The organism is Streptomyces sp. NPDC127119 (assembly GCF_042677425.1).
Classification (GTDB): Bacteria; Actinomycetota; Actinomycetes; order Streptomycetales; family Streptomycetaceae; genus Streptomyces.
Genome location: NZ_JBHXTO010000070.1, coordinates 1 through 47050 on the forward strand (window position 1 = coordinate 1; position 47050 = coordinate 47050).

The 47050-nt window shown below is 69.0% G+C and carries 41 protein-coding genes, 4 pseudogenes and 1 riboswitch; of the genes and pseudogenes, 35 read left to right on the plus strand and 10 right to left on the minus strand.

Features of this window, described 5'->3' with window-relative positions:
- The coding region (locus tag ACFVH5_RS26130) for an ACT domain-containing protein (RefSeq protein ID WP_385836207.1) at nt 1-561 on the plus strand (561 nt) is incomplete at its 5' end.
- Nucleotides 562-796: 235 nt separating this feature from the next.
- Here ACFVH5_RS26130 and ACFVH5_RS26135 read toward each other — a convergent pair.
- Nucleotides 797-1027 carry an e9imm peptide gene (locus tag ACFVH5_RS26135; protein ID WP_385836208.1) on the minus strand — a complete coding sequence of 77 codons (231 nt, stop codon included), beginning with the start codon at nt 1025-1027 and terminating at the stop codon, nt 797-799.
- 246 nt (nt 1028-1273) lie between these two features.
- Between ACFVH5_RS26135 and ACFVH5_RS26140 the strand changes: the two genes are divergently transcribed.
- From ACFVH5_RS26140 to ACFVH5_RS26165, 6 genes are all read left to right on the plus strand, one after another.
- On the plus strand, nt 1274-3958 hold the full coding sequence (locus tag ACFVH5_RS26140; protein WP_385836240.1) for a LuxR C-terminal-related transcriptional regulator: 2685 nt from the start codon (nt 1274-1276) through the stop codon (nt 3956-3958).
- 56 nt (nt 3959-4014) lie between these two features.
- Nucleotides 4015-5070 carry a calcium-binding protein gene (locus tag ACFVH5_RS26145; RefSeq protein ID WP_385836209.1) on the plus strand — a complete coding sequence of 352 codons (1056 nt, stop codon included), beginning with the start codon at nt 4015-4017 and terminating at the stop codon, nt 5068-5070.
- Between the two features lie 443 nt (nt 5071-5513).
- On the plus strand, nt 5514-6374 hold the full coding sequence (locus tag ACFVH5_RS26150; RefSeq protein ID WP_385836210.1) for a hypothetical protein: 861 nt from the start codon (nt 5514-5516) through the stop codon (nt 6372-6374).
- Nucleotides 6375-6386: 12 nt separating this feature from the next.
- Nucleotides 6387-7142, plus strand: coding sequence for a hypothetical protein (locus tag ACFVH5_RS26155; protein WP_385836211.1), 756 nt, complete (start codon nt 6387-6389; stop codon nt 7140-7142).
- Nucleotides 7142-9085, plus strand: coding sequence for a hypothetical protein (locus ACFVH5_RS26160; RefSeq protein ID WP_385836212.1), 1944 nt, complete (start codon nt 7142-7144; stop codon nt 9083-9085). The genes ACFVH5_RS26155 and ACFVH5_RS26160 overlap by 1 nt, the downstream gene beginning before the upstream one ends.
- Before the next feature lie 371 nt (nt 9086-9456).
- Entirely contained in the window at nt 9457-9849 is a 393-nt protein-coding gene (locus ACFVH5_RS26165) for a hypothetical protein (protein WP_384800918.1), read from the plus strand.
- Nucleotides 9850-10622: 773 nt separating this feature from the next.
- Here the strand turns inward: ACFVH5_RS26165 and ACFVH5_RS26170 are convergent.
- Complete coding sequence (locus tag ACFVH5_RS26170; protein WP_385836241.1) at nt 10623-11414, minus strand: IclR family transcriptional regulator; 792 nt, start codon at nt 11412-11414, stop codon at nt 10623-10625.
- A gap of 477 nt (nt 11415-11891) precedes the next feature.
- On the opposite strand from ACFVH5_RS26170, the pseudogene ACFVH5_RS26175 reads away from it, so the two are divergent.
- The 13 genes and pseudogenes from ACFVH5_RS26175 to ACFVH5_RS26235 all read left to right on the plus strand — a co-directional run.
- Nucleotides 11892-12350, plus strand: a pseudogene (locus ACFVH5_RS26175) (BTAD domain-containing putative transcriptional regulator); the annotation flags it as partial.
- A gap of 466 nt (nt 12351-12816) precedes the next feature.
- Nucleotides 12817-13008: a hypothetical protein gene (locus ACFVH5_RS26180; RefSeq protein WP_385836244.1), complete on the plus strand. Its 192-nt coding sequence runs from the start codon at nt 12817-12819 to the stop codon at nt 13006-13008.
- A gap of 273 nt (nt 13009-13281) precedes the next feature.
- Nucleotides 13282-13629, plus strand: a complete 348-nt coding sequence (locus ACFVH5_RS26185; protein ID WP_385836213.1) for an alpha/beta fold hydrolase — start codon at nt 13282-13284, stop codon at nt 13627-13629.
- An 84-nt stretch (nt 13630-13713) separates the two neighbouring features.
- Nucleotides 13714-14118, plus strand: coding sequence for a hypothetical protein (locus ACFVH5_RS26190; protein WP_385836214.1), 405 nt, complete (start codon nt 13714-13716; stop codon nt 14116-14118).
- Between the two features lie 1201 nt (nt 14119-15319).
- Nucleotides 15320-15659 (plus strand): annotated as a pseudogene (locus ACFVH5_RS26195) (MerR family transcriptional regulator).
- A 289-nt stretch (nt 15660-15948) separates the two neighbouring features.
- On the plus strand, nt 15949-16719 hold the full coding sequence (locus ACFVH5_RS26200) for a response regulator transcription factor (RefSeq protein WP_385836215.1): 771 nt from the start codon (nt 15949-15951) through the stop codon (nt 16717-16719).
- Complete coding sequence (locus tag ACFVH5_RS26205) at nt 16706-18775, plus strand: sensor histidine kinase (RefSeq protein WP_385836216.1); 2070 nt, start codon at nt 16706-16708, stop codon at nt 18773-18775. The genes ACFVH5_RS26200 and ACFVH5_RS26205 overlap by 14 nt, the downstream gene beginning before the upstream one ends.
- A 123-nt stretch (nt 18776-18898) precedes the next feature.
- On the plus strand, nt 18899-19291 hold the full coding sequence (locus tag ACFVH5_RS26210; protein WP_384809698.1) for a sortase-dependent protein: 393 nt from the start codon (nt 18899-18901) through the stop codon (nt 19289-19291).
- Nucleotides 19292-19392: 101 nt separating this feature from the next.
- Nucleotides 19393-20016 carry a class F sortase gene (locus ACFVH5_RS26215; RefSeq protein ID WP_385836217.1) on the plus strand — a complete coding sequence of 208 codons (624 nt, stop codon included), beginning with the start codon at nt 19393-19395 and terminating at the stop codon, nt 20014-20016.
- A 224-nt stretch (nt 20017-20240) separates the two neighbouring features.
- Nucleotides 20241-20414: pseudogene (locus ACFVH5_RS26220) on the plus strand (acyl-CoA reductase); the annotation flags it as partial.
- Nucleotides 20415-20424: 10 nt separating this feature from the next.
- A complete protein-coding gene (locus ACFVH5_RS26225) occupies nt 20425-20757 on the plus strand; it encodes a hypothetical protein (RefSeq protein WP_385836245.1) in 333 nt (110 codons plus the stop codon).
- Between the two features lie 674 nt (nt 20758-21431).
- Nucleotides 21432-21887: a hypothetical protein gene (locus ACFVH5_RS26230; RefSeq protein ID WP_385836218.1), complete on the plus strand. Its 456-nt coding sequence runs from the start codon at nt 21432-21434 to the stop codon at nt 21885-21887.
- Between the two features lie 229 nt (nt 21888-22116).
- Nucleotides 22117-22722 (plus strand): hypothetical protein, encoded by a 606-nt coding sequence (locus ACFVH5_RS26235; RefSeq protein ID WP_385836219.1) that lies wholly within the window; start codon nt 22117-22119, stop codon nt 22720-22722.
- Here ACFVH5_RS26235 and ACFVH5_RS26240 read toward each other — a convergent pair.
- The 4 genes and pseudogenes from ACFVH5_RS26240 to ACFVH5_RS26255 form a co-directional block, all read right to left on the minus strand.
- Nucleotides 22677-23524: pseudogene (locus ACFVH5_RS26240) on the minus strand (IS5 family transposase). The gene ACFVH5_RS26235 and the pseudogene ACFVH5_RS26240 sit on opposite strands and share 46 nt — an antisense overlap.
- A gap of 8 nt (nt 23525-23532) precedes the next feature.
- Complete coding sequence (locus tag ACFVH5_RS26245) at nt 23533-24354, minus strand: sigma-70 family RNA polymerase sigma factor (RefSeq protein ID WP_385836220.1); 822 nt, start codon at nt 24352-24354, stop codon at nt 23533-23535.
- Nucleotides 24347-24529: a hypothetical protein gene (locus ACFVH5_RS26250; protein ID WP_385836221.1), complete on the minus strand. Its 183-nt coding sequence runs from the start codon at nt 24527-24529 to the stop codon at nt 24347-24349. Before ACFVH5_RS26250 ends, ACFVH5_RS26245 begins: the two co-directional genes overlap by 8 nt.
- A gap of 162 nt (nt 24530-24691) precedes the next feature.
- Nucleotides 24692-24836, plus strand: a riboswitch (cobalamin riboswitch).
- 217 nt (nt 24837-25053) lie between these two features.
- Nucleotides 25054-27195, minus strand: a complete 2142-nt coding sequence (locus ACFVH5_RS26255; RefSeq protein ID WP_385836222.1) for a P-loop NTPase fold protein — start codon at nt 27193-27195, stop codon at nt 25054-25056.
- 202 nt (nt 27196-27397) lie between these two features.
- On the opposite strand from ACFVH5_RS26255, the gene ACFVH5_RS26260 reads away from it, so the two are divergent.
- The 8 genes from ACFVH5_RS26260 to ACFVH5_RS26295 all read left to right on the plus strand — a co-directional run bounded on the left by ACFVH5_RS26260 (nt 27398) and on the right by ACFVH5_RS26295 (nt 36476).
- Nucleotides 27398-28738: an AAA family ATPase gene (locus ACFVH5_RS26260; RefSeq protein ID WP_385836223.1), complete on the plus strand. Its 1341-nt coding sequence runs from the start codon at nt 27398-27400 to the stop codon at nt 28736-28738.
- Nucleotides 28739-28820: 82 nt separating this feature from the next.
- Nucleotides 28821-30644, plus strand: a complete 1824-nt coding sequence (locus tag ACFVH5_RS26265; RefSeq protein WP_385836224.1) for a Mu transposase C-terminal domain-containing protein — start codon at nt 28821-28823, stop codon at nt 30642-30644.
- Nucleotides 30641-31393: an AAA family ATPase gene (locus ACFVH5_RS26270; RefSeq protein ID WP_385836225.1), complete on the plus strand. Its 753-nt coding sequence runs from the start codon at nt 30641-30643 to the stop codon at nt 31391-31393. The genes ACFVH5_RS26265 and ACFVH5_RS26270 overlap by 4 nt, the downstream gene beginning before the upstream one ends.
- 75 nt (nt 31394-31468) lie before the next feature.
- Nucleotides 31469-32080, plus strand: coding sequence for a hypothetical protein (locus ACFVH5_RS26275; RefSeq protein WP_385836226.1), 612 nt, complete (start codon nt 31469-31471; stop codon nt 32078-32080).
- Nucleotides 32081-32234: 154 nt separating this feature from the next.
- A complete protein-coding gene (locus ACFVH5_RS26280; RefSeq protein WP_385836227.1) occupies nt 32235-32618 on the plus strand; it encodes a hypothetical protein in 384 nt (127 codons plus the stop codon).
- 17 nt (nt 32619-32635) lie between these two features.
- Nucleotides 32636-34891 (plus strand): telomere-associated protein Tap, encoded by a 2256-nt coding sequence (gene tap / locus ACFVH5_RS26285; RefSeq protein ID WP_385836242.1) that lies wholly within the window; start codon nt 32636-32638, stop codon nt 34889-34891.
- Between the two features lie 4 nt (nt 34892-34895).
- Nucleotides 34896-35453, plus strand: a complete 558-nt coding sequence (gene tpg, locus ACFVH5_RS26290; RefSeq protein ID WP_385836228.1) for a telomere-protecting terminal protein Tpg — start codon at nt 34896-34898, stop codon at nt 35451-35453.
- 147 nt (nt 35454-35600) lie between these two features.
- Nucleotides 35601-36476, plus strand: coding sequence for a hypothetical protein (locus ACFVH5_RS26295; RefSeq protein ID WP_385836229.1), 876 nt, complete (start codon nt 35601-35603; stop codon nt 36474-36476).
- A 443-nt stretch (nt 36477-36919) separates the two neighbouring features.
- Here ACFVH5_RS26295 and ACFVH5_RS26300 read toward each other — a convergent pair whose 3' ends face one another.
- Nucleotides 36920-37285, minus strand: coding sequence for a hypothetical protein (locus ACFVH5_RS26300; protein ID WP_385836230.1), 366 nt, complete (start codon nt 37283-37285; stop codon nt 36920-36922).
- A 344-nt stretch (nt 37286-37629) separates the two neighbouring features.
- Here ACFVH5_RS26300 and ACFVH5_RS26305 point away from each other — a divergent pair, with 344 nt between their 5' ends.
- On the plus strand, nt 37630-37992 hold the full coding sequence (locus tag ACFVH5_RS26305; protein WP_385836231.1) for a hypothetical protein: 363 nt from the start codon (nt 37630-37632) through the stop codon (nt 37990-37992).
- Nucleotides 37993-38344: 352 nt separating this feature from the next.
- On the opposite strand, the gene ACFVH5_RS26310 is transcribed toward ACFVH5_RS26305, so the two are convergent.
- Entirely contained in the window at nt 38345-38689 is a 345-nt protein-coding gene (locus ACFVH5_RS26310) for a hypothetical protein (RefSeq protein WP_385836232.1), read from the minus strand.
- Nucleotides 38690-38930: 241 nt separating this feature from the next.
- Here ACFVH5_RS26310 and ACFVH5_RS26315 point away from each other — a divergent pair, with 241 nt between their 5' ends.
- The 6 genes from ACFVH5_RS26315 to ACFVH5_RS26340 all read left to right on the plus strand — a co-directional run bounded on the left by ACFVH5_RS26315 (nt 38931) and on the right by ACFVH5_RS26340 (nt 42537).
- Nucleotides 38931-39284 (plus strand): helix-turn-helix domain-containing protein, encoded by a 354-nt coding sequence (locus ACFVH5_RS26315; RefSeq protein WP_385836233.1) that lies wholly within the window; start codon nt 38931-38933, stop codon nt 39282-39284.
- On the plus strand, nt 39271-39786 hold the full coding sequence (locus tag ACFVH5_RS26320; protein WP_385836234.1) for an ImmA/IrrE family metallo-endopeptidase: 516 nt from the start codon (nt 39271-39273) through the stop codon (nt 39784-39786). The genes ACFVH5_RS26315 and ACFVH5_RS26320 overlap by 14 nt, the downstream gene beginning before the upstream one ends.
- A gap of 177 nt (nt 39787-39963) precedes the next feature.
- Nucleotides 39964-40434 (plus strand): multiubiquitin domain-containing protein, encoded by a 471-nt coding sequence (locus tag ACFVH5_RS26325; protein WP_385836235.1) that lies wholly within the window; start codon nt 39964-39966, stop codon nt 40432-40434.
- Between the two features lie 11 nt (nt 40435-40445).
- Nucleotides 40446-40838, plus strand: a complete 393-nt coding sequence (locus ACFVH5_RS26330) for an E2/UBC family protein (protein WP_385836236.1) — start codon at nt 40446-40448, stop codon at nt 40836-40838.
- The gene (locus tag ACFVH5_RS26335) at nt 40835-42217 is read left to right on the plus strand and encodes a HesA/MoeB/ThiF family protein (protein WP_385836237.1); all 1383 of its coding nucleotides are present in this window, start codon (nt 40835-40837) and stop codon (nt 42215-42217) included. The genes ACFVH5_RS26330 and ACFVH5_RS26335 overlap by 4 nt, the downstream gene beginning before the upstream one ends.
- 122 nt (nt 42218-42339) lie before the next feature.
- The gene (locus ACFVH5_RS26340; protein ID WP_385836243.1) at nt 42340-42537 is read left to right on the plus strand and encodes a DUF6527 family protein; all 198 of its coding nucleotides are present in this window, start codon (nt 42340-42342) and stop codon (nt 42535-42537) included.
- Between the two features lie 160 nt (nt 42538-42697).
- Here ACFVH5_RS26340 and ACFVH5_RS26345 read toward each other — a convergent pair whose 3' ends face one another.
- Complete coding sequence (locus tag ACFVH5_RS26345; RefSeq protein WP_385836238.1) at nt 42698-43882, minus strand: hypothetical protein; 1185 nt, start codon at nt 43880-43882, stop codon at nt 42698-42700.
- A gap of 118 nt (nt 43883-44000) precedes the next feature.
- Nucleotides 44001-46391 carry a Helicase associated domain protein gene (locus ACFVH5_RS26350; RefSeq protein ID WP_385836239.1) on the minus strand — a complete coding sequence of 797 codons (2391 nt, stop codon included), beginning with the start codon at nt 46389-46391 and terminating at the stop codon, nt 44001-44003.
- Nucleotides 46392-47050: the final 659 nt, after the last annotated feature.

The following is a 47050-nucleotide window of genomic DNA, read 5'->3' on the forward strand; positions in this document are numbered from 1 at the left end:
GTCGCGGTGCGTCTCGATGTCGAGGTGTACGGGGAGATCACCCAGCACGATGTCAAGGTGCTCGAACTCTCCGCGCTCAAGGGTGTCTTCGAGGACGTCGTCGACGAGACCGTGTCCTACGTGAACGCTCCGCTGTTCGCGCAGGAGCGTGGTGTCGAGGTACGGCTGACGACCAGCTCGGAGTCCTCGGACCACCGCAACGTGGTGACCGTGCGCGGCACCCTCAGCGACGGCCAGGAAGTCTCGGTCTCCGGCACGCTCGCCGGCCCCAAGCACCACCAGAAGATCGTCGCCGTCGGCGAGTACGACGTGGACCTGGCACTCGCCGACCACATGGTGGTGCTGCGTTACGAAGACCGTCCGGGCGTGGTCGGCACGGTAGGCCGGGTCTTCGGTGAGGCGGGTATCAACATCGCAGGCATGCAGGTGTCCCGCTCCGCGGCGGGAGGCGAGGCTTTGGCGGTCCTCACCGTCGACGACACAGTCCCGCAGGAAGCGGTGAACGAGGTCGCGGGCGAGATCGGTGCCACGTCGGCCCGGTCGGTGAACCTCGTCAAGTGAGTGGGATCGGCCCCCGGGACGGCCGAACAGCAGGGCGAAGCGCTGTGGCAGAGCCTGCTCGCCCGGCTGATGGAGAGGGTGCAGGAGGTGAGGGACTCGGCCGCTCGCGGGGCGGGTTCACCAGCAACTCCTTCTGAGCGCCGACGATTCATGCCGTCCGTTGTCCCTGGTTGTCACGCCGGGACAGCGGGCGGACTGCACGGTACAAGACTGGCTTCGGAGTTGAGCACCGACCTCACAAAGCGATCGACCGATACGCCATGGCCTGATCGACCACTTCATCAGCCGAGAGCTCCCGCTCCAGTGGCCAGAAGATCAAGCCGCAGACGTGACCGGACGGGCATCCCAGGATTCTGTCGAGCCTCTCCAGCCAGCAGTCCACCTCGTCGTCCGAGGTGTAGTCCGCTTGGATGATCCGCTGCACGAGCGCAACCAACTCCGCGCGATTCATCTCGACAGCACTCATTGAGTCCCTCCAGCGAGTCAGCCTGGTGGGACACAGGATTGCCCGGACGGCTCCCAGCTGACAAGAAACCCCGGACCAAAGTGGAGAGCTGGAGTCTCCACTCGTCCCGGAACGGTCAGCGTCAGGACAAGCGTCTAGGCTGCTGTGAGTTGTATGAGCTCCGCAGCGCACTTGCACGGCGCCATGGAGCCAGAACGTATCTACATCTGATACCTGATCGTCGTGTCATGGTGGGGAGAGACCGTGGTGCGGAACCGCTCGGACCGGTGGCCGTTAGTAGGCCGCGACTCCGAACTGGCGGCATGTGTGGCCGCGTTGGCCGACCGCAGGTGTCACGGGCTTGTGGTGGCCGGGCCGGCCGGAGCGGGCAAGTCCCGGCTGGCAGAAGAGTGTGTGGAGCGGACCGATGCGGGGGCGCTGCGGGTAGAGCGGGCTACGGCGAGTGCTGCAGCGCGTACGGTCCCGTTGGGAGCCATCGCACATCTGCTGCCTTACGGACTGGACTTGTCCGACCCGGTGGCTGCCTTCGCCGTGGTCGCCGAACGACTGACCGGCGGCCCAGGGCGGCGAGTGCTGCTGATCGACGACATGCATCTGCTGGACGCGACGTCGGCGGTGCTGTTGCGGCAGCTGATGGATGCCAGGGTCATCATGCTGCTGGGGACCCTCCGCACGGGTGAGCCGTACGGGGACGCTGTCGCGGCACTGTGCGACGGGGACGGACTGCACCGGGTCGAGGTGAACGTGCTGCCTCCTGAGGAGATCGATGCGTTGCTGCATGCGGTGCTTGAGGCGCCGATGGCGCAGGCCGGCCTGCGCGCACTGACTGCTGCGAGTGGTGGCAACGTCCTGTACCTGCGTGAGCTGGTCCTCGGTGCGCTGAGCACCGGAGACCTCACGCGCGATGGGGAACTTTGGCACCTGCGCGACGGCCGACAACGGTTGCCGGGCACCATGCGGCTGACCGAACTGATCGATCGCCGGCTCGCTTCCGCCGATGCCGCGGGGCGCACCGTTTTAGAACTGCTGGCCCTGTGCGAGCCGTTGTCCCTCGCCGATGCCGAAGTCCTGGCCACACCGGACGAGCTGACGGCCCTGGAGCAGTCTGGGCTGATCCGCGTCGTGCAAACCCGACGGCGTACGAGTGTTTCCCTGGCCCACCCACTTTACGGCGAGGTGCTGCGTGCGGGTCTCCCGGTCCTGCGCCGAAGACACCTGCTGTTGGAGCAGGTCGCACGCGTTGAGGCACGAGGCGTCCGACGCCGCGAAGACCCCCTGCACATAGCGACGTGGCGGCTGGCCGCCACCGGCACGGCCGACCCCGATCTGCTCCTGCAGGCTGCTGTACTGGCACGTCACGCCCACGACTACCACCAGACCATAGCCCTGCTCCAGGCGCTGCCCGAAGAGCACCGAACCATGACCACCCATCTGCGACTGGGCGAAGCCTTCCTTGAGCTGGGCCGCTGGGACGATGCCGAGACGGCACTCACCCACGCCGACGCGCTGGCGGTCGGCGAACAGGACACACTGGCGGTCACCTTGGTCCGGACGACAAACCTTCTGTGGAGCAACGCTCCTGTTGCCGAGGCGCTGCTGGTCAACGACCGTGTGCGGGGCAGGATCACCAGTCCGGCGGGCCGCCGGCAACTCCAGGTCAACGAAGGCTTTCTGCGCATCGCGTCGGGACGGCCCGCTGAGGGCCTGGCCCTGCTGATGGATCTGAAGAGCGAACTCGGCCAGGACCTTCACGTCAACGTCTGGTTGCGAGGCGCCTGGATGAAGCCTGCTGGGCTGGCGCTGATGGGCAGGACCCGCGAGGCCGTCGTCTGGGCGGAGCACGTCCATGGCGTCCACCGGCAGATCCACAAAGAGGCTCTGGCATCCCATCCTGCTTTTCAACGCATCCCCCTCGTGCTCGCCCTCACCGAAGCCGGCCGACTTGCCGACGCCCGCCGAGAAGGCGAGAACGCCTATGCGGAACTGACGGCCTCCGGTGCGGGTGTTCGTGTGTGGATGGCTGTCGTCCTCGGCCGTACCGAATGGCTGGCCGGCCACCCCGCAGCGGCTCGCCGTTGGTGGGCCGAGGCGGCCGCCCTCGCCCGCAGCATCGACCACTCCATGGCGCTGCGCGTGGTTCTTCCCGGGCTGGCCGCCTGTGCAGCTGTGACGGGGGACCTGCACACGGCTGAGGGTCTGCTCGACGCTCACCGCGCCCTGCCCGAGCTGCCTCCCGGTCCGCTGTCCGCCGGGGAGGAACACCTGGGAGAGGCATGGCTACTGGCAGCCCGCGGACAGCTGGGCAAAGCCCGATCCGTCCTGACCGCCGCAGCTGAGAAAGCCCGTACGACAGGCCATCTGACCAGCGAAGGCATGCTGCTCACCGACGTCGCTCGGCTGGGCGGCGCAGCACATGTCGTGGACCGACTGGCCGAGCTCGCCCAGCAGTGCGACGGGCAGTTCGCGCCGGCCCGCGCCCACCTTGCTTCGGCACTGGCCGCCGACGACCCCGATCAGCTTTTGGATGTCGCAGACGCCTGCCAGAGCATCGGCGCCGATCTGCTCGCCGCAGAGGCCGCGACGGCAGCGGCCTCCAGTACCGCGCTGGCACATTTTCCCCGTCGTATCCTGTCGGCCTCCCGCCGGGCGGCTGTGGCTGCGACCCGGTGCGAAGGTGCCCGCACACCCTTGCTGACCTCGATCCTCACCCCCACCCCGCTCACTGACCGTGAACAGGAGATCGCCTTGCTCGCTGCGGCCCGCAACACCAGCAAGGAGATCGCCCACACTCTGACGCTCTCGGTGCGGACCGTCGAAAACCATCTGCAGCACATTTACGCGAAGCTCGGCGTGACCACGCGCCGGGAACTGGCGCAGACCCTCCGCGTACCACCGGGAGTGCAGTCCCACCAGTCTCACAGCCCGTCGTAACGTGATCCCGGTCCAGCCGTGCACCGGTTCGAGCGGCGTGCCACCGCAGTCGGCCGGTGATCGCAGCGCGTCCTGCTGTGCGGCAGATCGATGTAAGTAGCGCCTACTCATCCTCTGGGACACCGCCACGGCCATGCTCTTCATCAGAGAGTTCACCGTTCGTCCAACGCAAAGAAACGGTCGTCACCATGGGGGAGCCGATGAAGAGAAGAGCGTTAGCCCGCGTCACTGTGGTGGCCGCGATGATGGGTTCTGCCGTGGTGATCGCGGGAGGACAGGCGAACGCGGCCACAGGTGTCGCCAGAAGCGGGACAGACGTGGTCGTCAACGCGGCAGCCGGCCGAGCGAACAACATCACGATCAGCCTGTCGGGAACCACCCTCATCATTCAGGACACGGCAGACACCCTTGCTGCCGGTACCGGTTGCAGTCTGCTGAGCAACGGCACGGTGGCCTGCCCGATCGACCTCGTCAACACCTCGGTCGTCGTCAACGCCGCAGACGGCAACGACACCATCAACAAGACCGCCCCCATCCGCGGGGAACTCAACGGGGGAGCGGGCAGAGACACCATCACCGGCGGCTCTACGCAGGGCAACACCAACGTTCTCAACGGTGGACCGGACAACGACACCGTCAACGGTGGCCCCGTCTCGGACGTGCTCGTCGGAGGAACCGGCGCCGACACACTCAGCGGTGGCGGCGGCACCGACATCGCCAGCTACCTGGACAGCACCACGGGCGTGGTCGTCGACATCGACAACACCGCCGACGACGGGGCGGGCGGAGAAGGCGACAATGTCCTGACCGACGTGGAGTTCATCTACGGAAGCCAGTTCAGCGACACGATCACCGGAAGCGCGGGCAACAACGCCCTTCTGGGCTTCGGTGGCAGTGACCGTCTCGACGGCGGGGCGGGCAACGACAGTCTCGTGGGCGACCTGATCGGACAGATCGGCAGCTTCGGCTCCGACACCCTCATCGGCGGCCTCGGAAACGACACGCTGGACGGTAAGGACAACATCTCCGGAAACGACACACTCGACGGCGGCGCGAACACCGACACGTGCCAGTTCGACACTGGTGACAGCGTGGGTCTGTGCGAAGGATAGGAACCAGAAGGTCTGCGGCCAGCCGGCGCCTGGGCAAGCGGTCCGGCCAAAACCCGGCCAGGTGACGATTTCTGGGCAAGGCGCCGCGGCGCCTTGCCCAGAACGCCGATTCGGAAGTTCTGCAGCGCACGCGACTTCGAGGACTACGCGAGGCCCGAAACCGCTGCAACCATCGACGGCGTAGGCGACGGCCGCCCTGCGCGGACGCACCCGCTGCAGGCCGAGGTGGCGGAGCTAGCGCTCACGGTCCTGCGGTGTGGGTGCCGGGCGACGAGTTGGGCGGCCATGTGCCGGTGCAGGCTTTCCTGACTGGCCGTAACGGCACGAAACGGTAACGAACGAATCCACATGCTGTAGTGGAACAACCGCGAAGCGTAACGTCCCCATTCCTGACGGCTCTTGGGGGAGCAGCCGGGTATGGGGGAGGGGATGTCATGCCTGTCATGACACGCGTTCGTGAGCTGTCTGAATCCATCGGGCCCCGTGTGGCCGCCGCCGTGTGCGCAGGACTTCTGGTCGTCCCGCTGACCGGGTGCAGTGCTGGAGGGGAAGAATCAGCCGGGGCCTCGACGGCACCGGCCACATCCACCGACTCCGCAGCGCCGCCGACCACGTCGGCGCCGGGCGCCACGCCTTCGGCCGTCGACACCTCGACGGCCGGGGACACTGCGCAGGCGGCCTCGCCGGAAGAGGAACCGGCGACCGAGGACGAGTCGGACGCCTCCGCACTCTGGGGCACGCGCTACTCCGGTACCGCCGAACTGTCCGTCGACGTCTACGACTTCTGCGCCTCCGACGGGTCGCGCCGGCTCGCGGACAGCCAGAGCTACTCCCTGGACGCGACCCTCGACCTCGGCCGCCCGCGAAGTGCGGGAGACGAGACGGAGGACAACCCGTTCTCCCTGCTGTTCGCCGCGGGCGATCCGGCCGACGCAGGTGCGGTGTCCTTCTGGTCCTCGGCGGTCGGGACCGCGTCGAGCGAGGATCTCGCGGGCAACTCCCGTGATCCGCAGGCGCTGCTGACGTACTGGGATGTGGACTGGTCCGACGGCGAACTGGACGCCCGGCTGACCGATCCGCACACGGATCAGGCGGTGGCCCTGAACCTCTTCAACTGGTCGAGTCCGGTGGTTGCCTGCCGCGCCGATCTGGGCCTCCTCCCCGGGGGCTATCCGCATCCGCTCGCCGTGGACACCACCTTCTCGGGCCAACTCGACGCCTCCACCGCGTCGTTGAGCGCCGAGGGCGACAGCACCGACAGCCTGATCGAGTTCCGGTTCGAGTTCGACGGGACCGCGTCATGAGGTGGAGCACTGATGACGGCAGATGACTCCGACCTGCTGGACGGCTGGGGCCTGCGGATCGCCTCCTGGGCAGCGCCGCGCGAGGTCGCACTGGCGGCCCAGACCACACGGGCGTACGCCGCCGGTGGAGCCGCGCGCCGGCGCCTCTACGCCGCCGGCGGATCGGTGCCCGGCGGCATGGGGGGTGGGGCGGCCAGCCTCCTGCCGGCGGTGCTGGACGCCCTGGCCTGTACGGCCGACGCGCTCAAGGCGGCACTGGGCAGTGCGCAGTTGGCTAACGTCCTGTCGGCCACGGCTCTTGTCATGGGTCTGCGCGCCGAACGGGCCGCCCGCGCCCCGGGGCGTATGCGCGAGGAGGCGCCGCCGCAGGCCGCTGCCGCCCCAGCACCTGCGCCCGGGGTGCTGGACGTCGAGGTGATGCGAGCCCTTCTGCGGATGAGTGAGCGGCTCCGGGCCAGAGGTCTCGATCCGGCGGCGGCCGACGAGTTGGCGGCCGACGTCACGGCCCGGCTGCTCGCGCAGGACGATCCCGGCGGGGTGGTCGACTTCCTCGATGCGCTCATCGGCCAGGAGCCACCTGAGACGACCGTCGGCGGCCGGCGCCGTACCCGAAGCTCACCCCGGTCACCGAGCGGGGAGGGCACACGCGGAACACGGCGGCCACGGGGAGCCGTGTCCGCCGTGTCGAGGCTGCTGTCCCGTCTTCGCCGACCGCACGGTGGAACGGGCCCCGCACCCCTCGCCGGTGACGAACGGACAACCCCCTGATGGACCCCGCACAGGCCAGGCATCCGGGCCGACGCGCCCCCGCAGCACCTCGGACCCCCGCACCCGAGCCGCCGCCCTGGCTGTGGGTGTGTCTGGTGCTCTTCGTGCTCCAGGTCCCCGGCTTGCTCGGCCAGGTCTCCCACCGGGGGAGCGGCCTCGGGGAGATCGACGGTGCGCAGCAGGGGCGGTCCGTCACCGCGATGCTCAGCCTGGTTCAACTGCTCCCCCTTGGCTTCCTGCTCGCGGCTGCCCTGGCCCTGCTCGCCCCGCGGGCACGCTGTCGCTACGTGGAGAGGCGCTACGGACTGCTGCCCCCAAACCACCCGCTGATGGCACCGGCGGCAAGGACCGGCTCAGGGGCCGGTGGGACTGCGGCGCCGCACTTCCACGAGCAGATGACGACCGTACTGAACGAGCACGCGTCCGGCGCCGAACTTCGGGTGAGCACCCGGCCCGGGCCCTTCGCCCGGGTCTACCCGGCCGGCCTGCGGACCGCACGGATCGGCGTGTTCGCCCCGTTCGTCCATCTGTGGCATGCCGACCCGCAGGCGGCACATGCCGTCCTCATGCACGAGATCGGACACCTTCGCCACGGCGACCAGCACGTCGCCGGGCTCGGCAGCCCGTTCACCGCCCTGGTTCGCGGCTGGCCCTACGTCTTCGCAGTCCTGGTCGTCCCGCCCGTGACCTGGCTGTTCGTCACCGGCGACGCCACCGCGGGGCCAGTTCTCGCCGAGGTGGTCCTGATCCTGTGCAGCCTGCCCATGGTGCTGCTGCTCGTGGTCGCCGCACTGTGGTCGGCCGAGCTGGCGGCGGACCGGGGCGCCGTACGGGAGTGCGGCGCGGAGGCCGTCGTACGCGCGCTGCGAGCGTCGCAGGAGGGAGACCGCGGAGGGCTCGCCCGGCTCCACCATCCGCCGATCCGGCTGCGGGTCCGCTGCGCACTGCGGGCGTCGGACCCTGCCGCGCAGTCCTTGCTGACCCTGCTGTGGCCCCTCGCCCTGCTGGCCAAACTACTGACCGCCGTGCTGGGTGCCCTGGCGGCGTACGCGCTGCTGGGGGCGCGGCAGGATCGTGTGGCCGGGCACGTACTCGGCCTCGCTCACACGTCCCTCACGGCAGATCCCGCCTGGTGGGCGACGCTGGCGGTGGTCCTGCTCTGGCCGACGGCCACCGCGGCGCTGGCCCGCACAGGCCGCCGGGCAATCCATGCCACCCCGACAGTCCAAGCATCCTGGACCGCGCAGGCCGTCCGACTGCCGCGGCCCTACGCGATAGCTGCCCTGCTCCCCGCGGTGCTGCTCCTCCTGGGCATGCTGCCATTGGCACCTGGTCCGACGCAGGACCTCTTCCCGGACGACCGCCGGACCACGCATGTATCCCCGACGGCACCGGGGTTGGGACAGCCCGACAACGCCACGCTTACGCCCACGCCGTGCCTCGGCTCCGCGCCACCGCCCGCTCCGGCGCGACCACCGGGCCTGCCAACCTTCGGCGCCCGGCGCGACACCCCCTCAGGGACGCCGGTGGCTCCTGTGCCGGACGGACCGCGCACCTTCCGCACAGCGGCGGTCGTATCGGCCGAAACCCTGTCCGGTTCGCCGCAATGGGCCCACAACTTCGGGGACCGCCTCCGCGGAACCCGCTGGACCCTGCACACGGACGGTCGGCTCACCGCAGACACCGCGGAGGTACCCGTCCTGCGCTCCACGGCTGTGCACGGGACGACGCGCCTCTTCAGCGGCCGCCGCACGACGAGCACCGGCGTCGGCACCACGACGACCTGGATGGAGGCCCGACTCGTCGCCGACAGAAACGGGCCGTCGCGACTCGACCTGATCAGGGCGTCGGTACAGACCCTGCAGACCGACTCCGGCTGCCGTGCATCGACCTCCACCACCAGCACGTCGATGCGCCTGTCCCTGGATCTGCAGGAGCAGTGACGCTGCCGCCCGCCCTCACGAACCGGTGGCGGTACGCGCCGACTCTCTCAAACGTGACGTCTCCAGGAGGCACCGGCCGGGCCGTCGCTGCGCCATGCGGGGCCATCTCTGCGGGCGCGGGCAGCAGTCCTGTGGCGGCCCGCTGTGGTGCGGTCGTTCCGGTCTATCCCCGCTTGCATGAAGAGCGGTGCTTTAGGACCTCAACCTCTGGGTCAGGTAGGCGTGGCCGGAGGTGCTGCACCGGTCCGCGGCATGGAAATGGCCGATGATCGGGGGCGGCGAGCGGGCGTCCCATGGGAATATTCTTCTGCAGCCCAGGGGTCGACGAGAACTCTTGCCCTGCCTCGCGTTCATGCCGAAGGGAGTATGCGTTGATCGAGTGGGTGCGGATCAGCATAGGCGCCAGGGCCGTTCCCCAGCCCGTTGCCACTCCGATTGTCTGGTTCGCGGCCTTCACCGGCGCCCTGCTGCTGGTGGCGATCACCAACCATTTCGGCGAACACGGACATCCCGGCACGGCCCTGCTCGCACTGTCCCTCCTTGCCGCTGTACTCGGACTGTGCGCCCGCTTCACTGCCGCACCAGGCACCGCCGTACTGTGCTGGCTGCTGCTCAACGGCTTCGCCATCCCGCCCCTCGGACACGTCACCTGGGCCGGACACCGCGACACCGCTTGGCTCGCGTGCCTCCTTGCCGCAACGGCTTGCGGAACCGCCCTCGCCCGCATCGCCAACGCCCGCGCCGCGTACCGACGTATTACCTGAGCCTGGCATTGACGGTCTGTCATCGAACTCTGCCTCGAAGAACATGGCCTCGAACCTTCTCGCGTTTCGGCTGAGCGCCGGACATGAAGGTGGCCTTCGCCTGGTTCTACTCTCGTCACAGTGGCGCTTAGCCCTGCCCAGGCCGTGCCCGGTGCACCTCTCCGCCACTCGCCCCTGGTCGGCCCCAGGCCCGCGGGGATACTCCGGTGGACGACTGATGGCTCTGTGCGGATACTCCGTCGACGCCGCGCTGGCGGGGCTCCTCCGCGATCACCACCTCAACCGGCGCCAAAACCCACCACAGGCGCCGCCACGACGATCACGGCGACTGGCACGCCAGCGCACAGAGCAACCTCTTCAACCGCATGATCGGCCAGCTTCACCACTGCCTCCAGCACCGCGGCGCTGGTGTTCTGGGCGACACGACCGGGGGCGTGGGAGCCGGGGAAGGGGGATTCAGTCCATCTGTGCCGACAGCCGTGCGAGGGCCGGCCGGGGAGGATGGCGTCGACGGCTACGCGATCGTGCTGCACCGCCCCGCGCAGGCCGACCCGGCGGCCTTGACCGCCCGCCACCCCCTCGCCCAGGGCCGTCCCTCCTCCTTGAGTACGCCGACGGAGCCCCTCTCCCCTTCGGGCACGACGGGGAGGTCCGGCTCTCCGCCGTCCGTGCGGTGGAACTCCGGGTGTCTTCGGGGTCGGTCCGGGGCCTGGTGCCCGCGAGGCGCTGACCTCAGGAGTGCCGGACCGTGACCCCAGCGCCGATCGTGCGGTTCACCGGCCGCGCAGGCCCGCGCTGATCACCTGCCCGGCCTGCCGGCAGGTTTCTCCCAGCCGTTCCAGGTGGTGTGCGGGATCCGTCAGGACGCAGAGGGCCGACACCGGAGTGCCGGTTGCTCCGAGCAGCGGTACGGCCGCGCAGCACACCCCGCTCATCACTTCCTCCCGGTCGAAGGCGACGCCTCGCTCCCGGATCGCGGCGGCCTCCCACGCCCACGACGCGGGAAGCGGCCTCAGCAGGGGATCGGGGCCGGCTCCGGCCAGCAGCACCTTGCCGGCCGTGGTGAACCAGGGCCAGGTCGTACGGGGCTGCAGCGAGACCGGGTGCTCGGCCTCACCGGCACTCCACTCCACCACCAGGGTCTCGTCCCTCCACAACACGGAGAGCCCCACCGCCATGCCGGTGGCCTCCACCAGTCGGCGCATCGGTTCCCTTGCCGCGGACCGCAACCGCGGATGAGGCTGCCACTCCCGCCCGAGGCTGAACATCCGAGGACCCACCCGGTAACTCCCGCGGCACCGTTCGAGCACACCGAGGTCGGCCAGCTGCTCCAGCAGCCGGTACGCGGTCGACTTGGGCAGCTCGCACTCCGACGCCAGCCTTGTCACCACTGCCTCCTCGGTCCGTTCCACCGCCGCCAGCAGGGCGAAGGCACCTTCAAGTACGCTCCGTCCGCCGGCGCCCGCAGCGGCGGCCGCGCCCGCCGTGGCAGTCGAACCGATCGTGCCGGCGCCCGCACCGGCGGGTTCCGACGGCGGCGGGGCACTGCCTGGCCCGGTCCCCAGGGCTCGTACCGCCGTCCGTGTCTCCAAGGTCATCACGTCATGCCCGGTCACACTCTCGCCCCCCGTTCGGCTGTCGCGCGGACGACGGGCGACGGCCTCCGCCGCCGTGCTCGGACGGAACGTGGCCATCTCCCGTCCGTTCGACCGCACCCCTGCAGACTGGCACCGGGGTGTGGCGTAAAACCTTGTCGAAGGGTTGTCGCTTCGCGCACACGTCCCGTGGAAAGAGGAGGACGCTTCCTGAAAAGGGAGGCGGAGCACATGGTGGACGTGCAATTGCTCGGGCCCGTCGAACTGTCGGTGGGGGGCCGCGTGGTGGAGGTGGGACCGCCACAGCGCCGTACGGTGATGGCAGCCTTGGCGGTGGACGTCGGCCGGCCCCGTCGCCACCGAAGTGGTCATTGAGCGGGTCTGGGGCACGCATGCGCCCGACGGGCGCGGAACGCGGTGCACGCCCATGTCGCCCGGATCCGGCGGATGTGCGAGCAGGCGGCCGAAACGGCGAGGGAACCCTTACACCTCGTGCGGCGCTCCGGCGGGTACTTGCTGGAAGCCCGCCCGGACCAGGTCGATGTGTACCGGTTCCGGCAACTGATCGAACAGGTGCGAACGGTGGAGCGGACCGACCCGGCTCGGGCACGGCTGTTCGCCGAGGTGCTCGGGCTGTGGCGGGGAGAACCCCTGTCCGGACTGCAGGGACAGTGGCCCGCGCGGATGCGGGAGGCCTGGCGGAGGCAGCACCAGGATGCCGCCGTGGGGTGGGCCCGCGCGGAACTGAACCTCGGTGATCCCGCGTCCGTCATCGGCCCGCTGACTGATCTGCTCGGCCAGTATCCGCTGGCGGAACCGCTGGCCGAGGCACTGATGCAGGCACTGCACGACACCGGACGTGGCGCGGAGGCACTCGACTGCTACGTGGCCGTCCGTGAACGGCTGGCGGAGGAACTGGGTGCCGATCCGGGGCCGCCGCTGCGGCAACTGCACCAGGCGATCCTGCGGGGGCAGCGGTCGGAGTCCGCCGCTCGGTCCGAGCTCCCGTCGCGGCGGCCGTCGACGGGACCGCGTACGCCCGAACTACCTGCTCAACTTCCCACTGGCCTAAGCGGGTTCACCGGGCGTGACGAAGAACTTGCTCATCTCGCGGCGATCCTCACCTCGGCGGCGGGAGAGTCCGCGGCGGTGGTCGTCTCGGCCGTGTCGGGCATGGCGGGGGTCGGGAAGACGGCGCTGGCCGTGCACTGGGCGCGGCGGGTGAGGAGCGCGTTCCCCGACGGGCAGCTGTACGTGAACCTGCGGGGATTCGATCCGCAGGGGACGGTGGTGCCTCCGACGGGCGGTACGCGCGTTCCTGGCCGCCTTCGGGGTGCGGTCCGAACGCGTGCCACCTCATCTGGAAGCCCAAGTGGGGCTCTACAGAGGCCTGCTGGCGGGGCGGCGCATGATCGTGTTGCTGGACAATGCCCGGGACGAGGAACAGGTCCGTCCGCTGCTGCCGGGAGCGGTCGGCTGCATGGCGCTGGTGACCAGCCGCAACCGGCTGACCGGGCTGGCGGTGACCGAGGGCGCCCATCTGCTGTGGCGGTCGGCTCACTGAGCCGGGACGCGGCGACAGACGTGCTGGCGGCGCGGCTCGGGCAGAACGGGTGGCGGCCGAGCCGGAGGCCGTGGCGGACATCGTCGCGTCGTGCGCGGGACTGGCGCTGGCGGTCGTCGCGGCGCGTGTGGCCGTACGGCCGCGACGACCGCTGAGGGCGCTGGCGGAGGAACTGCGCGAGGCGAGCCGGCGGCTGGACGCGCTGGACGGGGGGAGAGGAGGCCAGCCGGGTGCGGGCGGTGTTCTCCTGGTCCTACAGTGCGCTGAGCGCCGGTGCGGCCCGGTTGTTCCGGCTGTTGGTTCTGCACCCCGGGCCGGACGTGGAGCAGGACGCGGCTGCCGCGGTGGCTGACGTGTCGCCGGTGCGCCGACCGGCTGCAGCGCACCGGCGTCGACCTGACCGGCTACTCGGCGGTCCAGCGCGTCGAGGACATGGAGTCGGCGCGCAGAACGCTCGGCTACCGGCGGATCAACCTGCTCAGCTCCAGCGCCGGCACCCGGGCCGCGATGATCTACGCATGGCGTCACCCGGAGGCACTCCAGCGCTCGGCGATGATCTCGGTCAACCCGCCCGGACACCTGTTCTGGGACCCTCGCATCACCGACACACAGTTCGAGTAGTACGCCGACCTCTGCGGGGCAGACCGCGCCTGCGACGCGAAGACCTGCGACCTAGCCGCCACCATCCGATCCAAGGTCGCCGACATGCCCAGCAGGTGGGGGCCCTTCAGCATCAAGAAGACGAACGTCAGCATCCTGAGCCAGTGCTCCATGCACATGAACGGCGAGGGCTCGGCACCTGGCAACGCGCCCGCGGTGATCGACGCCCACCTCGGCGGCGGACCCGGCGCGATGTGGGCCATGTCGGTGCTGGCGGATGTCACACTGCCGAGCTCCGCGGTGTGGGGAGAGTTCGCCTCCTTCGCCACCATCGACGCGCCCGCCATGCGGACCTACTACGGCCGGGGCGGTGATCACGGATCGATCCTGGGCAACTCCTCCACCGATTTCCTCTGGGCGGACCGGACGGATACTCCATCGTGTGGCCGGACAGCCCGGACAACGCCGAATACCGCACGGTGCGCCCCAGTTCCGTGGAGACCTTGCTGATCGGCGGCGAACTCGATTTCTCCACACCGCCGGTCAACGCCACGAAGGAGCTGCTGCCCTCACTGAGTCGAGGGAGCGAGGTGGTCCTACCCGGCATCGGACACACCGCCGACTTCTGGCAGCAGCAGACGGAGGCGGGCACGCACCTGCTCAACACCTTCTACGACTCCTGCGGCTTCGGCGCCGCTCCCCGCTCGCCGCCACGGCCGTCACCGGATGAGACGGCCAGCATCTCCACAGCTTGCCGGACCGGTGTACCGGAACGTGGGCCGGCGACGCCCGCCCCTCCGGTAGCTCCGGTATCCGCCCCACGCTGCCTTCCTGTCTGTCGGACGGTTCCCGCGGCGTGGGTGTATCGCGCCCCGGGAAGGGCTCACCCCGTCAGGGGCACCACCCCGCGGAGGGCGGCGGTCCCGGCGTGTGGGACGCCCCCCCCCGCCTGGCCGAGCCGCCCACCGGCGGGTCGCAGCCCAAACGCACCGCCGCCACCGCACCGGCCTGGACGACTCCGCCCTGCTGGCGACCATGGATCAGCCGAAAATCTTCGGCCCGCGCCTGCACACCTACTCCCACGTGGACGCCATCGTCGACGGCGTCCTGACTGACTATCAGCTCGCCATGCCCACGATCACCGACACTGACCTTGCGTGCCGCACTGCCCACCTGCCGGGACCTTCGTCGTGTCATCGACTACTCGGCAGCGTTCACGGCGCTCTCACTCCAGCCGCCGTAAGCCAAGAGCTGTCCGAGTCAGCGCTTCGGACGGTAGACCGTGCCTGGGGCGCCGCGTCCCTGACAGATGTCAGGGGCCGATGAGGTGGTGAATGGGTACAGCGGCAGATCAGGCTGCTTGTGTCGCCGGTGATGTATCGCGCGCTTGCCGCTCCGCCACGTCGTCGCTGCTCTCGCCGCCCGCATGCGGATGGGCGCCGTGGATGTGAAGGATCTGACAGGCGCCATCAGGATCACCCGGGCGGAAATCTTGACCCCGGGTACCGCAGGACATCGATAGTGAGGTGGTCTCCGGTCAAGCAACCGCGATCGCAGCAGTTCCGACAGCACTCGGGTCGGGTCTGCGGACGCAGAAGGCCGGTGCAGTATCGGGGCTGGCAGATGGTGTAGCAGTTTCCTTCGGGGCCCTGGTGCCATACGGCGTCAGGGCCCCTCCACGCGTTCCACGGCTTCCACAGACGAGGTGCAAGTGACAGCAGACGATTCCTTCGGCCGTCTCGATGATGACGACCACCCCTCCTGCACCATGGGCCGGGCCGCCGAAACGCTCGGCACCACGGCCGGCTTCCTGTGCGCCATCGGCGAAGCCCGGCTGATGACCCCGCTGCGCTCCGAGGGCGGTCACCGCCGTTACTCCCGATACCCAGCTGCGCGTCGCCGCCCGCGCCCGCGAACTCGTCGACCGGGGCACCCCCGTCGAGGCGGCCTGACGCATCGTCATCCTTGAGGACCAGCTCGAAGAAGCCCGCCGTATCAACGCCGAACATCACCGTGCGGCACGCGAACCGCACACGGGGAAAGCGGCCTGAGCCCTCAAGCCGGCGCCTGTTCCTTCTGTGCAGCTGCCTGGGTGATGGAGGTGTGCAACGCGTAAATGGTGCGCTGGTCAACGCCGTTGCCGCGAGTTTGTCCCTGGCCGACCCGCGACCTTCACCCGCCCCTGGTTCGCGTGGGGCGACGCCCTCTTCGCCGAGTTGCTCCTCGACCTCACGGGACGCTCGACGGGAGCCCTGCGCCCTCGCCCGTCCACCACCGAACCGCCGTCACGGTAAGGACACTTCCGACCTCCCGGCGCCGGCGGTCGCTACGATCTGCGGCGTGTGCGCAAACATTGTGGTCGCCGAAGACGACGCGAAGCAGGCCGAGCTGGTGCGCCGTTATCTGGAGCACGAGGGTCACGCCGTCACGGTCGTCGAGGACGGCCGGACGGCTCTCGAGACGGTCCGGCACCAGGAACCCGACCTGGTCGTCCTCGACGTGATGATGCCCGGGGCCGACGGTCTCGACGTCGTACGGATCCTGCGCGCCGAACGCCGGGAGGTGCCGGTGCTGATGCTGACGGCCCGCAGTACCGAGGACGATCTGCTGCTCGGCCTCGACCTCGGCGCCGACGACTACATGACCAAGCCGTTCAGTCCGCGTGAACTCACCGCCAGGGTAAGGACTTTGCTTCGCCGTAACCGGCGCGGCCCCGACCCGGCTCCGGCGACCGTGCTCGCCCCCGCTCCCGCCTCGGGGCCCGAAGAGGCCCCGGACGACGAGGTGTTGACGGTCGGCGTGCTCAGGGTCGATCCCTCGCGGCACGAGGTGACGGTCGCGGGGGCGCCCGTAGAGTGTACGCCCGGTGAGTTCCGTCTCCTCGCGGCGATGGCGGCCGAGCCCGGCCGGGTCTTCACCAGGGCACGGCTCCTTGACGAGCTGCACGGCTTCGACAAGTACATCAGCGGCCGGACCGTCGACGTGCACGTCATGAACCTGCGCAAGAAGATCGAGCGCGTCCCACGACGGCCGGCCCGCCTCATCACCGTCTTCGGCGTCGGCTACAAACTCATGGACCCCGCGAAGAATGTGCGCCATGCGTCGTCCTGACAGGGGAGGTGCGGTGGGTGCCGCCCGGCTGCCGCTGCGCAAGAGCCTGGCGGGGCGGCTGTTGACCGTGACGGCGCTGGTGGCCTCGTGCTCGGTCGCCGCGACCGCCTGGCTGGCCGTGCAGACGACCTCCGTCGCGATCCGCCAGGAGCAGGGGCAGAACCTCAAGTCCGACGCGAAGATCTACGACACCCTCCTCGGCTACGCGGCCACCCACCCCGACTGGGACGGCGTCGACACCACCGTGCGAGAACTGGCTGTCGAGTCCGGGCGCCGGATCGTGCTCACCACGCCGGGCCGACGCCCGTTCGTGGACTCGGCGAACTCGCGCTCAGCGGGCGGCGGTTCGTCCGACGATCTGCTCGCTCAGCAGGCCTCGGCGGTCGTGGATCCACGCTCCGTCGACACCGTGCTGGTGCCCGACGACGCCAGGGCCGGCGCCGACCGCGTCGATCCACGGGCCGTGGGGCCCTTCCGGCTGCCCGCGAAGGAACACGACGCACTGCGGAAGGCCTCCGCCGGGAGGGTGGAGTGCCTCAGCCGGATGGGTATCGCCGCCGACGTCGTCGAGAGCCCGGGCGGACGGCCCCGCGTCCAGTTCGTGAGCGACGAGACCGAGGCGGGGACCGACAACGTCACCGACCGTGACATGGAGGCCAAGTGCTTTGCGTCCTACCCGGTCGGTCCCACCGCGACCGAGCGGAAGGCCCTGAGCGCCCTCAACCAACTGGCTGACGCCTGTCTGAAACGGCAGGGCCGCACCGCCGTGAAACTGAACCTGGACCTGTCCTGGGACCGGAGTTACGCATACGGGCGGGACGACGCGGTCTCCGGCGCCGAGGACGGCCTCAGCGATCGCGAGGCGAAGGCCCTGGCCGCCAAGAAGGCGGAGGACGCCGCGACGGCCGAACGCAAAGCGGCTTCCGGCGACGCACTCGACTACGCCCCCGCCGAGATCCGCGACAGCGCGTACGACCGGGCCGTGGCCAGCTGTGTCGAAAGCGCTCGCCGGGAACAGCTCACGGGATATGTTGCCGAGCCCGCACTCCTGTTCATCGACGGCCCCGGTGCCGCCGGCGTGCCTGGCTTCGACCTCTCCCGCGCCAACACCGCACGCATCGCCGGTGTCACCGCCCTGGTCCTCGCCCTCACCGTCGGCGCCTCGGTGCTCGCCGGAGCCAGGCTCGTACGCCCGTTGCACGCGCTCACCGGCGCCGCCCAGCGCATGCGGGAAGGCCTGCACGCGACGCCGGTGCCCGTCGCCTCCGACAATGAGATCGGACGGCTGACGGCGGCCTTCAACGACATGGCCGTGCACCGGGCCCGCCTGGAGGAGCAGCGCAAGGTGATGGTCAGCGATGTCGCCCATGAACTGCGAACGCCGCTGAGCAACATCCGGGGCTGGCTGGAGGCGGCCCACGACGGACTGGCCGTGCCGGACCCCGCGTTCGTCTCCTCGCTCCTGGAGGAGGCGGTGCAGCTCCAGCACCTCATCAACGACCTCCAGGACCTGGGCGCGGCCGACGCGGGCGCCCTGCGGCTGCACCGGAAGCCGGTACGTATCGACGAGCTGCTCGGCCAGGTCGCCGCCGCGCACCAGGGGCTGGCTGAGACGGCGGGCGTCACCCTCACGGTCCTGACACCGCCGCCGGGCACCCCTCACCCACCGCTCCTCGACGCCGACCCCGTACGGCTGCGGCAGGCCGTCAGCAACCTGCTCTCCAACGCGGTGCGCCACACCCCGGCCGGCGGCACGGTGACCCTGCGCCGGTACGTCACCGACCCGGGGGACGAGCTCGCCGTGGAGGTGTCCGACACCGGCAGTGGCATTCCGGCGGGCGACCTCCCGTACGTGTTCGACCGTTTCTGGCGGGCGGAGAAGTCCCGCAATCGCGGCACCGGCGGCAGCGGCCTCGGCCTGGCGATCGTCCTCAAGCTCGCCGAGGCCCACGGCGGCACGGTGGACGTGGCGAGCACGGAGGGGGAGGGGGCCACCTTCACCCTGCGGCTGCCGACAGCCGGGTCACGGAAGCCGGAGGGCCCCGGTCGACCCTGATGGGATGACGACAGCGCTCTGACAGTTTCCTCACAAGTGGCCGTCAGGGTGAAGCCATGCCCGGAACCTGGTGCGGATCGGCAACCAGGAACGACCAAGCCGGGCTGGAACTGGAGCCCTCACATGTCCCGCCGTCTCACCCTGCGCCCGCTGCGTATCGCTGTCCTGACCGGCGTCGCGGCCGGCGCGCTGCTCGTCCCGGCCACCGCGGCCTTCGCCACCGATCCGACCCCGACGCCGGGGGCGACCGACTCGACCCCGGCCGACAAGGAGGCCCTGGCGAAGAAGAAGGCCGAGGACGCCAGGACGCTCAAGGAGGCCGAGGCCCGGAAGGCCGCCGAAGCCCGGAAGGCCGGAGGCAAGGACTACCCGCGTGGCGGTGTTGCCGCGGGCGAGGCCCCCGCCCAGGACGACAACACCGGCACGCTCATCGGTTCGGCCACCGGCGCGCTGCTGCTCGCGGGCGCCGGCACCTACGTACTGCGCCGCCGCACCACTGCCCGCCGCGAAGGCTGACCCGGCAGCACGACCTCTCGTACGAAACGGTGGCGCCGCCCTTCACCAGGCGGCGCCCTGTGCGTTCCGGTGAACCCTCGCACCCTGTTCTGGAGCCCGAGTTGCCCCCTGCACACCGTCCGGCCCTGTCCCGGGCCCGCCTCGCGACCCTCACCCTGTTGGCCCTCGTCACCCTGCTCACGGGCTGTTCGTCCGGCCCCGAACCGACGGCCCGGGTCGCCCCGACCGCTCCCGCCGCCGCGTCGGGCGCTCCGAAGTCCGAGCGGCCTGCGGACGACGCTCCGGCGGCCCCTGCCGAGGTGGCCGTCCCCTCCGTGGGGATCACCAGTTCGCTGATGGAGTTGGGCCTCAACACGGACCGGACGGTCCAGGTCCCGCCGGCCGAGGAGGGGATGACCGCGGGCTGGTACACGGGCGGTGCGGTGCCCGGTGAGATCGGCGCGGCCGTCATCATCGGCCACAACGACACCCGCTTCGGCGAGGCCGTCTTCCACGACCTGAAGAAGATCAAGGAGGGTGCGGACATCACCGTCACCGACAAGACGGGAAAAGCCCTCCGCTTCACCGTCACGGCCACGGAGAGCGTCGCCAAGAACGCCTTCCCGACGCAGAAGGTCTACGGGCCGACCCAGGAACGTGCCCTACGGCTCATCACGTGCGACGGCGACTTCGACGCGCAGGGACACCCTGTCGACAACCTCATCGTGTACGCGACAGCGAGCTGAGGGCAGTAGGCGTGTCCGTCTCGCCCTGTCGTCACGGGTGACGTCCGCAGCTCGATCGTCAGCGGCCGGTTCCAGGAGCGCGCCGCTGAACGGTCGGTACGCGTCAGTCACGGCGCGGTCATGCGCCGCGACTGCCCGGAGGCCGTCACCGCTCTCGCCCGCGCCGCCGGCGAGCACCGCCGGACGTGGTGTGTGCGTGGGGGCGCCGTTCGTCGATCGAGGCGGTGAAACCGAAGGTCCCGGTCGGTGTGGATCTGCTTGAATTCGGGCCGAAGGAGAGCCTGATGTTCATCGGCGGCCAGGAGGCCGACTGGGGCGACGTGGCCCGGCGTGCCGCGTACGACGTCAGTGTGTATGAGCAGGAGGCGTGCTTCAGTCCGCAGCGGGTGTTCGTCGAGGGTGACGCCGATGTGTTCGCCGAACTGCTCGCTGAGAGCCTCGACAGTGTTCTCGCCCGGCGGGTTCGTGCCGGTCGACAAGCGGGCGCACATCACCCGTGCGCGGCAGGGGGCCAGGTTCGACGGGTACAAGGTCCGCCGGAGCGCGGGGTGCGAGTGGACCGTCGTCCAGCCGGATCGCCGTTCGCTCATCGTGCGCTGTCACGACCCCCAGAAGGTGCTGATCGACGTCCTGCGCTGCGTCGGCGACGCCGGGGGAGTCGTCGCGGGTGTCCAGGTGACGCCCGCGACGCTGCAGAGCGCGTTCCTCGCCGTGACTGGCCGAGAGTTCGAGGGGGCCTGATGCGTACGTCGATCGAGGTGCTGCGCGCGTTCTTGTGGAAGGATGTCGTCGTCCTGCGCACCGACCGGATGGTCCTGCCCTGCCTCGTCGCCTTCCCGCTGATCATGGCGGCACTGCTGAGCAGCGCGTTCGGGAAGATCCCCGGCGTCGGGAACGGCGCGAACCAGGCCGTGCCCGGCGCCAGATACTTCTGCTCCCGCAGAAAAACCTGCTCGCTTGGACCTTGGCCGGCCACGACGTTCAGACCGACAGGTCCCGGTCCTGGTGCCGGATGCGCGAGGGGTGCGCACGCCTGCTGTGCGGTCGGTGCTGCGGACGGTCGCGCATCCGGCCGCGGTGGGAGCGGTGGTGTGCTTGTACGGCGACGCCGGGCAGGGCAAGACGGTCGCGCTGCAGTACGCCCTGTCCCAGCTCACGCTGGGAGGGGGCTTGTTGGTGTATGTGGTGGTGGTTGAGCTGGTTTTTTGGTGGTGTGTTGAGAACTCTGGTGCGTGGTCGTGGTGGGTGGGGCGGGGTGTTTGAGCTGGGGTTATGTGTTCTGTGTGGAGGGGGATTTGGGTTCGTTGTAGGTAGTGGTAGTGCTAGAAGGCCCGGTGCTTGTTTGTGCTGGTCAGGCGTTTTTTGCCTGGTCGGGGGTGGTGTTGTGCTGGAGCGGGTTTCCTGATCGGTTGTGCATGGTCGGTGGGTGTGCGGACGGATCAGGCGGGGGGCGGTTGGAGTTGCAGGTTGGTGTGGGTGCGGGGGAGTTGTGTTCGCTGCAGGGTTGGTTGCGTGCGGATCCTGTGGTGCGGCGGTCTGTTGTGGTGGGGGTGCAGGGTGGTGTGCAGGGGCCGGGGGAGATGGGTTCGGCCTTGGATGTGCTGGGGCTGGTGACGGGGACCGGGTGGAGTGCGGCGTCGTTCGTGGTGGCGGTCGCGGCGTGGCGGCAGAGCAGGCCGCAGCGGCCGCGGGTGGAGATCCGGCGGGGGGGGGGGAGACGGTCATCGTCCTTGCGGAGGGTTCACAGGAGGAGATCGCGCGGGCGGTTCGGGCGCTGGAGGCCGTCGGTGGCGGTGAGGGCGGCGATCGGTGAGTGTGCTGCCCGATCCGGGGGCTTCGCGGTCTGTGCTGGTGGGCACGAGCCGCTATGAGTATCTGGAGCCGTTGCCGGCCGTGGCGAACAATCTGCGGGCTCTTGCCGGTGTGTTGTGCAGCCCGCTGTCGCTGCAGCTGCCTGCCCGGAACGTGACGGTTGTCGAGGATCCGGCTGGCTGCGCACACGGTGGTGGGCGCGGTGCGGCAGGCGGCCGCTGAGGCCACCGACACGCTGGTGGTCTACTTCGCTGGGCATGGCTGGTCGATGCCCAGGATCAGCTCGTTGTGGCGTTGGCGCATACCGAGTTCGGCCGTATCGAGACGGGTCTGCCCTATGACTGGGTGCGCCAGGTGCTGCTGCTGGACTCCCGGGCCGAGCGGCATGTGGTGATTTTGGACTGCTGTTACAGCGGTCTGGCGCTGGGGAGGATGAGCGCTGGGGCGGGGCTTGCCGACCAGGCGGCGGTGGAGGGCAGTTTCCTGCTGGCGGCCGCGGCCGAGACGCGGACTGCTCTGGCGTCGGTGGGGGAGACCTACACCGCGTTCACCGGGGCCCTGCTGGAGGCCCTGCGCCGGGGCGTGCCCGGCGGTCCTGCGCTGGTTGATCTCGGGGCGTTGTACCGGCATCTGCGCCTGACGATGGAGGCGCGTGGGCATCCTGTTCCGCAGGCGCGGGACCGTAACAGCGGTGCCCGGGTCGTGCTCGGGCGTAACCAGGCGGATCTGCCTGCCGCGCCCGTTACTGCTGCTGCCGGTGCGGATGTGGGGGAGCGGCGCTGGCCGGATCCGCACGCGATTCGTACGGTGACCGGGTTCTTCACCGCCCTAGGGCCTGTCGTCAAATGTCACGCCCACATCAGGAGTGATGCGAGGGTGATGGCCGCTTCGTAGGACTGGGCGGTTTTGTCGTAGCGGGTGGCGATGCCGCGCCACTGCTTGAGGCGATTGAAGCAGCGTTCCACGACGTTGCGGTGCTTGTAGAGCTCGCGGTCGAAGGCCGGCGGGCGGCCACCGCGGCTGCCTCGCCGGGCCCGGTTGCCGACCTGGTCGGCCCGCTCGGGAATCGTGTGCGGTATGCCCCGACGGCGGAGCCAGGCGCGGATCGCCTTCGAGCTGTAGCCCTTGTCACCGAGGACGTGATCGGGCCGGGTGCGGGGTCGTCCGGGTCCGATCCGGGGCACCCGGACCGCTTCCGACACGGCGGTGAACCGGGTGCAGTCGTTGGTGTTGCCGCCCGTGACGACGAAGGAGAGCGGACGGCCCCGGCCGTCGCAGGCCAGGTGAATCTTGCTGGTCAGACCGCCTCTGGACCGGCCGAGCGCCGGGACGCGGAGCCCCCTTCTCGAGCCCCCGCCGCATGCTGGTGGGCCCGCACGACCGTGGAATCGACGGACACCAGCCACTCGATGTCGCCCGCCGCGTCCGCCTTCGCCTGTGCAGCCTGCAGCATCCGGTCGAACGTCCCGTCCGCCGCCCACCTGCGGAAACGCGTATGCAGCGTGGCCCACGGACCGTAACGCTCGGGCACATCCCGCCAGGCCGTCCCGGTCCGGAGCTTCCACACGATCCCATTCAGGACCCTGCGGTCGTCCAGCCGCTTCCGGCCCCGCAACGACACGGGCAGCAACGGCCGGACGAACTCCCACTCAACATCGGACAGTTCATGGCGACGTATCACGACACCATGATCCATCACGGTGATCATTTGAAGACACTGCCTAGCCGAGGTCGTGGATCCCCTCGCTGCGCAGCGCGGAAGTGGGGCTGCCGGAGCGTCAGCACCATCCGAAACGCCAGGGCAGCCACTGTCGCGCCCCAGACCAGCCTCCGCAGGTACGGTGCCGCCCCCAGCCCTGCCCCGGTCAAGCCGAGCGCGAGCGCGAGACCGGCCGTGACTGCGTACCGGACCGGGTCGGTCTCCGGGCCGGAGCCCGGCAAGACCTGCCGGGTGCCGGACGCCACGGCCCACGTGGTCCACGCGACCAGCGCCGTGCCCAGCCCGAACAGCGCCACCCGCAGGGCCTTGACCGCCCGGTGCGCGTGGACGCCCGCCGTGTTCGTGGCTGTCCCCATCACCCGGGCCGCCTGCTCGTGGGTCATCCCCAGTTCCCACGTCAGCCAGAACGCCTTGTGCTGCTGACGCGGCAGCCCGGCCATCGCCTCGTCGATGGCGTGCCGCCGCTCGGCGTCGGCGACGGGGCAGATCGTCGGCTCGTCCTCCGGTCGCACGTCGGCGTCGAGCGACTCGTACCCCCGGCCCGCGTAGTGGTGCCGGGCCGCGCGGGTGGCCTCGTTCGTCATGCAGGTGTAGAGGTACGCGCGCAGGTTGCCGATCGGCTCGTCGTGGGCCAGCACGGCCAAGAGGGCGTTCTGCACGATGTCCTCGGGGTCCGCCGAGGACCGCGGCACGTCGCGGGCGTACAGCCGGCGGGCGGCGTAGCGGACCATCCGGTCGTACCGCTCCGCCACCAGCTCCGCCAGCGCGTCGGCGTGCCGCGGCCGCGGCCCGTCCCGATCAGCCACGCCGCCCCCGCTTCCCCGCCCGACGGCCCTTACCGGCCCGCTCGCGCTGGGCCCGGATCACCTCGGCCCGGCCCGCGGCCCGGTTGCGGAACGCGATGCTCCTCAACACGCTGCTCAGCGACCCCGCGAACAGCAGCGCCAGGAACACCACCACACCGATCCCCGTCAACTCCACCGGACCTCCCCCAGTCTGCGGCCCAGCGCCTCACGGTGAAGCAGCGGCCGTACACCTGCTGAGAGAGGAGAACGCCCTGAATCCTTTACCCGGCGACCAAGATTCTTTGTGAGGTCCTCGCCGCACGGAACCGCGGGTGTGTGTCCCGAGCGTGTGCTGCGTGGCCAACTCCGGTACGGGGGTAGACTTGCGGGAAGCAGTAGCAGGGGAATCCGGTGCAACTCCGGAACTGTCCCGCAACGGTGTACCTCCCCCTTACCCCGGGGGAAGGGTAGTCCGAGGACCTGCGCTTGCTCGAACGCCCCCGGCATCTCGCCGGGGCCTTCGGCAGGGGCACCGGGTGTGAGTGGGCGTGTTGGTGGCATTGGGTGGGTGTCAGCGGAGCGGTGGCGCTGGATGCCTGGTCCGGGGGCTTGTGTGCGGGGCGGTTTGCTGTCATGGGGTGACCAAGCGGCTGTTGTTTTTTGACCTGTGTGGGGTGGGTCGGCTGTCGTGGGGGTGGCTGTTCCTGTGGTGGGGCGGGTTCAGGAGGGGGTGGCTTGGGGTTGGTCGGGTCGGCGGTCGCGGAGTGCTTGGAGGATTTTGGTCTGCTGCGGGTCGGTGGGGGGTGTGGTGTCGGGGGAGTTGTCGAGGTGGGGTGTGAGGCGGGTGTAGAGGTCGTCGTGGGTGAACATGGCGTCGAGGCCGGCCCAGGTGTCGTTGTCGATGAGGGGGAAGGGGAACTGTTGGGGTGGGATGAGTGCGGCCAGGAGCGGGAGGAGTTCCCAGCCGTGGTCGAGGCGGTCGCGTAGCCAGGTGCGGAGGCTGGCGGGGTCGGTGTGGCGCCACATCCAGATCAGGGTCTCGTCCTGCTCGGTGATGTCAGAGGCGGGCCGTCCGGCGGCCGGTGCGAGGTGTTCGGCCAGGCGGCCGGTGAGGGCGTCACGGGCCTGGGCCGCCCACGGTTCTGTGGTCGTCACGTGTTCGGAGGCGGTGTCGTCGGGGTTGGTGGCGCTGCGGAGGGTTCGGGTGGCGAGGACTGCTCCGTCGTAGGTGACGGCCATAGCGGCCACAGCGGCGGGTCGCTGGTCGGGAGGCAGGTCGAGGAGGAGGCCCGGGGTCAGGGAACGCAGCCGTCGATCGGACCCCAGAATGCCCATCACTTCCGGTTCGGCGGTCAATTGGCCGTAGTTGTCGGCCATAGCCTGGAGCAGCGCGGCCGCGGGTACCGGGATGCCGTCAGCGCGCAGTTGGTCGATGCGCCGGACGATGCGGTGGGTGTCGTCTCTGAGCCGGGCCAGCAACTGCGCGGCCTCATCGCCCTCAGCTCCTGATGCCAGTTGGGCGAGGGCCTGCTGGAAGACGGCTTCTGGGAGGTCGTCGGCGGGGACGGTGAAGACGATGTACCGGTCGAAGTAGTCCTGGCTGCCGATCCCGCGTCGGCGGGCCGCGGCACGAGGGTCGCTGCCGTTGCCGACGGCCTGCTGGACTGCGGGGAACAGCAGGACCAGCAGTGCAAGCATGCCGTCGAGGTTGTCCTGGGCCACGCCGGCCTGGCGCAGGCGTTCCTTCCACCGTTCGGCGTTTTCACCGGGTCTGGAGTCGCGGTGCAGCGCCGGGTCGGTGCTAGTGCCGGTCAGTTCGGCGCGGTGGCGTCCCAGCATCCGGTAGACGCCGGGCTCGCTGGTCCGCAGGAAGGTGACGATCAGGAAGTCGACGATGTCGACCTCCCCGGCCAAAGAGCCGAGCGTCGCGCCGGCCTGGCCGAAGTAGCGCTTGATGGACCGCGGGGTCCTCAGCCGGTCTTGAAGGTGCCGGAAGTAGGCCTCGGAGAAGCGCCGTTCCTGGTCCGGAGTCATGGACACCTGGTGGGAGTCCAGCAGGGCGTTGAGGAGTCGATTGGTCATGGCGGTGATGTCGCGGTCGCGGAAGGCCGGGAGGTCGAGCCGGACCTGGATGAGTTTCTCCAGGAATTCCTGGGCGCGCTGGTCGTTCGAGCCGACCAGGTCGGTCCGTTTCAGGACGTCCAGGAGGGTCTGTTCGTCGAAGCTGATCAGGTAGTACACGTTCGGCAGGTGGCCGACCAGGCGGATGAGCTTGAAGACGACCAGCAGTTCCTCAGGGGTGAGCCGGTCCAGATCGTCCATGATCATCAGGACCGGCAAGGCCGCCTGTCGCAGGGCCGCTTCGGCGGTGTGCTTGGCGGCCGAGGCGCTGGTGTCTCCGGCTATCCGGTCGGCTACGTGGTTGATCAGCTCCGAGGAGTCCAGGCCGAGCAATCCCGTGAGCTTGCCCAATGGACTGATCGACTGGCCGAACGCCCCGATTTTCCCGCGCAGCTCGGACCACTGGTTCCCGCTGGGGAGGGCGGCGCGGATCTCGCTGAACAGAGCCAGCGTCAGGGATTCGAGGTCCGAGTACATCCACGGGTTCAGTTCAGCGACCGACCACCGGGTGGTGTTGGTGGCGCCGACCGTGTTCTTGAGGTGCTGGATCGTCATCTGCAGGACGGATGACTTGCCAGAGCCCCAGGGGCCGATGAGCGCGAGGACCCCGGACTCGCTCTGCTCGCGCACCTGGTGGAGAAGTTCGACGGCATGCCGGGCGTACTGCTGGCGCCCCAGCAGGTCAGGAGCGTCGGCGCTCCCGTCGACGGGGTCATCGTTGAAAAAGCGTTCACCGGGCATCGGCCCATCCTGCCCGACAGCGCAGATGCTTCGGCCTGGGATCGGTGATGACGTGCAGACCGGCTGCTGTCATGGGGTGACCGGGTGGCTGTCACGGTGTGGTTAGCAGGTCGCGGTCCGGCTGTGTTGGGTTTGCCGGTCTTCGTGTGGCGGGGCCGGCTGGGGTGGTGGGGTTGCCCTTGTGACGGGTTCGGGAACCCCGGTGGGGGAGACGGTGCCGGGTTCGGCTGTTTTGGCGGTGGCCGGGCGGGTGGAGCGGGCTGTGGTGGTGCGGCGGCTGTTGGCGGTGGACCGGGGTGAGGGTGGTCTGTCGGCGTTGCATGTGCGGATCGCGGCCGGTTTGGCGGGGGTGTCGGAGCGGACGGTGTGGCGGTGGCTGCAGCAGGGGCGCGAGGGGCGGGTGGAGGCCCGGCCGCGCCAGGGTGGCTTCATGGTGGGTGATGCCTTGTGGGAGGTGCTCACCCAGGTGGGCGGGAACGTCGCCGAGTTGCGCCGCAGGATGCTCCGGGCACAGGAAGAGGGCGTGCTTCAGCGGTGGGGTGTCGAGGCGGTGCCGTCGCTGGCGACGCTGCACCGCGCGATCAAGGACGAGTTGCGGGCGGGCCGGGTGCTTCAGGCCGCCCGCGCGGCGTCGGGCCGTGTGGAGCCGAGCCGGTACGACCGGGCACTGGCCGAACTCGGCTTCGCAGAAGATGCGGACGGGCCGCCGGTGGTGGACGGCCCGGACGCCATGCCGTCCGGTACGGGTGGTGAGGAACGGCACGGTGCGGTGAAGGCTGCTCCGCGTGCCCGGGTGTCGGGCGGGGTGCGGTTGTACGCGCCGGGGGCGCGGCTGGTGTCCACGCGGCAGGTGGCCGGGGTGGTGGAGGCGGTGGGGCACACGGTCGCCGCGCGGGGGATCGGCTGTGTGTACGGGGATACGGGGCTGGGGAAGACGGTCGCGGTCGAGCAGGCTCTGCATCTGCTGCCGGGCCGGGTGCCTGTGTGGCGGGCGGTGGTGGGGGTCGGGCCTGGGCTGCCGCAGGTGCGGGCCGCGTTGTGCGAGGCGCTGGGGCTGCCGTCGGGGTCCCTGACGCACCGGGCCGGACCGGCCGACCAGGCGTTGGCGGAGGCGCTGGCCGAGCCGGGTGTGCTGTTCCTGGATGACGCGCAGCGTCTGTCGCCGCCGGTGCTGGACTATCTGCGGCAGCTGTGGGACTCGCCGGGCTGTGCGGCTGCCCTGGTGCTGTGCGGGGCGGGCAGTGAGCGGGCGCTGGCCCGGGCAGCGGCGATGCGCTCGAGGGTCCTGACCTGGCACCAGGTCAGCCGCCTCGACACGGAGGATGTGCCGCGGACGCTGGGTCTGTTCCACCCGGTGTGGGAGGACGCTGACCCGGCCGACCTGGGGCGGGCGGATGAGCAGACCGCCCGCGGCAACTTCCGTACCTGGGCGAAGATCACCTCGCATGTCTGCGCCGCCCGGTGCCGCGATCCCGGTGCGGGTGCGGGTGCGGATCGGGACGCGATCGACCAGGCCTGCGCCAGGCTCGGCCCGTACTCATGACCGCCCCTCTCACGCGCCCGGGACGCACCGATTCCGACGGCAGACAACCTCACTCCGTTCGGCGAGGAGGAGAAGCGGCGCGATGACGGACAGCGGACCGCAGGACATCAACGGCGGCCTCGGCGTTGACGCGGGAGGGCAGCGGCTGCCGCCGCCGGGGGATCCGGCCGGCGTGCTCGGGAAGCAGTCGCTGGTTGCGCTGCGGGCGCCTGCGGTGCGCCGCCTGCTGGCGCTGCGGGCCCGGGGCGGTCTTTCGCGGCAGCACGTGCGGCTGGCGGGGGAGTGCCTGGGGGCGTCGGAGCGCACGGTGTGGCGGTGGCTGGCCGAGGCGTCCCGGAGCCCGGCGGCGGCTGCGCACCCCGGAGCCCGCCACACGAGCAGGTTCGAGATCACCGCGGAGATCCGGGTGCTGCTGGCGTACTGGCACGGCAACGCCTCCGCGGTCCACCGCCAGCTCATGGAGCGCGCCGCGGCCGAGGCAGGGGGCGTACGCGCGCAGACGTCCGGTACTGGCGTGTCCGTCCCGCCGGACCTGGTGGCTGTTCCGGGTGGGGCAGCCCTGTCGCAGGTGCCGCTGCTGGATCCGGTCCCGTCCCTGTCGACGTTCCTGCGCGCGCTGCGCCGCGATCTGACGGCGGGGGAGCGCGCCGGTCTCGCCATCGGACCGGAGGCAGCACGCGCCCATGACGTGTTCGGCAAGCGGCCGCCGTCATGGCGCAACCACGCCTGGGAGACCGACCACGTTCAGGCCCCGCTGCGGGTCGACGCCGACGGCGACCTGGTGCGCCCGTGGATCACCTGGTTCATCGACACCGCCACCAAGGTCATCACCGGTACCGCTGTCACCCCGGGCCATCCCTCCCGCGCGTCGGTACTGGCCGCCTTGCGCGCCGCAGTGGTGCGGGACGAGCCCTACGGCCCGGCCGGGGGAGTGCCGGAACTGGTGAGGATGGACCGGGGCAAGGACTTCCTGTCGGCCGCCGTCACCACCGCGCTCGGCGCGATGGGCGTGACGGTCAAGGACCTGCCCGCCTACAGCCCGCATCTGAAGGGCACAGTGGAAAGCCTCAACCGGGCTGCGGACCGGATGCTGTTCGCCGCCCTGCCCGGCTACACCGCCGGGCCCACCGGGCCCCGCTCGGAGCGGCGCGGACGTACTGCGGGGGCGGTGTCCGCGCTGTCGTTCCAGGACTTCACCGCGGAGGTCCTGGAGTGGACGACCTGGTGGAACACCGTGAACCGCCCGAAAGCCCTGTCGGGCCGTACGCCGCTGGAGGCGTGGCAGGCCGATCCGACGCCTGTCACCGACATCCCCGCCGCCGACCTGTGGGCCTTCACCCTCGAGGACGACGGCCGGTCCCGGAAGCTGACCAGCCACGGAGTGAGCTGGCGCGGCCGCACCTACATCGCCGCGTGGATGACCGGCCAGGCCGGCCGTCAGGTCCGCGTGCGCTACATGCCCCACCACGACCACGAGATCGAGGTCTGCGACGCCCGAGGCCGCCACCTCGGCCCGGCGCACCTCGCGGACGCGGCCACCCCCGAGCAGCTGCAGGCGCTGCGCGAGGCACGCGCGGAGCGCGCCCGGCGCCTGCGCGCCGACGCGAAGGCCGCCGAACGCCTGCGCCGCCAGCGATTCGCCCCCACCACCAGCGCGGAGCCCGCCCAGCGGCTGGGAGCCGTCACGGCCGCCCAGGCCGAGCGTGAACTCGCCGCCGCCGACTACACCGACGTCGCACGGCTGGCCCTGCCCGACCTGATCCCGCCCGCCCCGCCTCCGGCGCACTGGCGCACCCCGCCCGCCCTTGCGGCCGGCACCACGCCGCCCCCGCCCGCCCCCGCTCCAGCCGACTCGCCGGCGGACGTTGCACCGGAGCCCGGCCGAACCGCAGGAGACACCCTGTGACCGAGGCCTCTTACCAGTACGTCGGCCTGCCGGACGCATCGGTGGTCACCACCCGCGCTCTGCTCACCGCGCGGGAGAACATCACCGACACGGTCGAGGCCCGCGCGATGATGTGTATCCACGGCGGGGCCGGCTTCGGCAAGACCCTGGCCGTCAACATGTGCCTGCACGAACTCGAACCCGCCGAGGATGTCCGCCGGCTTGCTTTCCGCGCCCGTCCCACCGCCCGCGCGGTGCGCTACGAACTGTTCACCGCGCTCGACCTGCCCGGGGCACCGCCGCGCCACCCCAGTGAGTTCGACCGCCTACTGAGGACGGCCCTGGCCGAGCGCCCCCGCACCTTCCTCGTGGACGAGGCACAGTGGCTCAACGGGGAGGCGTTCGAGTACTTCCGCTACCTGTGGGACGACCCCGCAACCCGGCTCGCGGTCATCTTCGTCGGCGGCGAGGGCTGCCACACGGTGTTGCGCCGCGAACCGATGCTGTCGTCGCGGATCTTCATCTGGCAGCACTTCACCCGCCTCACCCCCGGCGAGGTCAGGGAGACGATCCCGCTGTTCCACCCGGTATGGGCCGACGCCGACCCGGACGACATCGCCTTCGCCGACCAGCATGCCGCGCACGGCAACTTCCGTGACTGGGCCCGCCTCACGGCCCACGTGCGTCTGGCGCTGTCCCGTACGGGCCGGCCGCGGGTGGACCGGGAGATGCTGCGGTGGGCGTTCGGCCGGCTGGGCGGCTCCGCCTGATGCCTGGTCGCACGCGGCCCGTGGCTCATCGCCCGTGTGCAGGAGTACCGGTGGAATACGAGGAGGCGGGCTGCGGTGGGACTGCTGGATCCGTTCAACGCGCTCGGTGAGATCGCCGTGGACGTTCTGGCGTGCGGTCCGGCTGCCTCCGGGCGCTGCCCGCCCCGCAAGACCCTGCGCACGGTGGGCCGTCCGCCCTTCACCGTGGTCGTGGACCGGGCAGACGACGTGCGTTTCACCCGCACCGTGCTGGCCTCCCACCATCCGGCGGCGGGACGGGTCGTGATCCACCCCACCGTCGGTGGCGGCGGACGCCTGCTGTGGCACGACGTCCTGCACGCGGTGGGCGACGGCCGGCCCCTGAGGGCCCCGTCTTGCGCCGCGCACGGCAACGCATCCGCGCAGGAGCGGTCGGCACGCGCCGCCCTGAAGGCCGCGGCGGTGCACCGGCTGACCGTCCTGCGCGCGCACCGCATCGGATGGGGCGTCTGGGCCGACCTGGTGGCCCTGCACCACACCACCGGCACGGACGTGACCGTGGTGCACCATGCCGAACTGCCCGTGGACCTGGTACACCTGCTGCGCCACTGCCACCACCGCATTCTCACCGCCTACGCCGTGGTGCGGGCGCTGCACCCGCCCGCGGCGGCCTTGAGGGAGTCCTGGGCAGACAGACGGCACCGATGACCGGCAGCGCCAGGTTGCAGTCCTGCGCCGGACAGCGGCACGGCTGACGATGTACCGCTGCCTTCGCTGCCACCCCGGGGCTGCAACGCCTTTCTCATGACATCAATCAGACAATGAATTGTTGTTTCATTGCCACGTGGGGTAGGGTGTCGGTATGCCACGTGATCTCCGTCAACAGGCCCGTGACCGTCTGTCCGTACTGGCTTCCGCCACTGGTGACGACACCACGGCCGCGCGTCGTGTCGAGCAGGATGCTTCGCTGGTGGGGCGACTGCTGGCAGCCGCTGGCGAGCAGAACGATCACGAGCGGGATCCGGGCGTGGGGCCGGACGATGTGGGTGCCGCTCTGGGCCTGTTCGAGGATCTGCGTGAGGAGTTGGACCGGCTGGAGACGCAGGTGGTCATGGAGGCGCGGCGGCGGGGGATGGACTGGCGGCAGATTGCTGCGCATCAGGGCCTGAACTCCTCTCAGGCTGCTTCGCAGCGTTATCAGCGGTTGATGACGCGGCTGGAAGAGATCCGTCAGGGTGTCCGGTGAGCGAGAACGATGCGCAGATGACGGGCCAGCCGCAGTTGTTCACCGCGATCGATTCCCTGCTTGCCGCCGTCGACGAGGGCACCGTGCTGCCCGCGCCGGCCGAGCGGGTACGGCTGCGTGAGGCGGCCGGTCTCACGCAGGCTGCTGTCGCGCAGGCATTGGGCGTGCGAGTGCCGAGCATCACGGCGTGGGAGGCCGGGCGTGCCGAGCCGAGGGGGGAGCGGCTGGAGGCATACCGCCGCCTCCTCGAGGGCCTCGCCCACCGCTACCCCGCCCCCGTAACACCCGCCGCCTCCGCACCGCTTCCGGGCCGCGACGATGCCGGCCGGCCGTCGGCCTCTCGACCCCCTGCAGCCACACCACCAGGGACGGCCGCGCACCACACACCACCCCCGCTTCCCGAAACCGAAACCCTCTCCGCCCCGGCCCCTGCCCCGACCGCGGCGCCACAGGCGGAGGTAGCGGAGACGCCCGCCGGCCCGGTCGCGCCGAAGGCAGAGCACGTCGCGCCCGTCGAGGCGCCCGCCGCGCCCATCGCGCCGGCGCGTCCCGCTCGCCCGGCGGTGTCGCGGCGTCCGGTCGCGCGGAAGGCGGCAGCGTCTCCGGCTGATCCGCGTTTCCCGCACGGTCCGCTCGCCGTGTTGGACGGGAACGGCTCCGCGTACGGCGTCGACGGGATCGTGCTGGACTGCCCGGCCACCACCATCGTGGAGTTGGTGGAGTGGACGCTGCGTGAGTCCGGCCTGGGCGCGGCGAAGCTGAGCCGGTATGGCAAGGACTCCGACCCGCTGATCGTCCTCACTGCCGCGGCCGCTGTGCGGCTCGGGCTGCCGGAGCGCCTGGAGGGCCACGAGCAGCGTCGCAGCCTGCGTCTGCCGGAGGACCATCCGGTGGTCAAGCAGGTGGTGAAGGCGAAGTGGCAGCTCACGCAGCGTGGGTTCGGTCCGTGGGCGCGGATCTACCGCAAAGCGCAGGGCCGTGAGCGGCAGTGCGTGCAGTTGGCGGTCCTGTCCTGGGACGCGCTCGACGGGCGGTCCTGGCCCGGCGTCTGCGAGATGGAGCCAGCCGACATCGTCCGCGTCCTGGGTGTCTACGCCCAGCGGGTCATCACCCCGCGCGGATCCACGGCAGTCTCCGGCCTGGAACTGATGACGGCACTGCGCCCGCCGACGAAGGCGGTGCAGGACCCGGCGAGCGGGAACTGGGTCCCCGGGCACAATCCCGGCAGCCTCGGAACGGAGCCGGTGGACCCGGCGCCGCCGGAGGCCACCGCGGAGCATCCCGTGGTGGTGAACTCCGGCTGGACGGGCGGCTTCCTCGACGAGGAGGCGTACCAGTGGGTGCGGCCGGTGGACCTGCTGTCCGATGAGGAGTGCCTGTTGCCGTTCGCAGTCGGCCTGGACCTCAACACCGCCTTCCTCGCTGCCGCCGCCCGGCTAACGGTCGGCCTGTCCGCCCCGGACCACTTCCACGCCCCGCAGTTCAACCCGAAGATCCCCGGCTCCTGGCGGGTGGATCTCTCCCACATCGAGCTGGCCCCCCGCCTGCCCTCGCCGTTCACCCCGGACGGCACCCGCCCGACCGGGCCGGCTTGGTATCAGACGCACACGGTGGCCTACGCCCAGGAACTCGGCTTCAGCGTCCAGCCGTTGGAGGCGTACCTGCGCCGTGAGACGGGCGCGTATCTGGACCCGTGGCACGACCGCCTCAAGACCGCCTACGTTGATACCCTCGCCGACCTCGGCGTCACCAAGGACCTCACCGACGAGCAGTTCCTCGCCGCGATGGAGCAGCACAAGCAGACCGACCCCGCCCTCGCGGCCGTCCTGGCCGCCATCAAGGCCACGGTAAAGGGCGGCGTCGGCAAGCTCCGCGAGCGCCCGCAGGGCAAGTCCTACAAACAGGGCGACCCGTGGCCGGCCATGCAGCGCCCGACCTGGCGTCCGGACATCCGGGCCGCGGTCATCTCCAAGGCGCGGGTGAACATGCACCGCAAGCTGAACAACATGGCGAAGATGACCGGCCTGTTCCCCCTCGCCGTGCTCTCGGACTGTGTCGTCTACCCCAGCCCGGGGGAGAGCCCGCTGGATTTCCTGCCCTACGACGCGTCTGGGAAGCCGCAGGTGGGCGGCTTCCGTCTCGGGCCGACGCCGGGGCTGGCGAAGCTGGAGGGTGTGCAGTCGATGCTGTGGGCGGTCGATCTGATGGAGCAGGGCTTCAACCCGGCACGTCACATCAAGGGCGGCGACGCTGTCCTGGACGAAGGGGAGTAGCGCGGTGGGGGAGATCGAGGACGCCATCGAGCGCGCCGACCGGGAAGCCTTCACCAAGGAACCGCCGAAGACCCTCAAGGGCCGGATCGGCTACCTGATCAAGCAGTTCGGCAGCGCGAAGGCTGTCGCGCAGGAGATCGGTGTGACCGCCGACTCCGTCAACCGCTACCGCCGCGGGGCCCGCAAGCATCCTCCCGCCGATGTCGCCGCGAAGATCGATGACGTGGTGAAGCAGCGGTGGCAGCCCTTGGTGCGCCGGCGCCGGCACCGCCAGGCCGCCGCCACGGGCGGCATCACGGTCGAGACCCGCGCCCGGTTCGGCTACACCGCCGCAGTGGGCAGCACCGATGACGGACGCTTCCGCCGCCTCACCGTCCACCTCCCCCCGACCTACGCGCAGCGCTTGTTCGACGCCCGCGAGACGGGGGCTGGCGACCAGGAGATGCGCCAAATCATCGCCGAAGGTTTTAAGGAAATCTATTTCCAGGACGGCGGAGTCCGCGCTATAGGACTCTCGGATGTCGAAATCAACGACATCGACTATCTGGATCTCGACTATTAGGTTTCGGCAGGCGATCCTAGCGACCTGCAGAAGTGAATCCAAGAAACGTACCTTATGTGCGTAAAATAAAGGGTCCTTCGGGCTATGTATCTCGCTTGAGAGATCTACGCTGGTCGGACAGGTCATCCGTTTGGGAAGGTAGCTCTGTTGATCCAGTACCCCGCGTTTCGAACATGGCAGACGATGCAGAAGCGGTGGAACAACAACATTGTGGCTCTGTCTATCGGTGCCAACCTTGCGCAACAGGCGATGGCGCGGCCGGGGCATCCGGTAGCTCAAGCAAGCGCACTGCTCGCCGCGGTACCGCAGGCGGAACGACTTGACGTGACGGCGGCAGAGGCAGGACGGATCTTCGAGTCGGCTGCTACAAACATGGCGTTCTTGGCCATACCGCACGTTATGGCACTGCATATCGAGCTGTGCGTCGGCACGGTGGTCGAGTGTCAGCGCTTCCCTGGTCTCATCAAGCCGAACAAACAGACGCCTAACTGGTGGAGCGTTCCGCTCCTGCACGAGACGGTGAGATTCAACGACGCAAAGACCACGGCCGACCATCTCTTGGGGTTTTGTCTGAAGTTGCGCAACACCATGATGCATGGGGCGGGAAAGGTCGACGAACCACTGGTCCAGCGCTGGAAGGATCTACCCGCTGCGGCGAAGACCCGCTGGGAGGACCTTTCCGGGCGCCCATTTACGTACACAGAGATCGGTGAAACCCCAACGCTCAATTGGCCGGAGATCATGGCCACGCTCGCGGTGACCAAGGAGTCGGCACATGAGATCAACGCACGGATCGGGCGCCTTCTGACGCGTGAGCAATGGGCGCAGGTTATTGCCCGGGATTACCGGGACGCATCGCAAAAGGGTCGCAGGCGTTTCAACAGTGCGGCACCAGGCACGAAAGATGCCGGCCCAGTCCACCACCGAGTCATGCAGCGACTGCAGGGCCACGCACTGACGTACTACCGTCCCCTGTCGATGACAGCCGACGAACTGCACGCTGGACGGGACACCATTCGTTAGGAGCGGGCGCTCTACCATTGAGCTACCGGTGAACGCGAACGCCCACGGACCGGACTTGAACCAGTGTCTCCCGCACAGTGACGACTCCGGTGGCGAACCGGCCCATCCCTAAGATGGTCGCCTTGGCTGAAGTGTACCGATGAATGCTGCGCCCTCAAGCGGCTCCCGCAGAAGGTGGGTACGCGGAACGCTTGCCGGCGCGGCCAGGAGTGGCTCCAGCTCCCTCTGCGAGATGCCGCAGAACGCGAGGGCCCTTCCCGGCCGTCGGTCTGCCTGAAGTGCCTGAGCCCACTATGCGACCGGGCAACAATCCCTTGAGAGGTGACGGCATAGCCGCTGAACAGCACAGGGGCCCCAGCTGGTAGTGCCGGGCGCTGAATCGGCCAGCAGTACTGTGGGTCAGGGAGGAGCCCGATGTATGTCGGGTTGCTCGGTGAACGCCTTCAGTGCTGGCGGTAGTCGCTGGCCAGGAGCTTCATCTCCTCGCCCCAGATGGTCAGGTTGTCGCCCTTGCGGCCGAACTCCTCCCGGGCCAGGCGATAGAACCCTGCGCCGGGCTCTTGCTGCTCCTTGAGTACCACCATGGCGGAGAGCATGGCTTTCGTGCCGTTCGGGCTTTCCTGGCGGGAGACGTCGGCCAAGAGATGATCCATCTCCACGCTGTGGGCCGGGACGTTGTGGCCTTGCTCCCCCAGGAGTTTGCTCAGCGTTCCGTACTCGATCGGCCAGTCCCCGTTACGGGCCCGCTCCAGCAGGAGCTCCGCCATGGCCTCTTGGGCCGCCTCGTACCCCGATGAACCTCGCCTCACTGCCTCCCCCTCCACATCGACAGGGGCGCCAGGGTACCGAGGTCGAGCTGACAAGGCGATTCACCTGTGGCCCTTGCGATTCGGCCACTATCGTGCGGGTTCTAATCCGAGCGATCTGAGGGGATCCGTTGCGTCGACCCGTGTTTGCCTGTGCCGTGGCCGTGGTTGTGCTCGCCTCCGCCTGCTCCTCCTCTACCCCAACAGAGAAGGTCCGCGCGGATTCGGGTGTGACGGTGCCCGAGGCCCTGAAGCTTGCCGGCGCAGTTCATGGCTCCCTGACGACGGGGCTCAATGCTCAGGGTGTCATCAAGGGGCGGCCCACCCCTGACACGTCCGAGAACTAGGTGTTCGCCCAGACCAATTGTGCCGAGTACACGTTGGCGGACGACGAGAGCCCGAGCCAGGGGACCCCGGAGTGGGAGGCGGACATCTACGGCAGGTTGGGTGAAGAGGAGGTCAACCTTCGCCTGTCCCTGGAGGGCGAGGTGAAGTCGGGGACGTACGGCGTCTTCAACAGCTCACTGCCGTCCGGGACCGCTTACGCGTACTTGGAGGCGGCCGCTGTCAGCTACGACACCACGGCAGGCGGCGGTACGAACACGCTGCACATCAACGCTGACATGCACTCAGGGACCATTCATGTGGCTTTGAGCGATAGGCCCTCCGGCTGCCGTCGAAGACCCTCAAGGGTCGGATCGGCTACCTGATCAAGTAGTCCGGCGGCGTCAGGGTCGTTGCGCAGGAGATCGGTGTCACCGCCGACTCCGTGAACCGCTGTCGCGGCGCTCGAAGAGCCCCGCTGAGGTCAGCCGTGGGAGTTACGAGCCTTCCACTGTTTGCCAGTCGGGCAGGGCATCCCCACGGGTGCCCTGGTGGCAAGCCGACGCGCGGGTCGTCCACCCACGCTCTCCAGGCTTGTGGCAGCCGAACCGGGCACTGCGACGTGGGCTGCTGCAGCAGGTCCCACACGTCGCGGTAGCCCTCCCAGGTCGGCGCGTACACGCGGGCCTGATCGAAGCCGGTGTTCCTCTTGCCTGGCGGGACACCCTGCTCGGTCAGTCAGGCCTGGTGCTCCATCCACGCCGCAGCCCACACATGATCGCGCGGGAGGACGTACGACGCCGGCGCCTGCCCAGGCGTTCGATCCAGAGCGACGAACACGAACCACTCGCGGTCACTCAGGGACGGCAGCTGCGTCTTGGTTCCGCAGCGCCAGTTCGGCCGCGGCATAGGACTTGCTGTCTTGACCTGTACCTCGATCATGCGGCGGCTGCCGTCGGCGCGGACGGCGAGAATATCGGTGCGCTCAAGCCCGTCGCGGGTGAGCGCGGTGCCCCATCCGGCGCTGGCGAGTACCGAGCAGACCCAGTGCTCGCCAGCGCTCTTGGTCATCTTCGTGTCCACGACAGAGAGTGTGCGCGATGGCCCCGATGCTGCGCGAGCGGCGTGCGCTCGGGGTGGACCAGCGTGGCAGCAGCTGACCGGCACGTGCCCGCGGGCAGAGTGATTTTTCGCGGGCCCCAGTCAACTATTGCGGGCGCCGAGCAAGGAGAGGCGCGCGTTACTCGCGGCGACTGGATCAGAGATCTTCTGTCGTGGCTGCGGGGGCGCTGTGGTGGTTGCAAGTGGGCTGCACTAGGTTTGGATGACAGTGAGGCTGACATTTGGTGGGAGTGGCGTGGACGAGCGTGAATTCAATGTGGGTATCGGGCAGAGGGTGCGAGCTGCCAGGGCTCGCGCGGACCTGACGCAGGAACTCCTGGCCCGTAAGGCGGGACTGACCAGGGGATCGATCACCAACATTGAATCGGGCGCCCAGGCGCCTCCGCCATACCGGCTAGCGCGCCTTGCGGCGGCTCTCGGGGTGGAGCCAGCTGACCTTCTTCCGCCTCTGGACCGAGCCAGCCCCACCCACGGGCTGCCCACCCATCTTGCGGACGTCGTTGCGTCGGTGGCGTCGGCCGCGGAAGAAATGCGAGGCCGCGATGGCCAGGTCTGATGCGGAAGCTGCGGCTCTCCTCGCGAAGTTCGGAATCGAGGAACCACCCGTCGACCCAGAGCGGCTCGCCAGGAATCTCGACGTTCTCGTGGTGCGGCAGAAGATGACGGACGACGTGTCCGGGATGCTGCTGCGCCGTGATGACGAGAAGGTGATCGGGGTTAACGGCGAACACTTGCGTGTGCGGCAGCGCTTCACTGTGGCTCACGAACTCGGCCACCTCCTGCTCCACCGGGGACGGCCGCTCATTCTTGACACGGGAACGCGCATCAACCTCCGCGACAGCGTCTCCAGCAAGGCCACGGATCGGGAAGAGATGGAGGCCAACCGCTTTGCGGCAGCCCTCCTCGCTCCAGAGGTCATGGTGCGCAGAGAAGCTAGGAAGTCGGACCTGCGGAGTGCGGAAGAACTGGTCGACCGGCTGGCACGCAGATTCGGCATGAGCCAGATGGCCATGAACTTCCGGCTCATGAACCTGGGCATCATCTCCGACCCTCAGTAGGACCGCCTCGTCGCACACCAGAAGGGCCGCCCTCCAAGCGGCCCTTCTCTCGTATGAACCTACGACAGTGAAGCTGGCATATAATTTGATTGCGAAACACGCGTCTGGGGTGCTGTTCTTGATGAGACACGTGAGGTCACCGGGATCTCAGGGATGCGAAGCACAGCAGGAGCCACCATGACCACGGCACAAACCCCGTCGGCCGAAGCCGGCCGCCACATTCGAGTTTTCATCGACGGCCACGAGTACGACGCCCCCGCGCGGCGAGTGACCGAGACGGACCTGCGGCACCTCCCGCGGCCGGCGGTCCCGGACGACAAGGAGCTGTGGCTCGACATCCCCGATGCGCCCGATCGTCCCCTGGAGGAGAACGAGACGATCGACCTCACCTCCGGGATGCGGTTCTTCACCGAGCTCCGGCAGATCACCATCCACATCGACCGCACCCCCTACGTCGTGGCCAAGAAGCGGATGACCGGCGGCGAGTTGCGCGCCATTCCCACTCCGCCCGTCGCCGAGGACCGGGACCTGTGGCTCGACATCATCGACAAGCGAGACCAGAAGATCGCCGACGACGAGGTCGTCCGACTGCGTGACGGCATGCGGTTCTTCACCGCTCCGGGGCGCATCAACCCTGGATCCCGGTAGGAGGCACCGCAATGATGGACCTGCCCAGCCAAGACCACGCGTTCCTCCAGGCAGGGGGATTCGAATACGAGATCTTCGACGACAGCAACGTGCTCTGCGTCCAGGTGTCTAACCTTGCTCTTCCCCCGGGACTGAGCGCACCTGCCGCGGACATCCTGTTCCGCTTCGCTCCGCTGTACCCCGACGTCCCCCCGGACATGTGGTGGGTGTCGCCGGCCCTGACCACAATCCAGGGCACCATCATTCCTGCCACCGAGCTCCATGAGACATACCGCCAGCGCTCCTGGCAGCGCTGGTCACGACACCTCCCTGACGGAACGTGGTTGGCCGGCATTGACGGGCTCCAGAGCTATTTCGCCCTGCTCCAGAGCGAACTTCGCAGCGCAGCAGGGGCCGCGGCATGACCGCCACCACGACCTTGGCACTTTCCGACCGCCTCGCCGACGACCTGGTGCACATGGCCCAACGCCCCGTGGAAAGCGGGGCGGTGCTCCTCGCCCGGCCCGCACGCCTTGCTCAAGGAGGCGTGCGCCTCATCGGCGTGCACCTGGCGGAAGTACCGGAAGGTGCCTATGCCCACCGGACGGACCGCGCCCTCAGCATCCCCTCCGAGGGCTTCATGCCTGCGCTGCGGATGGCCGAGGACATCGGTTGCGTTGCGCTGTGGGTGCACACCCATCCTGCCCTGGGAGCGACCCCTGAACCGAGCCGAAACGACCAGATCGTGGACGCCCAACTGGCCCCCACATTTGCTGCACGTACCGGATCGGGACTCTACGGCGCACTGACCCTGAGCCACCGGGACGGACGCCTGACATTCACCGGGCACCTCGATGGAGAAGAGATCTCCTCCATCGACCGGATCTTCATCGCCGGAGCCCGCCTGAGCCTCCTGCGCTCCTACGACTCCCAGACCTCCGACCTGCCAAGCCTGCACGACCGGCACGTCCGGGCATTCGGCACAGAGATTCCACGCGTACTCGGCGAGCTGCGCGTCGCAATCGTCGGAGCAGGAGGAACCGGCTCGGCCGTGGCCGAGCAACTCGCCCGGCTCGGAGTCCGTCACCTCACCCTCATCGACCCCGACACGCTGTCCGACAGCAACCTCACACGCGTCTACGGCTCCACCCCCGCCGACGTCGGCCGCCACAAAGTCGACGTCCTTGCTGATCACCTCCAGCGCATCACCGACGACATGGACGTCACCCGGGTCGTGGGCACCGTGAGCCACCAACACGTCGCACGCCAGATCGTCGGAGCCGATATCGTGTTCGGCTGCACCGACGACGACGCCGGCCGCATGAGACTCTCCCGCTTCTCCTACGGCTACCTGACACCAGTGATCGACTGCGGCATCCAAATCAGCGCCACCACAGGCGGCGCGATACAAGACATCATCGGCCGCGTCACCGTCATGCACCCCGGATCGGCCTGCCTGATCTGCCGCGGACGCGTATCCCTTGAAATCGCGGCAGCCCAGGAACGATCCCTTGAGGAACAGACCAGGCTGGCAAAAGAAGGCTACGCGCCAGCACTCCCCGGCATCGAACCGGCAGTTATCGCATACACCACGGCCACCGCCGCCGCAGCCGTCGGCGAACTCCTCGAGCGGCTCGTCGCCTACGGACCGACCCCGCCGCCCAGCGAAGTCCTGCTACGCATCCACGACCGCAGACTCTCCGACAACCACCAGGACCCCACCCCGGGGCACTACTGCGCCACCGAGAACCTCACCTCGTTCGGTGACACCGACCGCTATTGGGGGCTGAATTGGCTCTCCTGAAGCTGCTGTCGTGGACGGCGTGGCCCTGGCACCGAAAGTGGGCCGTAACTGCGACCGTGGCCAGCGTCCACGACGTCCCTGACCGCATCCGGCGCAAGCAAGCTGTGCTGGTGGGCTCCAGCATGTATCGCAAGTGGCTGATCTTCGACTGCCCCTGCAGGGAGCGCCATCGTGTCATGATCAACTTGGACTCCGGCAACCGACCGGCATGGACCGTTCTCACACTCTCGCCGCTGACCCTTGCCCCCAGCGTCGACGAGGTACGAGGCACCACACGCTGCCACTATTTCATCAGGAACGGGCGCATTCAGTGGACCTGAAGTGTCCCCGGGCCTCGTCTCTAGCCCATGAGGTGATTGTTCGGCGCGGGCTATCGCCGGTTCCGACGGGGTTCGGGTCGGTGGGGCGTGGGCGACGGAGGTGGGACACAGCCTTCCGGGCACAAGCCGTCGTACGACTCTCTGGGTCCCGCCAACAAGCCTATTCGAATGCACGGATGACGGCGTCGAGGATGGCCCGTACGCCCGTCCAGTCCTGGGTATCGATGAGTGAGGGGTCATCTTGGGCCTGGACGAGTTTCGCCGCGTAAGAATTTTGCACGGTTTTTTTCTCCGTGACCTCCCCCTGGTATTGCTGCATTGCCTTGCTGTAGCTGCGCCATTGAACGGGGCGTAGGTTCCCGTCGGGTTGGCACAGGACGTCTCTGCCGAGGTAGAGCTCGATCGATCCGGCAAGTCCATTGACATCTGCCCGGGTGGGACTACCTGCGGGTGTGTCAGTAGTCGGGGGGCCCAGGGTGGGGTAGTCGGAAGCCAGGTCGAGCCTTGGGTACTGCATGATTTTGATGTTGCGTGGAAGCGAATCACGGGCCAGCGGGCGCAGGGCCTCCGATGCGGCAGTGTCGTTGTCGAACAGGGCCACGATCGGATTGGCTATGCCGGCCGCTGCGAACGCGCGCACCATCGTCACCAGGGTGCCTGCGCCGCCCTGAGGGCGGGAGCCGTAGTCCATGAATCGCACCAGGTCTGTCAGCTGTGGATAGAGTAGTTCCAGTGCGGGCTCCAACATGGTGACATCCGTACTGCCCTCGGTGAGGACAACCAACGGAGCGTTTGCCGCCGCCATGCTGTGTAGGTTCGCCCGCGCCAGCGAGCACAACTGGAGCAGCTCCGAATCGGGATCACCCTCGGACTCGTGGACGCACACCTCTACTTCCGCATCCGGCAGTGCCAGGAGCGCGGCTCGCAGTGCTAGCGGCGGGTAGGCGTAGCGCAGTTGCCTCATAAGCCATGCTGGTCCGCCGAATTCGAAGGGATGTGACTCCGCGGACAGATGTGCCTTCTCCAAGCCCCGCACCCAGTCAGTGGCTGAGTACCCCTTCAGGAACTCCCGCTCTGCCTCCTCCTGGGGGGTGCGTTTTACCGTCCGGGAAAGTGGAAATGAGTGCGAGCCGGCCTCGGCCAGGAGCTCGTTGAGGTGGTCCAACGCCATCTCACGAGTGAAGCCGAGAAGCCCCAATCGTTGAGCGATCTGGCGCCCCGGACCGCGCAACGTGTAGACGAGGAGTTCTGCGGAGCCTGTGCCTGGACCATAGACGTCCTGAACGTTTATCTCGTCGCAGCAGAGCATCTCGTCACGAAAGGCTGCTACCAACGGATCGTCCAAACCGTCCCGTAGGCGAGATATCTGGTGATCCCCGACCCACAAACCCTCACGTCTGTCCATACTGATGTCTAACCTTCCGGTGGTGGGGTCGTGGCCATCCTGCAGCGTGCGTTCAGGCTCATGTCCAGTCGAGTCCGAGGCCGGCGAGTGCGGCGAGTTTGTCGGCGGTGAGCTTGGCCCGGCGGGTCTTGCTGTTGGACAGGAACACTCCGAGCTTCACCTCTGTCCCGTCCGGCAACACCTCTACATGGCTCCTGGGGACGGTCACCGAGCCCGTGCGGGCCTTGTACTGCGCGAGGGCCGCAACACCCTTCTCGAAGGCGCTCACGGCTGCCGCGGGCGCCTTCGCGGGGGCTTCCGGCTCCGGGGCCAGCGTGGTGATACCGAGCCGTTCCAGACGTTCGCGCTGTCCGTCCGTGAGGTCTGCCCAGGCCGCGGGTTTCCGTTGCTTGGCGAGCCATTTGCCGAGGTCCATGCCGTGGACGGTGACGCCGGGCAGGACTTCGGTCTGACCGGCCTGGTCGTCTTCGTCGGCGAGGAGTCCGTGCAGTGCAGCGTAGTGGCGTTGCCAGTCCGCCGGCCATGCCGGGTTCCAGTCCGGGTCGACTGCCAGGAGCGCCGCCTCCCATTCCGGATGCCCGGCCAGGGCGTCGGGGCGCCGCAGGTTGGACAGCCACTGGCCCACCGGGCGGTCCAGCGCGGTGGCGGAGCGGGGCGCGCACAGGGTCCAGTGCTGCTCGTAGTACGCCTTGGCGGCTTCCAGGTTCTCCTGGAAGCGTTCATCGGCCGGCGACCAGACCATGCCCAGCTGTTCCAGCCGCCTCGCGCGCAAGCCGCTCATCTGCCCGGCCCCGTAGGCCCGTCGCTGCTCTGCCACCCATTGCCCGAGGGGTGTTGCGCCTTCTCGGTGTCCGTAGGGGACCCTCGCGTGCCCGACTCGTTCGGCGTATTCCTTCAGCTTCGCCCAGCCGCGCGCCCAGTCCTGGCGTTCGGTGTCGATCACGTTGAAGCTGACCCAGTCGGCGACCATGACCGGATTCCTGGGAGCCGCGAAACGGAGCAGGAGACGGGATTCTTCTTCGCCTTCCTCGGGCGGTGGCCCGATGTACTCGGAGGGTTGCGCGACGTCCTTCTGCGGCTCCTGAGGAATCGCCAGCAACTCGATGGCTTCTTCATCGTGAGCCCGGAGCCCCTCCAAAACTTTCACCAACGGCTTATATGATCCCGAGGTGAACATGTCTTCCGGATTTTCTCCCGGCTGGAGGAATACCGGCACGATCAGAGAAGCCAGTTTGCCCTGTCCCGGCTTTTGGCGAAGTGCCCGGCCGATGGCCTGGACGATGTCGTGCGGCGCCCCCTTGGGGTCCAACAGGGCGACACTGTCCACGCTTCTGATGTCGACGCCCTCCCCGAGGACCCGGCAGTTCGAGAGCACAGCCCGCCGCACCGTGGACCCGAACGATCCCAGGACCTCCCGCCGGTGCTGGGGGTCGTGCTCACCGCACAGCCAGTCCGCCCATACCCGCGCCGGGTACGTCTCGGGCTGGCCGGCGTGCAGCTTGGCGGCCACCGCCTCCAGGCCCTCCGCGTACGCCTGTGCCTCTATCGTCCGGTGGTGGAAGGTGATGCACGTCTGCAATCGATGCTGCGCCATGGTGTGCAGGAGTGCGGCCTGCAGGGCGCCGAGCCGCTGCCCGCGGACCTCCTCCGAACCTCGCTCCTCACCCATCAGCCGCTCTGACGTGACGACCGGGTCCTGCAGCTCCAGGACGATGATCTGATACCGCGCCAGAAGCCCTCGCGAGACGGCCGATGCGAGGGACAGCTTGTACAGCACCGGACCGAACACGGCCTCGTCATCCATCGAGGCCGCCATCTCCCTCGGCAGCGCCTCGCGCACCCCCTCCGCGACCTCCCAGCCCGGCCGTTCCTGCCAGATCCGCGGAGTGGCCGTCAGGTACAACCGGCGGCGCGCCGGGACGACGCTCTGGACATGGATGTCCGCCCACGCCTTACCCATCGAGCCGGAAGTTCTGTGCGCCTCATCGACCACCGCGAGGTCAACGGGGGTGAGTTGCTGGCCGTAAGCGCCCTCGAACGCCTCCGCCAGGACACCCAGGCTGGCGTACGTCCCGAACATGACCACGGGCCCCGTACCGTGCCACAGAGCCAGCTGCACCGGGTTCGTGGTGGAGCGCACCCGCAGATTCCACAGCTCCGGATCGTCGGTGAGGCTGCACACGGCGACGGCCGGCCCCGTGTGCCCTGCCTCGCGCCACGCTCGCACGGTCTGCGTCAGGAGATCCAGCGTCGGCACCAGAACGAGAATGCGCCCCTTGGGTGCAACCCGCTTCGCCGCCGCTGCCGCAATGATGGTTTTCCCCGTCCCGCACGCAGCGTGCACCTGCCCGCGCAGACCATTAACGGGAATGCCGCCCGACGGGATGTCGAGACCGCGCACAATGGCGGCAACAGCCTCGATCTGGTGGGCACGCAGTTTCACGGCCATTCCCGTGTTCTCCTTTTCGCGGAATGTGGAGCGTAATATGAAATCAAACTCCGGCGCGGCTAGGATGGCCGGTGGATGTGATGTCTTGTCCCAGACTCTACACAGCAATGCCGAGCGATGCATCACTTGCACATCATGCTCCCACATCAGGGTGGTGCACGACCGAATCTCGCTCCAACATGGCAGATTTCAGTGTACGCTGACGAGATGTCAGTGAACGGGAGCAGCCGGTTTCGAGGGTAGTGAAGGGGTTTGGGTGGAGCGCAGCGGAGCCCGTCACTGCGGTGAGGCCAGCACCAGGCAGGACTGACGACCCGTCATCTCTGCTATAGAGGTAGTACCTGAGATTTCCAGACGTTACACAGGCCCGCACGCGATGCACCTCCCCTTGTAGCCAGCCAAGGCGACCGCGCTTGCGCGGGTGCCCATAATTCGCGCTTGCGCGAATTGGCCCCTGCTTTCAGAATTCCGCTTGCGGAATTCATTTCCGCGCTTGCGCGGGAATTCCGAATTGCGCTTGCGGAATTCGCGCACTATGCAGCGCGTCAGCGCTGCATATCCCCCTCCGCGACCTCGAAACGGCCCCGCGCGAGCGGGAGTTCGTCGCACCGCGCACCCCGGACGAGGAGACGCTGGCCGGCATCTGGGCGGAGGTACTG

What these genes read in the sequence shown, in the direction of transcription:
- ACFVH5_RS26135 (WP_385836208.1), bottom strand. Translation starts at nt 1,027, where the DNA reads ATGAGTGCTGTCGAGATGAATCGCGCGGAGTTGGTTGCGCTCGTGCAG.
- ACFVH5_RS26150 (WP_385836210.1), top strand. Translation starts at nt 5,514, where the DNA reads ATGACACGCGTTCGTGAGCTGTCTGAATCCATCGGGCCCCGTGTGGCC.
- ACFVH5_RS26155 (WP_385836211.1), top strand. Translation starts at nt 6,387, where the DNA reads ATGACGGCAGATGACTCCGACCTGCTGGACGGCTGGGGCCTGCGGATC.
- ACFVH5_RS26160 (WP_385836212.1), top strand. Translation starts at nt 7,142, where the DNA reads ATGGACCCCGCACAGGCCAGGCATCCGGGCCGACGCGCCCCCGCAGCA.
- ACFVH5_RS26190 (WP_385836214.1), top strand. Translation starts at nt 13,714, where the DNA reads ATGCCCAGCAGGTGGGGGCCCTTCAGCATCAAGAAGACGAACGTCAGC.
- ACFVH5_RS26205 (WP_385836216.1), top strand. Translation starts at nt 16,706, where the DNA reads ATGCGTCGTCCTGACAGGGGAGGTGCGGTGGGTGCCGCCCGGCTGCCG.
- ACFVH5_RS26210 (WP_384809698.1), top strand. Translation starts at nt 18,899, where the DNA reads ATGTCCCGCCGTCTCACCCTGCGCCCGCTGCGTATCGCTGTCCTGACC.
- ACFVH5_RS26225 (WP_385836245.1), top strand. Translation starts at nt 20,425, where the DNA reads ATGTGTTCGCCGAACTGCTCGCTGAGAGCCTCGACAGTGTTCTCGCCC.
- ACFVH5_RS26230 (WP_385836218.1), top strand. Translation starts at nt 21,432, where the DNA reads ATGGTCGGTGGGTGTGCGGACGGATCAGGCGGGGGGCGGTTGGAGTTG.
- ACFVH5_RS26255 (WP_385836222.1), bottom strand. Translation starts at nt 27,195, where the DNA reads ATGCCCGGTGAACGCTTTTTCAACGATGACCCCGTCGACGGGAGCGCC.
- ACFVH5_RS26265 (WP_385836224.1), top strand. Translation starts at nt 28,821, where the DNA reads ATGACGGACAGCGGACCGCAGGACATCAACGGCGGCCTCGGCGTTGAC.
- ACFVH5_RS26280 (WP_385836227.1), top strand. Translation starts at nt 32,235, where the DNA reads ATGCCACGTGATCTCCGTCAACAGGCCCGTGACCGTCTGTCCGTACTG.
- tap (WP_385836242.1), top strand. Translation starts at nt 32,636, where the DNA reads ATGACGGGCCAGCCGCAGTTGTTCACCGCGATCGATTCCCTGCTTGCC.
- ACFVH5_RS26315 (WP_385836233.1), top strand. Translation starts at nt 38,931, where the DNA reads ATGACAGTGAGGCTGACATTTGGTGGGAGTGGCGTGGACGAGCGTGAA.
- ACFVH5_RS26320 (WP_385836234.1), top strand. Translation starts at nt 39,271, where the DNA reads ATGGCCAGGTCTGATGCGGAAGCTGCGGCTCTCCTCGCGAAGTTCGGA.
- ACFVH5_RS26325 (WP_385836235.1), top strand. Translation starts at nt 39,964, where the DNA reads ATGACCACGGCACAAACCCCGTCGGCCGAAGCCGGCCGCCACATTCGA.
- ACFVH5_RS26330 (WP_385836236.1), top strand. Translation starts at nt 40,446, where the DNA reads ATGATGGACCTGCCCAGCCAAGACCACGCGTTCCTCCAGGCAGGGGGA.
- ACFVH5_RS26335 (WP_385836237.1), top strand. Translation starts at nt 40,835, where the DNA reads ATGACCGCCACCACGACCTTGGCACTTTCCGACCGCCTCGCCGACGAC.
- ACFVH5_RS26340 (WP_385836243.1), top strand. Translation starts at nt 42,340, where the DNA reads ATGTATCGCAAGTGGCTGATCTTCGACTGCCCCTGCAGGGAGCGCCAT.
- ACFVH5_RS26350 (WP_385836239.1), bottom strand. Translation starts at nt 46,391, where the DNA reads ATGGCCGTGAAACTGCGTGCCCACCAGATCGAGGCTGTTGCCGCCATT.